This window comes from Streptomyces sp. NBC_01485 (assembly GCF_036227125.1).
In the GTDB taxonomy this organism is placed as follows: Bacteria; Actinomycetota; Actinomycetes; order Streptomycetales; family Streptomycetaceae; genus Streptomyces.
Genome location: NZ_CP109435.1, coordinates 690,241 through 747,911 on the forward strand (window position 1 = coordinate 690,241; position 57,671 = coordinate 747,911).

At 73.5% G+C, this 57,671-nt stretch carries 38 protein-coding genes (2 of these 38 only partly in view); 16 read left to right on the top strand and 22 right to left on the bottom strand.

The features are described from left to right. Positions 1 to 86, bottom strand: the 5' end (the start) of a protein-coding gene (lnt, locus tag OG352_RS02800; protein ID WP_329213951.1) for an apolipoprotein N-acyltransferase. Its footprint begins 1,525 nt before the window's first position; the window shows 86 of its 1,611 coding nt (coding positions 1-86); the start codon lies at positions 84 to 86; the stop codon falls past the left edge of the window. Between the two features lie 317 nt (positions 87 to 403). On the opposite strand from lnt, the gene OG352_RS02805 reads away from it, so the two are divergent. Next, positions 404 to 1,423 carry an O-antigen ligase family protein gene (locus OG352_RS02805; protein WP_329213953.1) on the top strand — a complete coding sequence of 340 codons (1,020 nt, stop codon included), beginning with the start codon at positions 404 to 406 and terminating at the stop codon, positions 1,421 to 1,423. 66 nt (positions 1,424 to 1,489) lie between these two features. Here the strand turns inward: OG352_RS02805 and OG352_RS02810 are convergent, their stop codons facing one another. Both OG352_RS02810 and OG352_RS02815 read right to left on the bottom strand, forming a co-directional pair. Beyond that, positions 1,490 to 2,065: a hypothetical protein gene (locus tag OG352_RS02810; RefSeq protein WP_329213955.1), complete on the bottom strand. Its 576-nt coding sequence runs from the start codon at positions 2,063 to 2,065 to the stop codon at positions 1,490 to 1,492. Between the two features lie 105 nt (positions 2,066 to 2,170). Further along, positions 2,171 to 2,956: a glutamate racemase gene (locus tag OG352_RS02815; RefSeq protein WP_329213957.1), complete on the bottom strand. Its 786-nt coding sequence runs from the start codon at positions 2,954 to 2,956 to the stop codon at positions 2,171 to 2,173. A 69-nt stretch (positions 2,957 to 3,025) separates the two neighbouring features. On the opposite strand from OG352_RS02815, the gene OG352_RS02820 reads away from it, so the two are divergent. Continuing rightward, on the top strand, positions 3,026 to 4,189 hold the full coding sequence (locus tag OG352_RS02820; protein ID WP_443072470.1) for a glycosyltransferase: 1,164 nt from the start codon (positions 3,026 to 3,028) through the stop codon (positions 4,187 to 4,189). A 17-nt stretch (positions 4,190 to 4,206) separates the two neighbouring features. On the opposite strand, the gene OG352_RS02825 is transcribed toward OG352_RS02820, so the two are convergent. Next, on the bottom strand, positions 4,207 to 5,487 hold the full coding sequence (locus OG352_RS02825; protein ID WP_329223679.1) for a TerD family protein: 1,281 nt from the start codon (positions 5,485 to 5,487) through the stop codon (positions 4,207 to 4,209). 302 nt (positions 5,488 to 5,789) lie between these two features. Here OG352_RS02825 and OG352_RS02830 point away from each other — a divergent pair, with 302 nt between their 5' ends. From OG352_RS02830 to OG352_RS02845, 4 genes are all read left to right on the top strand, one after another. Next, positions 5,790 to 6,218 carry a DUF6643 family protein gene (locus tag OG352_RS02830; protein ID WP_329213961.1) on the top strand — a complete coding sequence of 143 codons (429 nt, stop codon included), beginning with the start codon at positions 5,790 to 5,792 and terminating at the stop codon, positions 6,216 to 6,218. 41 nt (positions 6,219 to 6,259) lie between these two features. Next, a complete protein-coding gene (locus OG352_RS02835) occupies positions 6,260 to 7,081 on the top strand; it encodes an MOSC domain-containing protein (RefSeq protein WP_329213963.1) in 822 nt (273 codons plus the stop codon). Positions 7,082 to 7,184: 103 nt separating this feature from the next. Further along, entirely contained in the window at positions 7,185 to 7,790 is a 606-nt protein-coding gene (locus OG352_RS02840) for an Rv1733c family protein (protein WP_329213965.1), read from the top strand. Between the two features lie 108 nt (positions 7,791 to 7,898). Beyond that, a complete protein-coding gene (locus tag OG352_RS02845) occupies positions 7,899 to 10,349 on the top strand; it encodes a right-handed parallel beta-helix repeat-containing protein (protein WP_329213966.1) in 2,451 nt (816 codons plus the stop codon). A 5-nt stretch (positions 10,350 to 10,354) separates the two neighbouring features. On the opposite strand, the gene OG352_RS02850 is transcribed toward OG352_RS02845, so the two are convergent. Next, entirely contained in the window at positions 10,355 to 12,646 is a 2,292-nt protein-coding gene (locus OG352_RS02850; protein ID WP_329213968.1) for a hypothetical protein, read from the bottom strand. Positions 12,647 to 12,927: 281 nt separating this feature from the next. Here OG352_RS02850 and OG352_RS02855 point away from each other — a divergent pair, with 281 nt between their 5' ends. Continuing rightward, entirely contained in the window at positions 12,928 to 13,776 is an 849-nt protein-coding gene (locus OG352_RS02855; RefSeq protein WP_329213970.1) for a DeoR/GlpR family DNA-binding transcription regulator, read from the top strand. 55 nt (positions 13,777 to 13,831) lie between these two features. Further along, complete coding sequence (locus OG352_RS02860; protein ID WP_329213972.1) at positions 13,832 to 14,302, top strand: SRPBCC family protein; 471 nt, start codon at positions 13,832 to 13,834, stop codon at positions 14,300 to 14,302. A gap of 32 nt (positions 14,303 to 14,334) precedes the next feature. Here OG352_RS02860 and OG352_RS02865 read toward each other — a convergent pair whose 3' ends face one another. Then, on the bottom strand, positions 14,335 to 15,459 hold the full coding sequence (locus tag OG352_RS02865) for a PLP-dependent cysteine synthase family protein (protein WP_329223680.1): 1,125 nt from the start codon (positions 15,457 to 15,459) through the stop codon (positions 14,335 to 14,337). Between the two features lie 411 nt (positions 15,460 to 15,870). Here OG352_RS02865 and OG352_RS02870 point away from each other — a divergent pair, with 411 nt between their 5' ends. Then, entirely contained in the window at positions 15,871 to 16,194 is a 324-nt protein-coding gene (locus OG352_RS02870; RefSeq protein ID WP_327312809.1) for a hypothetical protein, read from the top strand. Between the two features lie 260 nt (positions 16,195 to 16,454). Then, entirely contained in the window at positions 16,455 to 16,994 is a 540-nt protein-coding gene (locus tag OG352_RS02875; protein ID WP_329213978.1) for an ATP-binding protein, read from the top strand. Positions 16,995 to 17,104: 110 nt separating this feature from the next. Here the strand turns inward: OG352_RS02875 and OG352_RS02880 are convergent, their stop codons facing one another. From OG352_RS02880 to OG352_RS02895, 4 genes are all read right to left on the bottom strand, one after another. After that, entirely contained in the window at positions 17,105 to 17,398 is a 294-nt protein-coding gene (locus OG352_RS02880) for an SHOCT domain-containing protein (RefSeq protein WP_329213980.1), read from the bottom strand. A 171-nt stretch (positions 17,399 to 17,569) separates the two neighbouring features. Beyond that, a complete protein-coding gene (locus OG352_RS02885; RefSeq protein WP_329213982.1) occupies positions 17,570 to 18,454 on the bottom strand; it encodes an NAD(P)-dependent oxidoreductase in 885 nt (294 codons plus the stop codon). Positions 18,455 to 18,522: 68 nt separating this feature from the next. Further along, positions 18,523 to 19,767 (bottom strand): ROK family protein, encoded by a 1,245-nt coding sequence (locus tag OG352_RS02890; RefSeq protein WP_329213984.1) that lies wholly within the window; start codon positions 19,765 to 19,767, stop codon positions 18,523 to 18,525. A gap of 28 nt (positions 19,768 to 19,795) precedes the next feature. Then, the gene (locus tag OG352_RS02895; RefSeq protein WP_329213986.1) at positions 19,796 to 20,521 is read right to left on the bottom strand and encodes an alpha-ketoglutarate-dependent dioxygenase AlkB family protein; all 726 of its coding nucleotides are present in this window, start codon (positions 20,519 to 20,521) and stop codon (positions 19,796 to 19,798) included. Between the two features lie 78 nt (positions 20,522 to 20,599). Between OG352_RS02895 and OG352_RS02900 the strand changes: the two genes are divergently transcribed. Beyond that, entirely contained in the window at positions 20,600 to 21,739 is a 1,140-nt protein-coding gene (locus OG352_RS02900; protein ID WP_329213988.1) for a methyltransferase, read from the top strand. Positions 21,740 to 21,938: 199 nt separating this feature from the next. Here the strand turns inward: OG352_RS02900 and OG352_RS02905 are convergent, their stop codons facing one another. Continuing rightward, complete coding sequence (locus OG352_RS02905) at positions 21,939 to 23,294, bottom strand: lysine N(6)-hydroxylase/L-ornithine N(5)-oxygenase family protein (protein ID WP_329213990.1); 1,356 nt, start codon at positions 23,292 to 23,294, stop codon at positions 21,939 to 21,941. Positions 23,295 to 23,348: 54 nt separating this feature from the next. Between OG352_RS02905 and OG352_RS02910 the strand changes: the two genes are divergently transcribed. Together OG352_RS02910 and OG352_RS02915 are read left to right on the top strand one after the other, a co-directional pair. After that, a complete protein-coding gene (locus OG352_RS02910; RefSeq protein ID WP_329213992.1) occupies positions 23,349 to 24,302 on the top strand; it encodes a methionyl-tRNA formyltransferase in 954 nt (317 codons plus the stop codon). 61 nt (positions 24,303 to 24,363) lie between these two features. Further along, positions 24,364 to 25,392, top strand: a complete 1,029-nt coding sequence (locus tag OG352_RS02915) for an iron-siderophore ABC transporter substrate-binding protein (RefSeq protein WP_329213994.1) — start codon at positions 24,364 to 24,366, stop codon at positions 25,390 to 25,392. A 64-nt stretch (positions 25,393 to 25,456) separates the two neighbouring features. Here the strand turns inward: OG352_RS02915 and OG352_RS02920 are convergent, their stop codons facing one another. The 8 genes from OG352_RS02920 to OG352_RS02955 form a co-directional block, all read right to left on the bottom strand. Then, complete coding sequence (locus OG352_RS02920; protein WP_329213996.1) at positions 25,457 to 28,954, bottom strand: amino acid adenylation domain-containing protein; 3,498 nt, start codon at positions 28,952 to 28,954, stop codon at positions 25,457 to 25,459. Positions 28,955 to 29,006: 52 nt separating this feature from the next. Next, positions 29,007 to 36,935: a non-ribosomal peptide synthetase gene (locus tag OG352_RS02925; RefSeq protein ID WP_329213998.1), complete on the bottom strand. Its 7,929-nt coding sequence runs from the start codon at positions 36,933 to 36,935 to the stop codon at positions 29,007 to 29,009. Next, complete coding sequence (locus OG352_RS02930) at positions 36,932 to 41,560, bottom strand: non-ribosomal peptide synthetase (RefSeq protein WP_329214000.1); 4,629 nt, start codon at positions 41,558 to 41,560, stop codon at positions 36,932 to 36,934. Before OG352_RS02930 ends, OG352_RS02925 begins: the two co-directional genes overlap by 4 nt. Then, complete coding sequence (locus tag OG352_RS02935) at positions 41,557 to 44,994, bottom strand: amino acid adenylation domain-containing protein (protein WP_329214002.1); 3,438 nt, start codon at positions 44,992 to 44,994, stop codon at positions 41,557 to 41,559. Before OG352_RS02935 ends, OG352_RS02930 begins: the two co-directional genes overlap by 4 nt. Next, entirely contained in the window at positions 44,994 to 45,212 is a 219-nt protein-coding gene (locus tag OG352_RS02940) for an MbtH family protein (protein WP_329214004.1), read from the bottom strand. Before OG352_RS02940 ends, OG352_RS02935 begins: the two co-directional genes overlap by 1 nt. A 3-nt stretch (positions 45,213 to 45,215) precedes the next feature. Beyond that, complete coding sequence (gene panD, locus OG352_RS02945) at positions 45,216 to 45,665, bottom strand: aspartate 1-decarboxylase (RefSeq protein WP_329214006.1); 450 nt, start codon at positions 45,663 to 45,665, stop codon at positions 45,216 to 45,218. Between the two features lie 136 nt (positions 45,666 to 45,801). Continuing rightward, entirely contained in the window at positions 45,802 to 47,097 is a 1,296-nt protein-coding gene (gene entS, locus OG352_RS02950) for an enterobactin transporter EntS (protein ID WP_329214008.1), read from the bottom strand. Positions 47,098 to 47,106: 9 nt separating this feature from the next. Then, positions 47,107 to 48,465, bottom strand: coding sequence for a salicylate synthase (locus OG352_RS02955; protein ID WP_329214010.1), 1,359 nt, complete (start codon positions 48,463 to 48,465; stop codon positions 47,107 to 47,109). Between the two features lie 193 nt (positions 48,466 to 48,658). Between OG352_RS02955 and OG352_RS02960 the strand changes: the two genes are divergently transcribed. From OG352_RS02960 to OG352_RS02970, 3 genes are read left to right on the top strand one after another with little or no spacing between them, the layout of a single operon-like run. Beyond that, entirely contained in the window at positions 48,659 to 50,287 is a 1,629-nt protein-coding gene (locus OG352_RS02960; protein WP_329214012.1) for a (2,3-dihydroxybenzoyl)adenylate synthase, read from the top strand. Continuing rightward, positions 50,277 to 51,338 (top strand): FecCD family ABC transporter permease, encoded by a 1,062-nt coding sequence (locus OG352_RS02965; protein WP_329214013.1) that lies wholly within the window; start codon positions 50,277 to 50,279, stop codon positions 51,336 to 51,338. The genes OG352_RS02960 and OG352_RS02965 overlap by 11 nt, the downstream gene beginning before the upstream one ends. A gap of 2 nt (positions 51,339 to 51,340) precedes the next feature. Further along, positions 51,341 to 52,414: a FecCD family ABC transporter permease gene (locus OG352_RS02970; protein ID WP_443072471.1), complete on the top strand. Its 1,074-nt coding sequence runs from the start codon at positions 51,341 to 51,343 to the stop codon at positions 52,412 to 52,414. A gap of 45 nt (positions 52,415 to 52,459) precedes the next feature. Here the strand turns inward: OG352_RS02970 and OG352_RS02975 are convergent, their stop codons facing one another. From OG352_RS02975 to OG352_RS02985, 3 genes are all read right to left on the bottom strand, one after another. Then, entirely contained in the window at positions 52,460 to 54,817 is a 2,358-nt protein-coding gene (locus OG352_RS02975; RefSeq protein ID WP_329214015.1) for an MFS transporter, read from the bottom strand. Between the two features lie 200 nt (positions 54,818 to 55,017). Then, positions 55,018 to 56,961: a molecular chaperone HtpG gene (htpG, locus tag OG352_RS02980; protein WP_329214017.1), complete on the bottom strand. Its 1,944-nt coding sequence runs from the start codon at positions 56,959 to 56,961 to the stop codon at positions 55,018 to 55,020. Between the two features lie 156 nt (positions 56,962 to 57,117). Further along, positions 57,118 to 57,671, bottom strand: partial view of a hypothetical protein gene (locus OG352_RS02985; RefSeq protein WP_329214020.1) — the 3' portion only. Its footprint extends 325 nt past the window's final position; the window shows 554 of its 879 coding nt (coding positions 326-879); its start codon lies beyond the right edge, outside the window; its stop codon occupies positions 57,118 to 57,120.

The window sequence follows — 57,671 nt, forward strand, 5'->3', positions numbered from 1 at the left end:
CGCAGGAGCCGGGCGCCGCGCGGGGCCGGCGCGGTCTGGGGCTCCGCCTGGTCCGGCTGGCCCACGGGAGGTGCGGTGACGGTCACTCCGGGAGTGTACGGCGGGTGAGCTTTTGGCCGACAGCACGGTCCGTCGACAGCTCAACCCACGGAGCAGCCCTCGGTCACCGCGCGACCGGCGCACAACCCGGCGCAAGTCATCCACAAACCGTCCATCAGCCGTTACGGTGAGCCAGGACTCCGGTCGCGCACGCGTTCGGGTCCGGCGCGGTTCGGGTCCGTCACGGTCGGGGGGCGACCGGGTTCGGGGGGACGGGGTGGGTTCCACGGGGATGACGTCTGCGGCCGGCACGGGCGCGGACGGAGAAGACGAAGAAAAGCGAAACGTTTCTGATGCGGCGGGCGTGGCCGTGTTCGGGGCCTGCGCCATCTGGTCCCTGGCCACCGCCGCCGTGCACGGGGGACGCCCCGAGGGGGTCCTGCTCGCGGTGCTTGCACTGGCCGCCGGATACGCGGCGGGGCGGATCTTCGGGGTGCTGCTGCCGGTCGCCGCGCCCTGCGCCGGGGCGCTGGCCGGGCTCGCCCTGGCGGTGGCCCTGCCCCGGCTCGCCCCGGGTCCCGAGACCGTCGCGCCGCTGGGTCACGCCGGTGCCACCGCCGCGCTGCTGACCCTGTCGGCCGGTGCCGCGTGCTGCGCCGCCTGGGCCGCGCCGGTGCCCGCGCTGCGGTGGGCGCTGTGGCTGCTCGCCGGGGTGATCTCGGTCGCCGGGGCGCTCCTGGGCTCGACCACGGCGGTGCTGACCTGTTGCGCCGTGCTGCTGTGCTCCCTTGCCGCCGGCCGGATGCGCCGCCGGGGCCCGGGCCTGCTGGCCCTGGCGGGGGCCGCCTTCCTGGTGACGGGCCTGACCTGGGCGGTCGCCGGACACACGCTGTCCGGCGGCCTCGCCGGCGCGCTGCGGGACGGGCTGACGCCTCGCCGGGCCGACCTGTGGCGCGACGCCCTGGGCATGGCCCACGACGAGGCCGGACTCGGCGTGGGCCCCGGGCGCTTCGGGGAGCTGAGCACGACGGCGGCGCAGTCGACGCTGCCCGACGGCAAGCCCCATTCGGCGCCCCTGCAACTGGCGGCGGAGCAGGGTGTCGTCGGTGTGCTGCTGCTCGCCGCGGCCTTCTGCTGGGTGCTGTTCGCCCTGTGGCGCGCGCCGCGCCCCACACCGGTCGTCCTCACGGCGGGCGCCGCGCTCACGGGCCTCGCCGCCGTCGCCGCGATCGGCAACGCGCTGAGCTTCACCACGGTGTCGGTCGGCGCGGGGCTGCTGGCGGGCCTGGCCACGGCCCGACCGCTCACCGAGGAGCCCGCGCCGCCCGAGGCGCTGTCGGAGTTCGAGAGGGACCTGCGCCACGACGACCACCCGGCCGCCTGACGCGCCCGCGCCCGTGCCCGCTGGAGGCGAACGTAAGACGGAGGTCGGGCGGACTTCAGACGGACGTCAGCGCGCCGCGTCCGGGGTGTCCGCCCGCAGCCGGGCCCTGATGACTCGTACGGCCGACTCCGCGTCGTCCACGGTGATCGTGAACGTGTGACCGTCCCAGAGCCGCAGCACCACGCCCTCGCCACGGCGTACGACGACGGCGGTGCCTTTCTCCGGCCGCCAGCGATAGCCCCAGCCGCCCCAGTGGCGCGGGGTGACGAGCGGTTCGAAGTCGGCGCCGGCGACATGGGCCAGCGGGATGCGGCGGCGCGGCAGGCCGATGTGGCCGCAGCGCACTTCGAGGGAGTCCTTGTCGAGCTTCAGGTCGACGTGCACGAAGGCGAGGGTGCCGAAGAGCACCAGCAGCCCGGCCGCGATACAGCCGACGACGGCCATGACGAGGGGGGCGACGCCGGACGTCCACGCGGAGTCGACGGCGAGTTCGATGCCGAGCGCCATGAAGGCGGCGCCGACGAGCGCGAGCAGCCACTGGAACCGGTTGGTGGCGCGCCCGGTCCAGACGTCGGGATGCGGGGCGTCGCGATGCGGGACGTCGGGAAGCGGGGTGCTCTCGTCGTGGGGGTGGTCCCTCATACGCATGAGGTTACTCAGGTTTCGCTGCGCCGGTAGCGCGTCGCGCAGGGTGACTGCTCCGCCCGGGCGGTGGACGGTGCCCGGGGCGGTGTCGGTGCCGGTCGGTCACTGCGCGGGGCTGACGGCCTGGAGCAGGCGGCCTTCCGCGTAGGCCAGGGCGGGCGCCGGGAGAGCGCCCTGGCGGCCGCTGAGGAGAACGGTCACGGTGCCGAGGGGCGCCGCCTCGGGTTCGGGGCGCGCGCCGATCCGGCGCAGGGCCTGCGCGGCGACCGCCCCGGCCGAACCGTGCAGGACGAGCGGCGGACGCCCGGGGCGCTGCACGGCGGCGCGGATGCGGTCGGCGACCAGTTCGTAATGGGTGCAGCCCAGGACGACGGTCGTTACTTCTTCGGGGGTGAGGGCGGCGGCCGCGGTGACCGCGGCGTCGATCGCCGCCCCGTCCGCGTGCTCCACGGCCTCGGCCAGTCCCCAGCAGGGCACCTCGGCGACCGGGACCCCGTCGGCGAAGTCCTGGATCAGGCCCCGCTGGTAGGGGCTGCCGGTGGTGGCGGGCGTGGCCCAGATCGCGACGGGGCCGCCGCCGGCCGCGGCCGGCTTGATCGCGGGCACGGTGCCGATCACCGGGATGCCGGGTTCGAGACGGGCGCGCAGGGCGGGCAGGGCGTGCACGGTCGCCGTGTTGCAGCCGACGATGAGGGCCTCGGGCCGGTGCGCGGCGGCGGCCACGGCGACGGCCACGGCACGCTCGGTGAGGTCCTGCGGGGTGCGCGGGCCCCAGGGCATGCCGTCGGGGTCGAGGGAGAGCACGAGATCGGCGTCGGGCCGCAGGCGCCGTACCGCGGCGGTGGCCGCCAGCAGACCGATTCCGGAGTCCATGAGCGCGATCTTCACCCGGCCACGATAGACGATGTGCTCTTGACGCCCCGTCGGGTGGGGCAGACTGCGCGCGTGAGCGCCGTCGTGTGGATCGCCGCCCTGTCCCTGTCCGCCTGGCTGTGGCTGCTGCTCTGTCAGGGCTTCTTCTGGCGCACGGACGTGCGACTGCCGGCCCGCGAGGAGCCGGAGCGGTGGCCGTCGGTCTGTGTCGTCGTCCCCGCGCGCGACGAGGCGGCGGTGCTGCCGGCGAGTCTGCCCTCACTGCTCGCGCAGGACTATCCGGGGCGGGCGGAGATCTTCCTCGTCGACGACGGCAGCTCCGACGGGACGGGTGATCTGGCGCGCGCTCTCGCCCGGCGTCTCGGCGGGCTCCCGCTGACCGTGGACACGCCGGGCGAGCCGCCCGCGGGCTGGACCGGGAAGCTGTGGGCGGTACGTCACGGCATCGCGCTGGCACGCGCGCGTGAGCCCGAGTACCTCCTCCTCACGGACGCCGACATCGCGCACGCGCCCGACAGCCTGCGGGAACTGGTGGCGGCGGCGCGCACCGGGGGTTTCGACGCCGTCTCCCTGATGGCCCGGCTGCGGGTGGAGAGCCCGTGGGAGCGGCTGGTGGTGCCGGCCTTCGTCTACTTCTTCGCGCAGCTCTACCCCTTCCGCCGGATCGGCCGGCGCGGGGCGCGCACGGCGGCCGCGGCGGGCGGCTGCGTCCTGCTGCGCACCGACGCGGCCGAGCGGGCGCGGATCCCGGACGCCATCCGGCACGCCGTCATCGACGACGTGGCGCTCGCGCGGGCCGTGCGGGGCGCGGGCGGTCGCATCTGGCTGGGGCTGGCCGACCGCGTCGACAGCGTGCGCCCGTACCCGAGGCTGCACGACCTGTGGCGGATGGTGTCGCGCAGCGCCTACGCGCAACTGCGCCACAGCCCGTTCCTGCTGGCCGGCACGGTGCTCGGCCTCGCCCTGGTGTACCTGGCGCCGCCGCTCGCGCTCCTCACCGGACTCGCCGTCGGCGATACGGCCACGGCGGCGCTCGGTGGTATGGCGTGGCTGGTGATGACGGGGACGTACGTCCCGATGCTGCGCTACTACGGTCTGCCGCCGTGGCTCGCTCCCCTGCTGCCGTTCACCGCGTTCCTGTACCTGCTGATGACGGTCGATTCCGCCGTCCAGCACTACCGGGGACGCGGCGCGGCCTGGAAGGGCCGCACCTACGCACGTCCGGACGCCGTGACCGAAGAGGGCTGAGCCCTGGTCGGGGACCGCTACTTGCGGCCCGGCGTCCAGTTCATGCCCCACCCGTAGGCGTGGTCGACGGTCCGCTGCGGGCTCACGCCGCGCTCGGGCACCAGGTAGCGGGCCTCGCGCTGGACGACGAGGTCGCCGCCGTGGTTGGTGATCAGGGCGAGCGCGCACACCGTCGAGGGGACGGTGCACTCGTCGAGGGAGAAGTCGATCGGGGCGCCGAACTGGGGTCGCAGCGTGACCGTGGCGTGCAGATCGGCGAAGGAACGGGCGCCTTCGTAGATGGTCACGAAGACGAGGATGCGCCGGAGGTCGTTCCTGCGGTCGAGGTTGACCGTCAGGTTCTCGCCGCTCGCCTGCGCGCCGGTACGGTCGTCGCCGTCGAGGTGGATGTACGGCGGCTGGTGCAGGGCGCCGAAGGCGTTGCCGAGGGCCTGGACCACGCCCTTGCGGCCGTCGGTGAGTTCGTACAGGGCGCACAGGTCGAGGTCGAGGTCGTTGTGCAGGGCCGTCGCCCGCCCGAGCTTGCTGCCCCACCCCGAGAACTGCTTGCGCGTCTGCCAGTTGAGGTTGACGTGCAGGGTGCCCGAGGTGCCGCCCTGCTTGGTCAGGGACACCGACGGGGCGGCCTTGGTGAGTGTCACCTTGGTCAGCCGGACCGGCGCGGCGGGCGGGGGCGGGGCCTGGTGGACGGGCGGCGGGACCGTGGCCGGGAAGGCGGGCACGGTCGGCGGCGGAGGCGGGGACTGCGGAGTCGACGGGGCGGGGGCGGCCGCCTGCTGCGGTTCGTCCACCGTGATGCCGAAGTCGGTGGCCAGGCCTTCGAGGCCGCTGCCGTAGCCCTGTCCCACGGCCCGGAACTTCCAGGCGCCCTGGCGGCGGTAGAACTCCCCCAGCACGAAGGCCGTCTCGACCGTGGCGCCGGTGCTGTCGAACCGCGCCACGACGGTGCCCTGTGCCGCGTCCCGCACCTCGATGTAGAGGTCCGGGACCTGGCCGAAGGAGCCGCCGTCCGTCGACGCCGCCAGGACGACGGTCTCGATCGCGGGCTCCACGCGCGCGAGGTCGACGAGAAGGGTGTCGGTCACCCGGCCCCCGGCGTCGTTCTTGCCCTCGTGGCGGACGGCTCCGGAGGAATGGGCGGGCTGGTTGTAGAACACGAAGTCGGCGTCGGAACGGACCTTTCCGCCGACGAGCAGCAGCGCCGACGCGTCCGTGTCCGGAACGCCCGGTCCCGAGCGCCGGCCCAGTTCGACCCGCAGTGCCGCGGTCGGCACCGGAGCATTCGACCCCTTGGACATGGACATGTGTACGCCCCCATTGTGTGTCGGTGCGCCCAGGCCGCCCGCCCCGGCACCCCTCGGGTTGTCTGTCCGACAAACCTATTGCGCAGGACGGCGAACGCCCATCAGGAGCGCAGGATCAGCGCAGGCCGACCGTCGGTCACCCGCCGGGAACTCGGCTTTTACACGATGTTCGGGGCGTTTGCCGTCCTATTTTCCACCCTTCGCTCGCATTGGGGATCCGAGGTCACCGCCGACACGGAAATCAACCCTCTTATCAGTCTCCCCAACCAGCACATCGTGGGCTTAACTTATGTGCCATGACCTCCCCCCGCTCCACCTATGGCGGCGGCTACTACGCCTCCTTCCCGGACACTCCGATCTACGACTCGCTCGTGGCCGAGCGGGGCACCCCGCAGATCGCCCCGATCCGGGTCCCCGCGGCGTACGACATGGGCGGCAACCTGCCCGCACTGCCGTCGGCGCTGCCCGCCCTCCCGGCGGGCCCGTCCCACGCGCCCTACGGCTACCCGCAGGCCCAGCAGCCCGCTCCGCTGCAGCAGGCCCCGGCGGCGTACATCCCGCCGCAGGCCGCGCCGCGCGGCTATCCCGGACCCCAGGCGCAGCAGCAGCCGCGCCCGGCCGGTCCCGGCACGGGGTACGAGGCGATGCGCCCCGCCGCGCCCCGGCCCGCCGCGCCTCAGTACCAGGATCCGTACAACCAGCAGCAGTACCGCGGCGGCTACTGAGCCGACCCGGGGTTGTCGGTGCCGCCTGGCAGGATGACCTCATGGGGAACGCGGAGCTGCTGTCGATTCACGTCCATCCGGTCAAGGCGTTGCGGGGTCAGGCGCCCCGGGAGGCCGTCGTGGAGCCCTGGGGGCTGGCCGGTGACCGACGCTGGGCGTTGATCGACGACGGGGGAAGGGTCGTCACGCAACGCCAGCGGCCGCGCCTCGCGCTGGCCGCCGCCGAGCTGCTGCCCGGCGGCGTCCGTCTGTCCGCGCCGGGCCTCGAGCCGCTGACCGTGCGGGTGCCCGAGTCTGTGGGCACGGTGTCGCTGGAGATCTTCCGCGACAAGGTGGAGGGGGTCCTCGCCGACGACGCCGCGCACGCCTGGTGCAGCGCCCATGTCGGTGCCGACGTGCGGCTGGTGCACCTGGACGACCCCGCGACGCGCAGGCCCGTCGATCCCGAGTACGCGCTGCCCGGCGAGACCGTCACCTTCGCCGACGGATTTCCGCTGCTGGTCACCACGACCGCGTCCCTCGACGCCCTCAACTCCCTGATCGCGCAGGGCGGCCTGGCCGCGGAGGGGCCGCTGCCGATGGACCGATTCCGGCCGAACCTGGTCCTGGCGGGCACCGACCCCTGGGCCGAGGACGGCTGGTCGCGCCTGGCCGTCGGCGACGTCGAGTTCCGCGTCGCCAAGCCGTGCGGACGATGTGTCGTGACCACCACCGACCAGGTCACCGCCGCCCGCGGCAAGGAGCCCCTGTCCACCCTCGCCCGGCACCGCCGCCTGGACGGCAGACTGGTCTTCGGACAGAACCTGGTGCCTCTCTCCCGGGGCACGGTGAGGGTCGGCGATCCGGTACGCGTCGTCGCATGATTCCGGCCGCGATCGGAGGCGGGGCGATCCGTGGGAACCCCCGCCCGGTCCCGGAGCGTTGGGACTGTGTGAGCGGGAAGGGGTCGGGAAGGGGGTGCGGGTCGTGCGAGCGATCGGCGGGATCTGGCGCTGGCGACACAATCCGCTGCGCCGGGGGACGGATCTGGCCGAGGCCTGGGTGGCTCTGTCGGCGCTGCTCCTGATCCTCCTCGTGGCACCCGTGGTGGGCTCCGTCATCGGCACGGTCGCACAGGACGTCCTGCAGCGGTCGGTCCGCGAGCAGCGCCTGTCCCACCACGAGGTCACGGCCACCGTGGTGCGCGAGGTGGCCGGCTCGCCGCTGGACGTGGACCCGGAGACGACCACCGGCCGGGAGACCCGTACCCGGGTCGTCGCGGACTGGACCGCGCCGGACGGCACCGCACAGCACGGCACGGTCCTGGCGGGCCTCAGAACCCCGCACAGCGGCGACCGCTTCGCGATATGGACGGACGGCCACGGCCGGCCGGCGCCCCGCCCGCTGGACTCCGTCACGGCGACGACGCACGCCGTGCTCGCCGGCTTCGGCGCGGCCCTGCTCACCGCGGGCGCGGTCGAGGGCGGCCGGCGGCTGATCGTCTGGCGCATGGTCCGCCGCCGGTACGCCTGTTGGGACCAGGCCTGGGACCGGGCGGGCCCGGACTGGGGCCGCACCGGCACCGGCTGCTGACGGCCTTTCCTCTCTGGTCAACCCACCACCCGCGCGCACGCTACGGTGGTCCGGCCGAAGCATTTCGGCATCAACCCGCGTACCACGAGGTGGGGGCACGGCAACGCCATGGCACAGGGCACGGTCCAGGTGACGCACACCGGCACATCGAGGTGGCGGCGCCGCACGGGTGAGTACGCATCGCTCGCCGCCGCCCTGGAGGCCGCGGCCGAGGGGGACGTCCTCACCATCGCTCCCGGCACCTACCGGGAGAACCTCGTGGTGCAGCGGTCGGTGACCCTGCGCGGGCCCGAGGGCTCCCCCGGTTCCGTGCGCCTCGCACCCCTGGACGGGGTGCCGCTGACCGTGCGGGCCTCGGCGGTCGTGCAGGACCTGCACGTGGAGGGCCAGGACGCGGCCGCTCCCGCGGTGCTCGTCGAGGAGGGCACGCCGGAGCTGCTGGACCTGCGGATCGTCACCCGGTCCGCGGCGGGCATCGAGGTGCGCGGCAGCGCCCGCCCGACGGTCCGGCGGTGCACGGTCGACAACCCGGCGGGCATCGGCATCGCCGTGGTCGACGGCGGCGGCGGAGTCTTCGAGGAGTGCGAGGTCGTCGCGGCCGGTCAGGCCGGCGTCCTGGTGCGCGGGGGCGCCCACCCCCGGCTGGAGCGCTGCCGGGTGCACCACACCTCGGGCGCGGGCCTGAGCGCGACCGGCGACAACTCCGCGCTGGAGGCGGTGGGCTGCGAGGTCTACGAGGTCAGGGGCAGCGGTGTGCAGATCACCGCCCGGGCCAGCGCGCACCTCACCGACTGCGACGTCCACCGCACCACCGGCGACGGCGTCACCCTCGACACGGACGCCGTGCTCACCCTGGCCGACTGCCGGATCCACGACATCCCGGAGAACGCGGTCGACCTGCGCTCCCGCTCGGTGCTGACGCTGACCCGCACGACGGTGCGGCAGTTCGGGCGCAACGGGCTGTCGGTGTGGGACCCGGGCACGCGCGTGGACGCCAACCAGTGCGAGATCTTCGACAGCACCGGCGACTACCCGGCGGTCTGGGTCAGTGACGGCGCGACGGCGGTCCTCGACTCCTGCCGGGTGCACGACGTGCCGGACGCCCTGTTCGTCCTCGACCGCGGCTCGCGCGTGGACGTCGTCGACAGCGACCTGTCCCAGGTGCGCAACACGGCCGTGTCGGTGAGCGACGGCGCGACCGCCCAGCTCGACGACTGCCGGATCCGGGACGCGGCGACCGGCGCGTGGTTCCGCGACCACGGCAGCGGCGGCACCCTCAACAACTGCACCGTGGACGGCACACAGACCGGTGTGATCGTCACCAAGGGCGCCGACCCCACCGTCGAGCGCTGCACGGTCGACTCCCCCGCCGAGGCCGGGTTCTACGTGTCGGCGGGCGGCCGCGGCAGCTTCCTGAACTGCCGGGTGACCAACAGCGGCGGCTACGGCTTCCACGTGATAGACGGCAGCCGTACGACGCTGCGCAAGTGCCGTACGGAGCGCTGCGCGCGCGGCGGCTACGAGTTCGCGGACGCCGGGGCGGACGCCACCCCCGGTTCCGCACCCCTGGTCGAGGACTGCACCAGCGACGAGAGCGCGGGCGTGCGGACCCCGGGTGCCGCGGCGGCACCGGAGCCGGTGCTGCAGACGACCGCCCAGTCGTCCGGGCTGCTCGGTGTGATCCCCGAGCAGCGCGTCACCGTCCCGGAGGAGCCGCAGCGGGCCGGCGACGAGCCGCAGGCGTCGGTGCGGACCTCCAAGGACGTGCTCGGCGAACTGGACACGCTGGTGGGCCTGGAGAGCGTCAAGCGCGAGGTGCGGGCCCTCATCGACATGATCGAGGTGGGCCGGCGCCGCCGGCAGGCCGGGCTGAAGGCGGCGTCCGTCAAACGCCACCTGGTCTTCACCGGCTCCCCCGGCACCGGCAAGACGACGGTCGCGCGGCTCTACGGCGAGATCCTCGCCGCCCTCGACGTCCTGGAGAAGGGCCACCTCGTCGAGGTGTCCCGGGTCGACCTGGTCGGCGAGCACATCGGCTCGACGGCGATCCGCACCCAGGAGGCCTTCCAACGGGCGCACGGCGGCGTGCTGTTCATCGACGAGGCGTACGCGCTGTCGCCGGAGGACGCGGGGCGGGACTTCGGCAAGGAGGCCATCGACACCCTCGTGAAGCTGATGGAGGACCAGCGGGACGCCGTCGTCGTGATCGTGGCGGGCTACACGGCCGAGATGGAGCGGTTCCTCTCGGTCAACCCCGGTGTGGCGTCCCGTTTCTCACGGACCATCACCTTCGGCGACTACGGCCCCGACGAGCTGCTGCGGATCGTGGAGCAGCAGGCCGAGGAGCACGAGTACCAGCTCGGCCCGGGCACCGCGGACGCCCTGCTGAAGTACTTCACGGAGCTCCCGAAGGGCCCCGCCTTCGGCAACGGGCGTACCGCGCGGCAGACGTTCGAGGCGATGGTCGAGCGGCACGCGAGCCGGGTCGCGCAGGTGGCGGAGCCGGACAAGGACGACCTGACGCTGCTGTACGCGGAGGACCTCCCCGAGCTGCCCTGACCCGCTCACGCGCGCTGCACGGGAACCTCGGGCACCTCCGGTCGCAGCCGCCCCAGCAGCAGCGCGCGTTCCTGCGCGAACGCCGGGTCGGCCTGGTAGTCGGAGTGGCCCAGGACGGCCGCGGGCAGCGGGTGGTCGCCGGTGCGGCCGTATGCGAGCGGGTCCGCGAGGGGCTCGCGGTCCACCTGCGGGCCGCAGCCGTCGCCGGCGAGTCTCACCGGGCCGCCGATGGGGTCGGTGAGCCGGTACAGGTTGCGCCAGCAGGCGATGTCCTCGTGCAGGGCGGCGAGCGCGGCCGGGCCGAAGTGGGCCGGGAACCAGCGGCCGTAGAGACGCTCGATCGGGGAGCCGTAGGTGAGCAGGGCGACCCGGCTGCGGTCGGAGGGGTTCAGCTGCCAGGCCGCGGCTGCCGCGAGGACGCTGCCCTGGGAGTGGCCGGAGATGACGAGGCGTCCGCCGGTGGCGCGCGTCCAGGTGGCCATGCGCCAGGTCAGGTCGGGTACCGCGCGCTCGGCGTAGCAGGGCGGGGCGAAGGGGTGCGCGGCGCGCGGCCAGAAGGTGCCGACGTCCCAGAGGATGCCGATCGTGCGCCGCGCGGAGGCGTCCTTGTAGGCGCGCCGGCCCCAGGTGACGAAGAGTATGAAGCCTAGCCCGATGAGCCAGGAGCCCAGCGCCTGTGCGGTCTGGGCCGCTCCGTGCACGAACGGCTGGGCCGCCTCCCCGGCCCGGACCGGGGTCTTCCCCGTGCCGAACGCCCCGACGATCGCGCCCGCGCCCAGGACCAGGGTCGCGGTGGAGGTGACGGCGACGAGGAGGGGTGCGCGGTCGGTGAGCGTGGCCATTGCACGGGCGCGGGCGATACGACGGGTGCGGGCCGGGTCGCCGGGCGCCACCCCGTACTCCCGGACCACCTTCTCCTGCTCGACCCGGGTCAGCAGCAGGGTCCGCCGCCCGAGCACCCCGCACAGCACCACCAGGACCGCGATCAGGACGGGGATCGCGGACGCCTGCCAGGTCAGCAGCACGGGCGGCCCGTCGAGGTAGGTCCCGGTGCCGTCCAGCCAGTCCGACACCCGCTGCGACACACCCCCCGACATCACCCCGCCCAGAGCACAGGCCAGCAAGGCCACCGCAGGCCCACCGAGCCCACCCAACGCACACCGCTCCTGTGGGCAGCGGGGGTGCAGGGCGCGGGCGACGATCGCCAGGGCGATGACCAGGGCGCCCTGGGTGAGGGCGAGGGCGCCGAAGGTGGCGTCGCCCGGGAGGCGGCCGTCGGAGTGCCAGCCGGGGCGGTTCCAGCCGGCGTACAGCAGCGTGAGGGCCAGCAGGACGAGGGCGGCCAGCGGGAGGCGGTGCACCAGGTGGGCGTCCAGGCGGCGGTCGAGGCGGTGTTCGCTGCGGCCCCGGCGGCACACCACCCACACCGTGGCCAGCGCGCCCGCGGCCAGGGACACCTCCAGCAGCCGGCCGAGCCCGTCGAGGAGGGCGGAGCCGCCGGGGCGGCGGTCCTGGCGTACGGCCGCCGTGCCGACCGCCGCGGCCACCGTCAGCAGCCCGGCCGCCGTGTGCGCCGCGCGGAGGCGGGCCACCAGGCGGCGCCCGTACCAGAAGCCGGGCCGGCCGAGCGCGGTGTGGGCGGGGCCGGTCTCGGGTTCGGGCGTGGGATCGAGGGGTTCCTGTGACTCGTACGCCCGCCAGGTGCGGTGGGAGAGATACCAGAGGAGGCCGGTGAGGGCGGTCGGGACCAGGGCCGCGAGGGCGAGGCGGCGGCCGGGCGGGCTCCACCAGCCGTCGTCCGAGACCACCGGTGAGAGGAAGCCCAGCCAGGAGTGGCGCTCGGCGCACGCGGGCGTGCCCGCGCACTGCCAGGCCGTCAGGTCGAGGGCGACCTCGCAGGCCGCCGCGACGAGCAGCACCGTCAGGCTCAGCGCCGCGAGCCGCACCAGCAGACCGTAAAGACGCACCGTGCGGACGCGGTCCCGGGCGGCGGGCCGCATCCAGTGGACCAGGTTGACGACCATGAACGGCAGCAGCAACAGCCACAGGGCGCGTGTGCCGTTGCCGGAGGTGAGGTTGGACCAGACGTAGGCCTCGGGCACGGGGGCGTCGCGGCCCCGGTCGTCGCCGGGTCCGGTGTCGGCGGTGACGTCGTCGGCGCGCCGGAAGACGGCCGCCGTCTCGTCGCCGGTGATCCGCACCGTGCGCGGATCGTTCAGCATCTTCTCGGGCGTGGCGCCGCCCACCCCGTGCACCAGGAGTTCCAGGGCCGTTCGGTCCGCAGAGACACGTTCCACTGTTCGCACTTCCCCCGTGACACGCCTTCGACTTGTGTCCGCGCGGGCATAAGGATCGCCGTTTCGCAGGCGTGATACACCTCCCGTCACAGAATCTCCCCGGACCGTGCGGCACACTCCGGTGCCGCCCGTGCATGGCATGCACGCGTCGGGGTGGTGGGACGGCGGTGAGCGTGCCGTGCGAGGATGGGACGCCCGCACCCCAACGCCGGGGAGAACGTCCTCGTCGGAGCAGGTGAGCGGGCCTGTCGGACGGTGTGAGGGAAAGGACCGGAGCGTACGTGAGTGAGAATCAGAACCTCCTCGCGGAGCAGCGCCGCTCCCTGATCCTGGACGAGGTACGGCGTCGTGGCGGCGTCCGTGTCAACGAACTGACCCGCAAGCTCGGCGTGTCGGACATGACGGTGCGCCGCGATCTCGACGCGCTGGCGCGGCAGGGTGTCCTGGAGAAGGTGCACGGCGGCGCGGTGCCGGTCGTGGAGGCGAGCACCCACGAGCCGGGCTTCGAGGCGAAGTCGGGCCTGGAGCTGACCGCCAAGGAGGACATCGCGAAGGCCGCGGCGCAGCTCGTCGCCCCGGGCAGCGCGATCGCGCTGTCGGGCGGTACGACGACGTACGCGCTGGCGCACCACCTGGTGGACGTGCCGGACCTGACCGTGGTGACCAACTCGGTGCGGGTGGCCGACGTCTTCCACCTGGCGCAGCGCACCGCAGGACCCCGGCAGGGCGCCGCCACGGTCGTGCTGACCGGCGGGGTGCGTACGCCGTCCGACTCGCTGGTGGGCCCGGTCGCCGACCAGGCCATCGCGGCGCTCCACTTCGACGTGCTGTTCCTCGGCGTGCACGGGATATCGGCCGAGGCCGGTCTGTCGACGCCGAACCTCGCGGAGGCCGAGACCAACCGGCGCCTGGTGCAGTCGGCCCGCCGGGTCGTGGTGGTCGCGGACCACACCAAGTGGGGTGTGGTGGGCCTGAGTTCGTTCGCGGCGCTGGAGCAGGTCGACACGCTGGTGACGGACGCGGGGCTGCCGGGCGCGGCTCGCGCGGAGATCTCCGAGCACCTGCGGCGGCTGGTGGTCGCGGGCGAGGCGGACGCGTCGGGCGAGCCCGCCGAGGGTGCAGACATCTGACGGGCCGGCGGCTAGGGTGGCGCCCCGTTTTCCTCGTCCTGAGGAGGTAGCGCGCATGGCTCACCGACTGCGGCCCGAAGGGCTGGACTTCGTCGGGACCGCCCCGGTACGGCTGGTCTTCGCGCGGGAGGTCGCCGCCTCCCCCGAGCAGGTCTTCCGCGCCCTCGCCGAGGACGTGTCCGACTGGTCCGAGTGGTTTCCCGCCGTGACCTCCATCCAGCCTCTCGACGACGGCGCGGGGCGCGACGTACGCCTCAAAGGCGGTGGACGTCTTCGCGAGACGGTCCTCGTGGCGAAGGCGCCGGAGGTGTACGCCTACCGGGTGGACGTCGCCAACGCGCCGGGCCTGCGGGCGCTGGTCGAGGAGTGGCGGCTGACGCCGGCCGGGGCGGGGACGCGGGTGCGGTGGACGTTCGCCGCCGACGGCAACGGAGCGCTGCGGGCGGTCCTGCGGCTGGCCCGGGCGGGTCTGGGGCGGTCCTTCCGGGACGCGGTGACGCGACTGGACCGCCGGCTCGCTCCCTAGGGATCGGTGGGTCGGCAGGGATCGGTGGGTCGTCAGGCGGGCCACACGCCCGTGGCCAGCAGTGACTCGATCGCGGCGGTGTAGGGGGCGATGTCCAGGCCCTGTTCGGCGAGCCAGGCGTCGGAGTAGTACTTGTCGAGGTAGCGGTCGCCCGGGTCGCACAGCAGGGTGACCACGCTGCCCTGGCGTCCGTCGGCCACCATCTCGGCGACGATCTTGAGCGCGCTCCACAGTCCGGTGCCCGTCGAGCCGCCCGCCTTGCGGCCGATGGCCTGTTCCAGGGCGCGCACGGCGGCGACGCTGGCCGCGTCGGGGACCTTCATCATCCGGTCGACGGCGCCGGGCACGAAGCTCGGTTCCATGCGCGGCCGGCCGATGCCCTCGATGCGCGAGCCGCAGTCGCAGGTGACGTCCGGATCGCCGGTGGTCCAGCCCTCGAAGAAACAGGAGTTCTCGGGGTCGGCGACACAGACGCGGGTGTTGCGCTGGGTGTAGTGGACGTAGCGGGCGAGGGTCGCGGAGGTGCCGCCGGTGCCGGCCGTGGCCACGATCCAGGCGGGCTCCGGGAACCGCTCCGACTCCAGCTGGCGGAAGATGGATTCGGCGATGTTGTTGTTCCCGCGCCAGTCCGTGGCGCGTTCCGCGTAGGTGAACTGGTCCATGTAGTGGCCCCCGCTGTCCGCCGCGAGGCGGGCCGACTCCTCGTACAGCGTGCGCGAGTCGTCGACGAAGTGGCACTGGCCGCCGTGGAACTCGATCAGGCGGATCTTCTCGGGGCTCGTCGTACGGGGCATCACCGCGATGAAGGGCACGCCGATCAGCTTGGCGAAGTACGCCTCCGACACGGCCGTCGAACCGCTGGACGCCTCGATCACCGGGCGGCCCGGCCGGATCCAGCCGTTGCACAGGCCGTAGAGGAAGAGGGAGCGGGCGAGGCGGTGCTTGAGGCTGCCGGTGGGGTGGGTCGACTCGTCCTTGAGGTACAGGTCGATGCCCCACTTCTCGGGCAGCGGGAAGCGCAGCAGGTGCGTGTCGGCGGAGCGGTTGGCGTCCGCCTGGACCTTGCGGACGGCTTCTTTCAGCCAGTCGCGGTAGGCGGGGTCGCTGTGGTCGACGTCGAGGGTGGCGCCGGTCCTGGGGTGCTGGGAGGTGGTCACGGCGGGGGCTCCTTCAGGCTTCGCGCCGACGGTGGTCCGCGCGGCCGACACCTCGATCATAAGCACCTTCCGCACGCTTCTCACCTGCATAAACACACCTTTGAGGCCCTCAAAGCCGGCCCTGGGGAGCGGGTGCGGGCAGGTGGGGGCGCATTCGCGCGAGTGCTCCGGGCGGGTGCGGACGGGGTGTTCCCCGCACTGGTGCTCGCCGCCGGGCGCGGGCAGACTGCACCGGGTCGGGCGCGGGGTCCCGGACGGGGTGAACGCCCCGGTCCGGCGGCTGGGCCCGGACGGGGGCGCACACTGGTTACGAGGACGAGCACAAGGACGAGTTCGATCGGACGCGGGCAAGATCACGCCCCACGCGGGTGCGCGGTCCGGCTCGCCCAGGCGCACAAGGGGGCGGGAGGCATGGCGGAGCCGGAGTTCACGGCTACGGGCGTGCGCATCGGGAAGCGGCTGCGCTCGCTCACCCGGGCCGGTCAGGTCCGGATCAGCGACGGCAGGCTGGAGTTGCTGACCAGCTACGGCAGCGAGATCGACAGCGCGCCCGTGCAGGCGGTCCGCGCCTCGAAACCCTGGTTCGCCCCGGAGGACCGGGCACTGGCCGACGTCAACGGCACACGGTACCTGCTGACGCTGGGTGACCACGATCCGGCGCCGGGCGAGCCGGGGCCGCCCGCCGCGCGCCGCTTCATCGAGGCCGTGCGCAGGGCGGCGGGGCGCGGCGGCTGAGCCTGCGCCGAGTGCGGCAGAGGGGCGACACAGAGGGGGCACCGGGACGGCCCGGGGACGGCCCGACTCCGCGGCCGGAACGCCGCGAGTTGCGGCACCGCGGCCACTGGGTCACTCTGGTCTCACGTCACTCTGGGTTTACCGGCGATAACGCTGCGAACCAGCCCCGCCGGCCACGACAGCAGGCGGCCGCCTTGCGCAGACGCTCTGCTCGATCCGAACTCCGTGTTCTTCCGGACCTCAGTCGGGGAGTCGCAGCCGTGATCACCAACCCAAACAGGCACTGCGCGGTGGAGCTCCAAGCCCTGCCGTCGCGGATCGGCCAGGTCCGCAGAATCGTATCGGCGCAGTTGCGCTACTGGCACATGGATCCGCTCATAGACCGGGCCGCGCTCGGCGTGACGGAGCTGTTGACCAACGTCCACCTGCACGCCCAGCCCGACAAGGTGTGCGTCGTGGAGATGGAGCTGCTGCTCGACCGGCTCACCGTCTCCGTGCGCGACCACGACCCGCGGCTGCCGGTCGTGGGCGAGATGAAGGACGCCGCGGCCCTCGCCACGTGTGGGCGCGGGCTCGCCATGGTGGCCGCGGTCAGCGAGAGCTGGGGCGCGCGGCCGGACGGCGAGTCCGGCAAGGTCGTCTGGTTCACGCTGCCGGCGCCCGTCGCCGCGCGCGAGCTGTCGGCCCGTCCACCGCGCCGCACGCCCCGCGAGCAGGTCGCGCCCCGGTTCACGGAGGTCGTCTGCGTCGACGATCTGCGGCCCGCACATGCTCCCGCCCGGTCGGCCGTCGTCGGCTGACCGGGCGGTGACCTCACCTCCGGGCGTCCGTCGCCCGGCGCGACGGTGAGGTGCGCCTCGGGCACACGTCACTCAGGTCATGGTGTCGGGGGTCGCGGGGGTCGTGGTGCTCATGCCGCACCGCCGCCCTTGCCCATGCGGCCGAACTGCTCGTCCAGGACGGACAGCCGGCGCCAGTACTCGTCCTCGTCGATCTCGCCGGAGGCGAAGCGGCGGCCGAGGACCGCGAGGGGCGAGTCGCCGGTGGGGCGGGGGTCGCCGGCCGCGTTCCAGGGGCCACGGCGCCCGCGCCACACGGTGCGGCGCAGGAGCGTGACGACGCCGATCACCACGGCCGCCCAGATCAGCGGGAAGAACAGGATCCACGGGCCGGGTCCGCCGTCCCAGTTCGCCAGGGTGTTCATCTCGGGTCATCTCCCTCGGTGGGGTTCTCGTTCGATGTCTCGAGAGTCCCGCCGGGAGGGGGTCCGGGTCGTCGTACGGCCAGCGGCAGTGCGTGTACCCCGCGGGGAGTACGCGCGCGTTGATCGGCTGCTCCCTGGCGGGCCTTCGGCGTCGGGTGGCGCTGGGCGGGCTCAGGCGTTCTTGTCGAAGCTGGCGAAGTAGGCGGCGGCCATGTCCTCGTCGCCGTGGCCCTGCGCGGCGGCCCGTTCGAGACGTTCGGCGCTCGCGGCGGCCACGTCCAGGCGGACGCCGTTCGCGCGGCCCGCCTCGATGATCAGACGCGCGTCCTTCGCGGCCGTCGTCACCGCGAACTGGGCGGGCGACAGCCGGTCGTCGAGGATCAGGCCCGTCTTCGCCTTCAGGTACGCCATGTCGAGGGGGCCGCCCGCGATCAGTTCGAAGAACGCGTTCGGGTCGACGTCCAGGGACTGCGACAGGGCGAGGACCTCGCCGGCCGCGGCGGTGGCCGCGATGACCCAGCTGTTGGCCACCAGTTTCAGTCGGGTGGCGCTGCCCGCGCCGCCGTCCTCGCCGGTCCACACCGTCCGCGCGCCCACTGCGTCCAGGACGGGCGCCACCGCGTCCCTGCTCGCCTGCGGGCCGGCCGCCAGCACGGTGAGCTGACCGGCCTCGGCGGGCTGCCGGGTGCCCAGCACCGGCGCGTCGAAGAAGACCAGGTCGTGGGCTCGGGCGAAGGCGGCCAGGTCGCCGATGGCGTCGATCCCGGCGGTCGTCGACTGCACCCAGGCCACGCCGGCGCGCAGCGCGGGAGCGGCCTCGCGCATGACCTCCAGGGTGGCCGGACCGTCGTAGAGCATGGTCAGGACGACGTCCGCGCCGTCGACCGCCTCGGCGGGGGTGTCGACGACGCGCACCCCGTCCGCGGTGAGCGGCTCGGCCTTGGTGCGGGTGCGGTTCCAGGCGCGCACGGTGTGTCCGGCACGGGCGAGGTTGCGGGCCATCGCGGCGCCCATGATGCCGGTTCCCAGGACGCTCACGGTCAGTTGCTCTGTCATGCCGTCAACCTACGTCGAAGCAGCTCGCGGGGGCTGGTGGCAACTGGCCCGCAGGCCTTGTTCCTTCCTTACCCGGGACTCAATGCGGCCAGCGGGTCGTCGAGGACCGGCTGCCAGGCCAACTCGGCTGCGCCGACCAGGCTGTTGTGGTCGAGGGAGCAGGCGAGGATGGGGACGCCGCCGCTGCGGCCCCAGAGGCTGCGGTCGGCGACGACGGCGCGGAGGCGGTCGGGGTCGGCGTCGAGGAGGGTGCGGTGCAGGCCGCCGAGGATGATGCGGTCGGGGTTGAGGATGTTCACCAGGCCGGCCAGGCCCAGGCCGAGCCGGTCGATCAGGGTTTCGGCGGCGCTGCGGACGACCGGGTCGCCGTACTCCTCGCGGATCAGCTCGTTGGCCTGCTGGAGCAGGGAGCCCTCGGGGCCCGGCTCCCGGCCGGCCGTGGTGAGCAGGGCGAGCGGGTCGGCCTCGACGTCGAGGCAGCCACGGCTGCCGCAGTGGCAGGGGCCGCCCTCGGGGTTGACGGTGACGTGCCCGACCTCGAGGGCAAGGCCCGAACTGCCCGTGTGCAGACGGCCGTCCAGCACCAGCGCGCCGCCGACGCCCCGGTGTCCGGTGGCCACGCACAGCAGGTCGCGGGCGCCGCGTCCGGCGCCGTGCCGGTGTTCGGCGAGGGCGGCGAGGTTGACGTCGTTGGCCGCGAACGCGGGGCCGGTGAGGCCGGCGGCGCGGATCCGCTCGGCGAAGATCTCCCGCACGGGCGCCCCCGCCGGCCACGCCAGGTGCAGGGGGTTCAGCGCGAGTCCCTCGGGTTCGGTGACCGCGGAGGGTACGGCGAGCCCGGCGCCGACGCAGCGCCGGCCCGTCTGCCGCAGCAGTTCCGCGCCGGCGTCGACGGCGGCGCCGAGCACCTTGGCGGGGTCGGCGTCGACGGTCTCGCGACTGGGCGTGGTGGCGACGATCCGCCCGCCGAGGCCGACCAGCGCGGCCCGGAACCCGTCGGCGTGGACCTGGGCCGCGAGGGCGACCGGGCCCTCCTCGGCGAGGGCGAGCCGGTGCGAGGGGCGGCCCTGCGAACCGGCGGCGGCGCCGGGCCGCGCGTCCACCCGGATCAGGCCCAGCGCCGCAAGCTCGGCGGCCACCGCGCCGGCCGTCGCGCGGGTGACGCCGAGTTCGGCGGTGAGCACCGCGCGGGTGGGCGCCCGTCCCGTGTGCACGAGCTCCAGCGCGGGGCCGAGCGCGCCGCGCCCCCGGTCCAACCGCGCCCTCGACGTGGTCCCTTCCCCCGCAGGCCGGGGGTCCGCCTTGCCGCTCATGAGGGCGAGTCTCCCATGATCCGCTTCGTCAGGTGCCGTCCGGGAAGCCACTGACCCGCAGGGTGACGTTCAGCCGCCCGGTCAGCCCCAGCCCGGCCGGCGCCGTGCCCGGCAGGACGCGCGGAACCCCGTGGTAGGCGAGCCGGGACGGCCCCCCGAACACGAACAGGTCGCCGCTGCGCAGCTCGACGTCGGTGTAGGGGCGGGTCCGGTTCTCGGTGTTGCCGAAGCGGAAGACGCAGGTGTCGCCGAGGCTGAGGGACACGACGGGCGCGTCGGACCGCTCGTCGGCGTCCCGGTGCATGCCCATCCGGGCGTCACCGTCGTAGAAGTTGATCAGCGCGACGTCGTACGCCGTCGACCCCGCGCCTTCCTGTTCCCCGGCCTCCTCATCTCCGCCCGCCCGCTTCCCGGCCTCCCGCCGCCCGGTTTCCCGTGGTCCGAGCGCGTCGGCGACCGCGCGTCGGCCCAGCTCGCCCAGCCAGGCGGGGAAGGGTTTGACGGGCGCGCCGTCCCCGTCGGCGACCGTGCGGGCGTAGGCGTACGGGTACCAGTGCCGGCCCAGGCAGACCTGGCGGGCGGTCATCGTGCCGCCGCCGGGGGTGCGGACCGTGCGCAGGCCGGCCGGTGGGCGCGCCCAGTCGCGACAGGCCGCCAGCAGCTCGCGCTGCTGCGTCTCGTCCAGCCAGTCGGGCACGTGCACCGCGCCCGGTGCGACCTGCGCGCGCTCCCGGGGAAACAGCTCGCTGTCCATGGACCCATCCTCCGCCATGGGTCCGACACCGGGCCTGAGCTGCTGCTCGGTTAGCCTTGACCCACGATGGACAACCGTATGACGACGCCGTGGGGCGAGGTCTCGCTGGCCCGCCACCCCGAGGATCCACGCGAGACGCTGCGCGCCTGGGACGCTTCCGACGCGTACCTGCTCAGACACCTCGTGGAGCGGGACGTCCCCCTGACCGGCGCCGTGGTGGTGCTCGGCGACCGCTGGGGCGCGCTGGTCACGGCGCTCGCGGGGCGCCGTCCGACGCAGATCACCGACTCCTGGCTGGGGCAGGAGGCGACCCGGGAGAACCTCGCGCGGGCCGGCGTGGAGACCGGCGCCGTCCGGCTGCTGACCACCCAGGACCCGGTGCCGGAGCGGATCGACGTGCTCCTGATCAGGGTGCCGAAGAGCCTCGCGCTCCTGGAGGACCAGTTGCTGCGGCTGGCGCCCGCCGTGCACACGGACACGGTCGTCATCGCCGCCGGCATGGTGAAGGAGATCCACACCTCGACGCTGAGGCTGTTCGAGCGGATCCTCGGGCCGACCCGGACCTCCCTGGCCGAGCAGAAGGCCCGGCTGATCCTCTGCACCCCGGACCCGTCGCTGAAGCGCCCCGCCAACCCGTGGCCGCACGGCTACGACCTCCCCGACGACATCGGCGGCGCTCTCGCGGGCCGTCCGGTCGTCAACCACGCGGGCGTGTTCTGCGCCGACCGGCTGGACGTCGGCACCCGGTTCTTCCTCCAGCACCTGCCGGCGACGAGCGGCGCCCGCCGGGTCGTCGACCTGGGCTGCGGCAACGGGATCGTGGGTACGGCGGTGGCGCTGGCCAATCCGGCGGCCGAGGTGCTGTTCACGGACGAGTCGTTCCAGGCGGTGGCGTCGGCGGAGGCCACGTACAAGGCGAACGGGGTGCCGGGGCACGCCGAGTTCCGGGTCGGGGACGGACTGGCGGGGGTGGCGGACGACAGTGTGGACGTCGTGCTCAACAACCCGCCGTTCCACTCCCACCAGGCCACGACGGACGCGACGGCGTGGCGGATGTTCACCGGGGCCCGGCGCGCGCTGCGGCCGGGCGGCGAGCTGTGGGTGGTGGGCAACCGGCACCTGGGCTACCACGTGAAGCTGAAGCGGCTGTTCGGCAACAGTGAACTGGTCGCCGGTGACCGGAAGTTCGTGGTGCTGCGGGCGGTCAGGCAGGCGTGAGCCCCACGCCGGCGATGATCCGTTCGACGGTCCGTGCCATGGCCTCCCGTCCCGCGTCGAGGTAGGTGCGCGCGTCGACCGCGTCGGGAGGCGTCGTACATGACCGAGCCGAAGCCGTCGTCGCGTACGTCCGGTCTCACGCGATCCGGCTTTCACGTGCGCCCGTTCTCACGTGGATCCGTTCTCGCGTGAAGCCGTTTCAGAGGGACGCGCCGCGACGGTCCAGCAGGGAGCGGTGGATTTCCGCGGCGCGGACCGCGGTGGTGGACAGCAGGGTCGAGGTGAGTCCGTGGGTGTGCTCGGTGCCGCCCTGGAGGTAGATGCCGGCGGCGACGTCGGGAGCGGTCTCGACCCGGTGGTCGCGGGTCACGCGGATCGCGTCCCCGTCGTCGCGCAGGCACACCTTGGCGGCCTCGCCGAGCAGCGCGGTGAGGTCCCGTGGGCGGTATCCGGTGGCGTGGACGAGGAGGTCGGCGTCGAGCACCTGCTCCTCGCCGGTGGGCAGGAACTCCACGGCGATGCCGAGCGAGCCGTCGGTCCTCTGCCGTACGTCGCGCACGCGGGAGACGTTCAGGAAGCGCAGCCGCTCCCGGCCGGCGACCTTCTCGCGGTAGGAGGTGGCGTACAGGGACTCGATCAGCTCCATGTCGACGACGGAGTAGTTGGTGGAGCGGTGGTAGTCGAAGAGGGACTGTTTCACCTCGGAGGGCGACGCGAAGTACACGTCCACCGCCTCCGGGTCGAAGATGCGGTTGGCGAACGGGCTGTCGTCGGCTGGGGTGTAGCCGTACTTGGCGAACACCGCGCAGATCTCGGCCTCGGGGAAGGAGCGGTGCAGGTAGTCGACCGTCTCGGCGGCGCTCTGTCCGGCCCCGATGACCACGGCACGGCGCACCGGCCGCCCCTCGGTGGCGAGTTCGGCCACGCGGGGCAGTAACTCGCTGTTGTGCCAGACGCGTTCGGAGAGTTCGATGCCCGGCGGCACGTGGGGTTCCAGGCCGACCGCCACGCTGAGGTCGCGGGCGCGCCGGGTGAGCGTCCGGCCGGGGCGGGCCGGATCCCGGCAGACGACGTCGAAGCAGGTCACGGTGCCGGACTCGTCGCGTACGGGGTCGACGGCGACGACATGGTGGCTGTAGGACACGAGGTGGCGCACCCGCTCGGCGGCCCACTCGAAGTACTCGTGGAACTCGACGCGCAACGGGAAGAGGGTCTTCTGGTTCAGGAAGTCGACGAGTCGGCCGCGTTCTCGCAGGAAGCACAGGAAGCTGAAGTCGCTGGCCGGATTCCGTAGGGTCACCAGGTCCTTGAGGAACGACACCTGCATGGTGGCGTCGTCGATGAGCATGCCCCGGTGCCAGCCGAACCGCGGTTGGCGTTCCAGGAACAGGGCGTCCAGCCGTTGTTCGCACGGGAGTTGGGCGTTTCGTTCTTCGATCGCTATGGCGAGGGCGAGATTTGACGGGCCGAAGCCTATTCCGAGGACGTCGTGAGTGGTGTCCGATCCCAACTGCGGTGGTTTCACCGTGACATCGCCTCCCTCAGGCAGCCACATGTTAGATAAGGTAAGCCTTACCTTGCAATGGAGCCGCCGGAGGGGAGAACCGTCATGCGCGTCGTCATGCTCGGGTACCAGACCTGGGGTCACCGCACACTCCAGGCCCTGATCGACTCCGACCACGAGGTCGTCCTCGTGCTCACCCACCCCAAGAGCGACCACGCCTACGAGAAGATCTGGGACGACAACGTCGCCGAACTCGCCGAGAAGAACGACATACCCGTCCTGCTGCGCAACCGCCCCGGCGACGCCGATCTCCTGACGGCCGTCCGCGGGGCCCGCCCGGACATCATCGTCGCGAACAACTGGCGCACCTGGCTGCCGCCCGAGCTGTTCGACCTTCCCCCGCACGGCACCCTCAACATCCATGACTCGCTGCTGCCCGCGTACGCCGGCTTCTCCCCCCTCATCTGGGCGCTGATCAACGGGGAGGAGCGGGTCGGGGTGACCGCGCACCGGATGAACGCCGAGCTCGACGCCGGGGAGATCCTGATCCAGCGCGCGGTGCCGGTCGGGCCCGCCGACACCGCGACCGACCTGTTCCACCGCACGGTCGACCTGATCGCGCCGATCGTGCGCGAGTCCCTCGACCTCATCGCCGCCGGCCGGGACGCCGGCCGGTGGCAGTCCCAGGACCGCAGCCGGGCGAGCTTCTTCCACAAGCGGGCGGCCGAGGACAGCCGCATCGACTGGCGCTGGCCCGCGGACCGTCTGGCACGGCTGGTGCGCGCCCAGTCGGACCCGTACCCCAACGCGTTCACCCACCACCGCGGACAGCGGCTGCGGATCGTCTCCGCGACGGTGTCCGAGGGCCGCTACGGCGGCACGCCCGGGCGGATCTTCATCCGGGAGGGCGACGGCGTGGTGATCGTGGCCGGACCCGACGCCCACAGCGGGCACCACCCGGGGCTCCTGGTGCGGCGGTTGCGCACGGACGACGGCATCGAGTACGCGGCGGGCGACTACTTCCGCACCATGGGCGGCTACCTCACCGACCGGCCGTGAGCCTTGAGAACACCTTGAACAACTCCCTTTCACCACAAGGGAGCTGACGGAAAGGACGCGCATGTCGAGAAAACTCCTCACGGCCCTTCTCACCCTCCCCCTGGCCGCCGGGCTGACCGCCTGCGGCTCCGTCAAGGACGACGAGGAGAAGGCCTCGTCGGACAAGGCCTCCGCGGACAAGGCCGGCACCTCCTCCGCCGCCGCGTTCCCGGTCAGCATCAAGCACAAGTTCGGCGATACGAAGATCACGAAGGCGCCGCAGCGCATCGTGGTGATCGGCGGCGGCGGTACCGACGACATCGACGCGCTCTACGCGCTGGGCATCACACCGGTCGGCATCTCCAAGGACGCCTTCGCCTCCGACGGCGTCTACCCGTGGCTCAAGGACAGGATCGACGCCAAGAAGACGACGCTCCTCGACACCACGAACGGCGTCGACTTCGAGAAGGTCGCCGCGCTCCAGCCGGACCTGATCCTCGCCACCTCCGACTTCCAGCTCGACAAGGACTACAAGAACCTCGCCGCGGTGGCGCCGACCATCGGCTACGAGACCGCCTGGGGCGCACAGTCCTGGCAGGAGCACGTGCAGGTGGTCGGCAAGGCCGTCGGCAGGACGGCCGAGGCCGCGAAGGTCGTCGCCGGCACCGAGGCCGCCGTCGACAAGGTCAAGGCGAGCCATCCGGCGCTGGCGGGCAGGACCTACAGCCTGTCCATCGGCAACACCCCCGCCAAGATCTACACGATCGCCTCCGAGAACGACTTCGCGGCCAAGCTGATGGGCGAGCTGGGGCTGAAGCTGACCCCCTCCATCACCGATATCAAGACGGTCAACGGCTCGCCCACCGGCGAACTGTCCTACGAGCAGCTCGACAAGCTCGACGCCGACCTCGTGATCATCGCGTTCACCACGAAGGACCTGCAGAAGGCGTTCGAGTCGAGCGCGCTGGTCAAGAGCATGTCCGCGGTGAAGAAGGGCGATTACGTGGTCACCGACGTCGAGACGATCAGCCAGCTCCGCAGCCCCTCCGCGGTCGGCATCCCCTGGGCGCTGAACAACCTGGAGCCCGGGTTCGCCAAGTTCGGCAAGTAGGCCACCGTTCGGCAGACAGGGAGCGGGCAAGGGGCCGCGGGACGCGTCCTGCGGCCCCCTTCGCCTACGCCTCTCCCAACTCCGCGTCGATCTCCTCCGCCGACATGGCCTCTATCTCCAGGTGCAGGGCGGCGACCTGTTCGAGTCGGCCCGGCGTGTGCTCCTCGGCGGACAGCCGTTTGGCCATGCCGCCCGCCGTGAGGCCGGCGAACAGAGAGCGGACGGACACCTCGGAGGTGTCCAGCACCTCACGCAGCCGGGCCACGATCACGGTGGCGAGCACCGAGTCGCCGCCGAGCGCGAAGAACCCGTCGTCGAGCCCGAGCCGTTCGACGCCGAGGACGTCCGCCCAGGTCCGCGCCACCACCGTCTCCAGCGCGCTGCCGGGCGCCCGGTGCCCGCCCGCGACAGCTCCCCCGGCCTCCCACAACTCCCCTACGGCACGCCGGTCGAGCTTGCCGTTGGAGGTCAGCGGCAGCTCCTGGGCGACCGCGATCCGCGCCGGGACCATGTGCGGCGGCAGCACCGACCGTGCCCACACCCGCAGTTCGTCCTCGGTGACGTCCACGGCGGCCACGGCGGCGGCCAGTTGGACGCCCTGCCCCCGGCTCAGTCCGGCGACGGCACGCCGTACGGCGGGGTGTCCGGCGAGGGCCGCCTCCACCTCGCCCAGCTCGATGCGGAAGCCCCGTATCTTCACCTGGTGGTCGCGCCGGCCGAGGAACTCCAGGGCCCCGTCCGGCCAGTAGCGGGCGAGGTCGCCGGTGCGGTACCAGCGCACGCCGTCCGCCTCGTTGAACTTCTCGGCCGTGCGCACCGGATCGCCCCGGTAGCCGAGCGCCACCCCGTCCCCGCCGATCCACAGTTCGCCCGGCACCCAGTCGGGGCAGTCCCGCCCCTGTGCGTCGACGACCCGGCAGCGCACGTTGCGCAGCGGGGTGCCGTAGGGGACCGACCGCCAGTGCGCGGGTACCTGACCGTCCGTCACCTCGCAGACGGTGGAGTGGATGGCGGTCTCCGTGGTGCCGCCGAGCCCGGTGAACCGGCAGCCGGGGGCGCGCTCGGCGAGGCGGCCGGGCAGGTCGGTGCCGACCAGGTCGCCGCCCAGCAACACCGTCCGCAGTCCGGCGAGTTCACCGGGGCCGGCGGCGAGCAGCAGCATGTCGAGCAGCGGGGGCACGCAGTTGATCAGGGTCACGCCGTGCGCGCGCACCAGATCGACCCACTCCCGGGCCTCGCGACGGTCGTCGTCGTCCACCAGGACGACCGCGCCGCCGGCGCCGAGGAACCCGAAGACGTCGTAGACGGAGAGGTCGAACTCCAGGGCGGACAGGGCCAGGCAGCGGTCCGAACCTCCCACGCCGTACCGGTCGTTGAGGTCGTCGACGGTGTTCACGGCGGCCCGGTGCGGGACCTCGACGCCTTTGGGCTCTCCGGTGGACCCGGAGGTGAACAGCACGTAGGCGGCCTGCTCGTCCTCCGCTTCCCCCACGCCCCCCGCGCCCCGGACGGGTTCGGGCAGGGGCTCCCGGCGCAGTGCCTCGGCGACGGGCAGGGCGGTCAGGCCGTCCGGTTCCTCGGTCGGGCGGCCGTCGGTGAGGACGGTCCGGAATCCGGCCGTGGCCTGGATGCGGGCGCGGCGGGCAGGCGGCTGGTCGACGCCGACGGGGACGTAGGCGGCGCCCGCGGCCAGCACGCCGAGGACGGCGGTGATCTGGTCGGGCCCCTTGGGGAGGCTCACGGCGACGGTGTCCCCGGGGCGGGTGCCGTGCCCGACCAGGGCCGCCGCGCATCGCAGCGCCCGGTCCGCCAACTCGCCGTAGGACAGGGTGCCTTCGCTGCCCCACAGCAGTGCGGGGGCGTCGGGCCGCTCGGCCGCGCGGGCGAAGAAGGCCTCGTGCAGGAGACGGTGAGCGCGCGGGCCGTCGGTGGCGTTGGCGGCTGCGCGTACCCGGGTCTGGGCGGCGGGCAGCAGGGCGGGTACCGGCCGCTCCCATACGGTGTCCTCGGTGCCGAGGCGGGTGACGAGGCCGTGGAAGGCGGCGAACATCGCGTCGACCAGCCCGGCGGGGAAGGCGTCCTCGCGTACGTCCCAGTTGACCAGCATCCCCCCGTCGATCTCGGTGACCTGGGCGTCGAGGAGCACCTGCGGCCCCTGCGAGATGATCCACACCGGTTCCCCGAACGCCCCGCGCACCCCCGCGTCGAACAGTTCGCCCAGGTTGAGCGCGCTGGTGAACACGACGGGCGCCAGGACCTGTTCGCCCCGGTCGCGGGAGAGGTCGCGCAGGACTTCGACCCCGGAGTGGTCGGCGTGGGCCGCGTCGGTGTGCATCCGGTCCTGGAGACGCCGGGCGTGTTCGGCGAAGGGCGCCGGGCCGTGCAGGTCGACGTCGAGCAGGACCGAGCTGGTGAAGTCGCCGACGAGCAGGTCGACGTCGGGGTGCGAGCCGCGCCGGTCGAACATCGGCACGTTGAGCAGGAAGCGCGGCTGTCCGCTCCAGGCGGCGAGCACCTCCGCGAACGCGGTCGCCACCGCCATGGCGGGCGTCAGCCCGTGCTGGTGGGCGCGGGCCGTCAGCCGGTGCTTCTCCCGTGGTGGCAGCCAGTGGTGACGGCGCGTCACCCGGGCCGGGTCGGCGCGTTCCGCCTCGGGCACCAGCGGCAGGTCCGGGGCGCTGGGCAGTCCGGGCACCCGTCGGCCCCACCATTCCCGCGCCTGCTCCCTGCTCAGCCGTCGTACGTCGGCGCGTTCGGCGAGGTACTCCGGGTAGCTGGTGCGGATCGGCGGCAGGGCCGCCCCGGGGTCCTCGTACAGTGTGGCGAGGTCGGCGAGGAGGACCCGGTAGCTGAGTGCGTCGGCGGCGAGCATGTCGACGTCGACGTGCAGCCTGCTCCGTCCTGCGGGCAGGAGCGACAGCCGTACGGAGAACACCTCGCCGTGCGCGACGTCCAGCCGGGCGTGCGAGCAGGCGTGCCGCAGCTCCTCCAGCCTGGCGGTCACCGCCTTCTCGTCCAGGTCGCGCAGGTCGTGGACGGTCGTGGCGGGGCGGCCGAGGGCGGGGAGGATCTCCTGGCGGCCGTCGTCGGTGAAGCGGGCGCGGAGCATGCCGTGGCGGGCCACGAGGGCGCGTACGGCCGTGTCGAGCCGGTCCGCGTCGACGTCGGCGCCGTCGAACTCGACGTAGAGGTGCGCGGCGACGGAGCCGAGCGTGGTGTCCTCGCCGCGGCCGATCCAGTAGGCGTGCTGCATCACGGCGAGCGGGAAGGGCTCGTCCGGGACGGCGGTCACGGTGACCGGCACCGCCGGTGCGGGCTCGGCAGGGGCGGCCGTGCGGGTGGCCAGCAGGGTGCGCCAGGCCCGCAGGGTCGGTTCATTGGCCAGTTCGGCGAAACCGATCCTGACGCCCTGCCGCCGCCAGCCGCCGGCGATCTTCATCAGGGTGATCGAGTCCAGGCCCCAGGAGATGAGGCTGTCGTCCTCGCCCGGCGGCTGCGCGAGGTCGAACGTGTCGGTGACCGCACGGAGCAACTCGTCTGCGGTCGGGGGGTGTTGCGTCACCGGTTCCTCCGCTCAAGAACTCAACTCGTGGAAGTCGTTCTCGACGTCGCTCTCAGACGTCGTCCCCAAGGTCGTTCTCGAAGTCGTCGATGTCCTCCTGGGTCAGGGAGACCAGGGGCAGGTCCGACGGGGTGAGGCCGCCCGTCCCGTCCGGGGTGGCCAGAACGTGCCGGACGAGGCCGCGCAGGGCCCGCTCCCACAGGTCCAGGAGCCCGTCCGTCTCGGCGGACGTCAGGAAGCCCTCCGGCCAGGCCGCCGAGACGTGCAGCCGTACGCCGTGCGCGTCCTCGACCGCCACGGCGTTGATCTCCAGCCCGAAGGGCGCGGCCCGCCCGGGGGCCGGCGGCACCCGCAGCATGGGCGCCTCCGGGGCCAGCGCCCAGGGTTCCTCGCCCGTGGCCGACGCGGTGAACCGGCCGAGGTAGTTGAAGCCGACCTGGGGCTGCGGGAGTTTCTCCAGGTCGGGCGCGATGTCGGGGTCGAGGTGGCGCAGGAGGCCGTAGCCGAGGCCGTGGTCGGGGACCGCGCGCAGTTGTTCCTTGACCTGCTTGAGGGCGGCCCCGGCGGCCGGTCCGCCGGTCAGGGCCTCGTCGACGTCGAAGGGGCCGTCGGGCGGGCCGGGGCCGACGGCGACGGGGTGGACGGTGGTGAACCAGCCGACGGTGGCCGACAGATCGACCCCGTCGGCGAGGTGCTCCGCACGCCCGTGCCCCTCCAGGCCGACGAGGAGCGCGCCGCCGCTCCGGTCCCCTCGCCCCGCCCGCCAGGCGGCGGCCGCCACGGCGAGCGCGGTGAGCAGCACGTCGGGGACGGCAGCCCGGTAGGCGGCGGGCACGGAGGTCAGCAGCGGCGCGGTGCTCTCGTCGGAGAGGACGAGGGTCCGCTCCCGGACCGTGGCCGTGGGGTCGAAGACGCGGTCGACGAGCGGGCCGCCCCGGGCCAATGTCTGTTGCCACCAAGGAAGTTCACGCCTGCGCGCGGCGGTCCGCGCGTCCTGGGCGAGGAGTTCGCTCCAGCGGCGGAAGGAGGTGCCCGTACGGCTCAGGTGCGGCGTCGTCCCTGCGGAGACGGCGTGCCAGGCGTCCGCCAGGTCGGTGGCGAGGATCCGCCAGGACACCCCGTCGACGACCAAGTGGTGGGCGACGAGGAGGAGTCGGCGGGCGTCCGGCGACCAGACGGCCCGCAGCATGCGGCCCGCCCGCGGGTCGAGGTGAGCGGCCGCTGACCCGGGGTCGAGGTCGAGGTCGGCTGAGACGCTCAGCAACTCCTGGGCGCGTACGGTGCCTTCGGTGGGGACGACGAGTCGGAGACCGTCGCCGGGAGCCCCGGTGAGCCGGGCGCGCAGCATGTCGTGCCGGTCCAGGACGGCCTGGAGGACGGCGGTCAGCCCTTCGCGCGTGAGGTCCGCCGGGGTGACCAGCAGGACGGCCTGGGCGAGGCCCTCGTGGGAGCCGTGCATGACCGGGGTCGGCGCCAGCTCGCCCACCGGGTCGTCGGCGACGGGGGCGGTCCCCGCGTCGTTCGGGGCGAGGGCGGCCAGGCCCGCCGGGGTGGGCGACTGGAACACCTGCCGGGGGCTGAGGCGCAGGCCGGCCCGGCGGGCGAGGGTGACGAGGCGGATGGAGACGACGCTGTCCCCGCCGAGGGTGAAGAAGTTGCCGTCGACGTCGACCTCGGGCAGGCCCAGGACGTCGGCGAAGAGCGTGCACAGCAGCCGCTCGCGATCATCCGCCGGCGGCCGGGTCGTCGTGCCGGAGACGGTCGCGGGGCCGGGCGCGGGGGCGGGCAGGCCGGCCCGGTCGACCTTGCCGGACGGCAGCAGCGGGAAGGCGTCCAGGACGGTGAGCGTGGCCGGGACCATGTGCTCGGGCAGCCGCTCCCGGAGCCAGTCGCGCAGGTCGGTGACGGTGTCCGGGGCGGCCAGGCAGTAGCCGGCGAGGCGTTTGACGCCCGGGGAGTCCTCGCGGATCACCGCCACACCACGCCGTACGCCCGGGTGCTGTTCGAGGATCGCCTCGATCTCCTCCAGCTCGACGCGCATGCCGCGGATCTTCACCTGGTTGTCGGCGCGGCCCAGGAACTCCAGGGTGCCGTCGCGCCGCCAGCGCACCAGGTCACCGGTGCGGTAGAGGCGTTCGCCGGGCGGGCCGAAGGGGTCGGCCACCCAGTGGTCGGCGGTGCGGCACGGGTCGTTGACGTAACCGCGGCCGAGGTAGATCCCGCCCGCGTACAGCTCGCCGGGGACGCCCACCGGGGTGGGCCTGAGGCGCTCGTCGAGGACGTACAGGCGGGTGTTGGAGTTGGGGCGGCCGATGGAGACGGCGCTGCGGATCGCGCCGGTGCGGTAGACGACGTGGCTGACGCCGATGGTGGCCTCGGCGGGGCCGTACCCGTGGTACATCACGGCGTCGCTCCCGGCGCGGAAGCGGGCGAAGAGTTCGGGGGTGAGGACCTCGCCGCCGCACCACACGTGCTTCAGCGAGGCGGCCCGGCGGGCGAAGCCGTCGAGTTCGAGGAGGAGGTCGAGCATCGAGGAGACGAGGTAGGTGAAGGTGACGCGGTGGCGTTCGACGGTGTCGAGGAGCTGGTCGACGTCCCGTTCGCCGCCGGGTTCGGCGATCACGACCCGGCCGCCGTGCACCAGGGGCAGGAAGATCTCGTTGACGGAGATGTCGAAGCCGAGCGGCGCCTTGAACAGGGCGGCGTCGCCCGGCCCGAAGCCGAGCAGGTCGCGCTGCCACAGCAGCCGGTGCGCGATCGCCCGGTGCCGGATCATCGCGCCCTTGGGGACGCCGGTGGAGCCGGAGGTGTGGATGACGTAGGCGAGGCCCTCGGGGTCGACGGTGACCTCGGGCCTCGTCGCCTCGGGCACCGGGCCGGTCAGGTCGACCTCGACGACGGGCGGGCCCGCCTCCGGTCCGCCGCCGACGCAGCTCAGCACCGCCGTGAGACCCGCGCCGCGGCACACCTCGGCGATGCGGCGGGCGGGCCAGGAGGGCTCCAGCGGGACGAACGCGCCGCCCGCCTTCAGTACGGCGAGCAGCCCGACGACCATCTCCACGGACCGTTCGAGGTGGATGCCGACACAACGCTCGGGGCCGACGCCGAGTTCCCGCAGCCGGTGGGCGAGGGCGTTGGCGCGGGCGTCGAGTTCGGCGTAGGTGAGGGACCGGCCGTCCGGGGTGCCGTATTCGACGGCGACGAGTTCGGGGGTGCGGGCGATCTGTTCCTCGACCAGAGCGGTGAGGGTGGTGACGGGCATGGGGCGGGCGGTGTCGGTCCACTCGCCCAGGAGCAGCGCGCGTTCGTTCGGGGTGAGGACGTCGGCGTCCGCGACCGGGCGGTCCGGGTGGCGGGCCAGGTCGCCGGCCAGCCCCACGAGCCGCTCGGCGATCTCCCGCGCGCTGCGCCGGTCGTACAGGTCGGCGCTGAAGACGAGGGATCCGCTGATCCCGCCGGCGTCGGCCTTCTCGAACAGGTGGAAGGCCAGGTCGGTCTTCGCGGTGTAGAAGTCGACCCGGTGGTCGGTGAGCGTGAGACCGGCGAACTCCCGTTCCACGTCCGGGGCTTGCTGATGGGCGAGCATCACCTGGAAGAGGGGGTGGCGGCCCATGGAGCGGGTCGGGGCGAGCGCGTCCACCAGGCGTTCGAACGGCAGGTTCTGGTGGGCGTAGGCGTCCAGGCCGGTGTCGCGGACCCGGGTGAGCAGCGTCCGGAAGGTGGGGTCGCCGGACACGTCGGTGCGCAGGACCAGGGTGTTGACGAAGAGCCCGACGAGGTCGTCGAGGGCGGGGTCGCCGCGTCCGGCGACGGGGGCGCCGAGCGGTATGTCGTCCCCGGCCCCGAGCCGGGCGAGCGTTACGGCGACGGCGGCCTGGAGTGCCATGAAGACGGTGCCGCCGGTGTCGGCGGCCAGGTCCCGCAGGCGCCGGTGGGTCGCCGCGTCGAGGGTGAAGTCGACCGCGCCGGCCCGGTAGTCGTGGACGGCGGGGCGCGGCCGGTCGACGGGGAGCTGGAGTTCCTCCGGCAGGCCGGCGAGGTGCCGCGTCCAGTACTCCAAGTCCCCCTCGTCGTGCAGCTCTTGCTGCCACAGCGTGTGGTCGGCGTACTGGACGGCGAGCTCGGGCCACGCGGGAGCGGCACCTCGGGTCCGGGCGGTGTACGCCGTCTCCAGGTCGGCGAGCAGCGGGCCGGCCGACCAGCCGTCGGTGGCGATGTGGTGGACGAGCAGCAGGAGGACGTGTTCGTCGGGGGCGAGGGCGTACAGGGTCGCGCGTACGGGGATCTCGGTGTCGAGCGCGAAGCAGTGGGCGGCGGCCTCGCGCATCCGGGCGTCGAGGTCCCGAGGCCGTGTGGGCACCACCTCGAACGGCACGGGCCGCGGGGGAAGGACGTGCTGGCGTGGGGTGCCGTCGTCGTCGGGGTACACCGTGCGCAGGGCTTCGTGGCGGGCGACCACGTCGTCGAGCGCGGCGCGCAGGGCGGCTGGGTCGAGGCGTCCCCTGAGGCGGTGGGCCGTGGGGATGTTGTAGCTGGGGTCGGGTCCCTCCAAGCGGTGCAGGAACCAGAGCCTGGCCTGCGCGGAGGACAGCGGGAGGGGGTCGGGCCGGTCGGCTCGGCGCAGGAGCGCGGGCCGGGGCGCGGCGGGGCCGTCCAGGAGGGGGGCGAGGGCGGCGGCCGTGGGGGTGTCGAACACCGCCCGCAGGGGGATCTCGACGCCCAGTTCGGCACGGATCCGGGCGACCAGGCGGTTGGCCAGGACGGAGTGGCCGCCCAGAGTGAAGAACGCGTCGTGGATGCCGACGGAGGGCAGGCCGAGCAGGTCGGCGAAGAGCGCGCACAGGGCCGCCTCCGCGTCGGTGCGCGGTGCGGTCGTCGTGGTGAGGGCGGCGAGGTCGGGGGCGGGCAGTGCGCGGCGGTCGAGTTTGCCGTTGGGCGTCAGCGGCAGTTCGTCCAGGACCACGACGGCGGCGGGCAGGAGGTGGTCGGGCAGGGTGGCGGTGAGGGCCTCGCGGAGCCGGAGAGGCTCCAGGCCGGCGCCGGGGAGCTGGACCGCATAGGCGATCAACTGTGGCTCATCTTCACTACCTTGACGGACCGTCACTGCTGCCTGCGACACTCCGGGCAGGCTGGCGAGGGCCGCCTCCGTCTCCCCGGGCTCGACGCGGAAGCCGCGGATCTTCACCTGATCGTCGGAGCGGCCGAGGAACTCCAGCGTGCCCTGCGCGGTCCGGCGCACCAGGTCGCCCGTGCGGTACAGGCGGGCGCCGGGTGGGCCGAAGGGGTCGGCGACGAAGCGGTCGGCGGTGAGCGCGGGGCGGCCCAGATAGCCGCGGGCCAGTTGGACGCCGCCGAGGTAGAGCTCGCCCGGGATGCCCGGCGGTACGGGACGCAGGCGGGCGTCCAGGACCAGGGCGCGCGTGTTCCACACCGGCCGGCCGATCGGCACCGAACCGGCGGCGGAGCGGGTGCCCTCGGCGCACGGCCACCACGTGACGTCCACGGCGGCCTCGGTGGGCCCGTACAGGTTGTGCAGCTCGGTGCCGGTCAGCAACTCCGTGCACCGGTCGGCGAGTTCGGTGGGCAGGGCCTCGCCGCTGCACACGATCCGGCGCAGGACGCCCCGGACCTGCGCCGCGGCGGGTTCGTCGAGGAAGACCCGCAGCATGGAGGGGACGAAGTGCGCGGTGGTGACGCGCTGTTCGCGGATCAGGCGCGCGAGGTAGCGGGGGTCGCGGTGACCGTCGGGGCGGGCCAGAACAAGGGTCGCGCCGCTGATGAGCGGCCAGAAGAACTCCCAGACGGAGACGTCGAAACCGGCCGGGGTCTTCTGCAGGACCCGGTCGCCGGCCCCGAGCGCGTACGTGTCCTGCATCCACAGCAGCCGGTTGACGATGCCGGCGTGCGGGACGACGACTCCCTTGGGGCGGCCCGTGGATCCGGAGGTGTGGATGACGTAGGCCGGGTGCTCGGGGCGCAGGGGCGCCGTCCGGTCGGCGTCGGTGAGTTCGGCGGGGTCCTGGGAGGCGAGGCGCGGGTCGTCGAGCAGGAGCAGGGGCACGCCGTCGGCGGGGAGCCGCGCCGCCGCCGTGGCCGAGGTCAGGACCAGCTCCGGTGCCGTGTCCTCGATGACGAACGCCAGGCGTTCGGTGGGGTGTCCGAGGTCCAGCGGGACATAGGCGCCGCCCGCCTTCAGTACGGCGAGCAGGGCCACGACCAAGTCGGCGCCCCGGTCGAGGGCGACGCCGACACGGCGTTCGGGGCCGACGCCATGGGCGACGAGGAGACGGGCCAAACGGCCTGCGCGGGCATGGAGTTCGGCGTAGCCGAGCCCGTCCGGGGTGTCGTCGGCGACGAGGGCGAGGGCGCCCGGGGTGTCGTCGGCGACGAGGGCGAGGGCGCCCGGGACGTCCGGGGCGTACGCGGCGAGCAGGTCGACCAGGGTGGCCGTGGGAACGGGGTGAGCCGTCGCGTTCCACTCCTCGACGACCCGGCGTTCCTCGTCCCCGTCCATCAACGGCAGCTCGGACACCGGGAGTTCGGGGTCGGTGAGGGCGGCGGCGAGGAGCGTCTCCAGGCGGCGCAGCAGCCGGTCGACGGTGTCGGCGGTGAACAGGCCGGTGCGGTAGGTGGCCTCGATCCGTAGCTGGCCGCCGGTGAGGAAGGCCTCCAGGGAGAGGTCGAACTGGGTGGTGTCGTTGTGGACGGTCTCCCAGGTGGCGCTCACCCCGGGCAGTTCGGGTCCCTGGAGTCCCTGGGTGAGGAAGAGCAGCATGACGTCGAAGTAGACGGCGCGGCCGGGGTGGCGATCCGGGCGGAGCCGCTCGACGAGGCGGTCGAACGGCATGTCCTGGTGGGCGTAGCCGTCGGTGCACGTCTTGCGGACGCGTTCGAGGAGTTCGCCGAATCCGGGGTCGCCGGCGAGGTCGGCGCGCAGGGCGAGGGTGTTGCCGAAGTTGCCGACGAGCCGGTCCAGTCCGGCGAGGTCGCGGTTCATGACGGCCGACCCGATGGGCACGTCGGTGGCGCCGCTGCAGCGGTGCAGCAGGGCGGCCAGGCCCGCGAACAGGGCCATGAAGGGGGTCGCGCCCGCGTTCCTGGCGTGGGCGGTGAGCCGGTCGGTCACCTCGGAGGCGAAGGCGCGGGAACGGCGTCCGCCGTGCGCGGTGGGCCGGTCGGTGCGCGGGGCGTCGACCGGCAGGGTGAGGGGCTGCGGGGGCGGGGTCAGGACGGACCGCCAGTGGGCGAGGTGGTCGGCGAGCCGCTCGTCGGTCCAGGTGTCACGCTGCCGGACGGCGTAGTCGGCGTACTGGACGGGCAGCGGGGCCAGTTCGGCGGCTGTTCCCTCGGCGGCGGCGCGGTAGAGGGCCGTGAGGTCACGGGAGAGCGCGTTGAACGTGCCGCCGTCCCAGGCGATGTGATGGACGGTCAGGACAAGGGTGTGGTCCTCGGGGGCGCGTCTCAGCAGCAGGGCCCGCAGCGGGTGCTCGGCGGCGAGGTCGAAGGGGGTCGAGGAGGCAGCCCGCGCCAACTCGTCGGCCCGCCGGTCCTGTTCACACTCTTCCTTCTGTTCGCTGTGCGGGTGTCCGGTCAGGTCGGCGGTGTCGAGGACGACATCGGCGGCCGCGTCGATCACCTGTACCGGGGTGCCGTCGGCGGCCGTCGGGTAGCGGGTGCGCAGTACCTCGTGGCGGTCGAGCAGGCCTTGCAGGGCGGTCCGTAACGCGACCCTGTCGAGCGGGCCGCGCAGCCGGATCGCCAGGCAGACGTTGTACGCGGGACTGTCCGGGTCGAGCCGCTGGAGCAGCCACATCCGGGACTGCGCGTACGACAGCGGCAGCCGCTCCAGCTCCGGGGGCCGGGGCGGGACGCGTTCGGCGCGGGCTGCCGGGGTGTCGGCGAGGCCCGCCGACTCCAGCCTGCGACGGAGGAGTTCGCGCCTGCGGGCGGCCAGGTCGTTCGCCGGGCTCGTCTGCGTCACGGGGTACCGCCCTTCAGCAGCAGTTCGAGGGAGGTGGTCCACAGGGCGGCCAGCCGTTCGATCTCCGGCTCCGTGAACAGGCGTTCCGGCCACCGCCAGCAGACCTTGAGGACCGGCCCGGCGGGGTCCTCGCCGTCGACGATCCCGGCGTCGACGGCCAGGGCGTGGGCGACGGGCGTGCCGGGATCCGCGCTGCCGCCCATGGCGCCGGTCTCGGGCGCGCCGGTGAACACCTCGGCGTCCGGCCGGTCCCGGCGTTCGCCGAGGGTGAGGCGGCCGAGGTACGTGAACCCGATCTGGGGTTCGGGCAGTTCGGCGAGGCGGGCGGCGGTGTCGGGGTTGAGGTGGCGCAGCAGGCCGTAGCCGATCCCGTTGTCGGGCAGGGCGTCCAACTGGGCGCGGATCCGGCGCAGTTGATCCGGCGCGTCGGGCTGCGGGAGGCCGCCCGCGTCGAGCCGGACCGGGAAGAGGCTCGTGAACCAGCCGAGGGTGGTGGACAGGTCGGCGCCGGGGAGGAGGTGTTCCTCCCGGCCGTGGCGTTCCAGGGTGAGGAGGACGGAGGTGTCGTCGTCGGCCGCGCCGTGCAGTTCGCGTCGCCACTCGGGGACGGCGAGGGCCATCGCGGTCAGCAGGAGGTCCTGCACGGGCGCGCCGGCCAGGGGTGCCGTCGTCTCGGGGCCGAGGACGCGCCAGTGTCGGCGCACCGTGGCGTCGGTGTCCTTCTCGGGGTGGAGCGGTGCGGTGCCGAGGGGTGGGTCGGGGCGGTCCAGGATCCGTTGCCACAGGGCGAGTTCGGCGGTGCGGCGCGGTGAGCGGGCCTCGGTGTCCAGGGCGTGCGCCCACTCCTTGAAGGACGTGCCCGGTGGCGAGAGCGGCATGCCCTCCCAGGCGGCGGCCAGGTCGGCGACCAGGATGCCCCAGGACGCCGGGTCGGTCACCAGGTGGTGCAGGACGACCAGCAGCCGTCCCTCGCGGCCCTGCCCGGCGTCGAACCACAGGAAGCGGGCCATCTCCCCTGCGGCCGGGTCGAGTTCGGCGACGAGTTCGGCGAACTCCTCGGGCACGAGGGCGCCCATGGCGGTGTGGTCGAGCTGCGAGGCGTCGATCCGCCGTACGCGGTCGGCGGCCCGGGCCGTGCCGACGGGTGCGACGCGCAGCCGCCACGCGCCGTCCGCCTCCTGGGCGAGAGTGGCTCGTAGCAGGTCGTGGCGGTCCAGGACGGTCTGGACGGTGCGGTGGAGGCCGTCGAGGTCCAGCGCGGCCGGGGTCCGCAGGAACCTCGCCTGGCTGAGCGCGCGGAAGGGGCCGCCCCGGTCGACGAGCCGGCTCAGGACGGGGGTGAGCGGCAGGTCGCCGATGCCCGCCGCCGGGTCGGCCGCCCGGTCGCGGCTCGCGCTCGCGCGCAGGGCGAGTCCGGCGACGGTCGGCTGCTCGAAGACGTCGCGCGGGGAGAGCGCCAGCCCCGTCGCGCGGGCCCGGCCGACGAGCCGCATGGAGACGATGCTGTCGCCGCCGAGCGCGAAGAAGCTGTCGTGGACGCCGACTTCGTCCAGGCCGAGCACTTCGGCGAACAGGTCGGCGAGCCGGCGTTCGGTGGGGTTCGTGGGGGGCTGCGCCGCCGGGCCGGCCGTCCGGGCGGGGGCCGGGAGTGCGGCGGTGTCCAGCTTGCCGTTGAGGGTGAGCGGGAAGCCGTCGACCGGGACGATCGCGGACGGCAGCATGTAGTCGGGCAGGACGGCGGAGGCGGCCCGGCGCAGCAGCTCGGCGGTGTCCTCGGCGGGCGGCGCGGACGGAGCAGTGATGACGTAGGCGACGAGGCGGCGCACGCCGGGTGTGGCCTCGCGGACGACGACCGCCGCCCGCTCCACGAGCTGGTGGTCGAGGAGTACGGCCTCGATCTCGCCGGGCTCGATCCGGTAGCCCCTGATCTTGACCTGGTCGTCGACCCGGCCGAGGCACTCGACGAGGCCGCCCTCGGTCCAGCGGGCGATGTCCCCGGTGCGGTACATGCGGGCGCCCGGCTCGCCGGAGAAGGGGTCGGCGACGAACCGGCTCGCGGTGGCGTCCGGCCGGCCCAGGTAGCCGCGGGCCAGACCGGCGCCCGCGACGTACAGCTCGCCGTCGACGCCGACGGGCACCGGGTTGAGGTGGCCGTCCAGGATGAGCAGGCGACCGCCCGCGACCGGGCGGCCGATCGCGGGCCGCTCGGTGAGCGCGAGGTCGCAGTCCGCGGAGTCGACGGTGCACTCGGTGGGCCCGTACAGGTTGTGCACGGTGAGACCGGCCGTGTCGCGCAGGGTGCGCCACAGGTCCGGCGGCACGGCCTCGCCGCCGACACCCAGCACCTTCAGGTCCGCCTGCCAGCCCTCACGGGTGACCAACTCCCCCACCAGGGACGGCGACAGCTCGATGAACTCGATGCCGTGCGCGTCGAGGAACGCGCACAGCGCGTCGGGATCGCGGCGCACGTCGTCGGGGACGAGGTGCAGTTCGTGTCCGGCGAACATCCACAGCATGGGCTGCCAGGACGCGTCGAAGGCGGTGGGCCAGGCGTGCCCGATCCGCAGCGGGCGCCCGCCGACCGCCGCCGACGCCGGTTCGTGCAGGGCCGCGTTGTGGGCGGCGAAGAGGTTGACGATGGCCCGCTGCGGTACGACGACGCCCTTGGGGCGACCGGTGGAACCGGAGGTGTAGATGACGTACGCGGGATGCTCGGGCAGCAGCGGCGCCAGACGGTCGGCGTCGGCGAGGTCCGAGTCGGCGAACCGGTCGAGCGGGGCGAGGTCGTCGAGCGGGGCGAGGTCGTCGAGAAGCACGACGGAGACGTCCTGGATGCCCTGGATGCCCTGGGTGTTCTGGACGTCCGGCGGAACGCCCCCGGTGACCGTGACCAGCGCGACCGGGCGGGCGTCCGCGAGCATCCCGGCGATCCGCTCCCCGGGCCAGGCCGGGTCCAGCGGCAGATATGCGGCGCCCGCCTTCTGCACCGCGAGGAGCGCGACGAGCGTGTCCGGGGTCGGCGGCAGCGCGAGCGCGACGATCCGCTCGGGGCCCGCACCCGCCTCCACCAGCAGTCGGGCCAGCCGGTTGGACCGGGAGTTCAGCTCGGCGAAGGTCAGCCGCCGCACGCCACCCTGCCCGTCGGCCCCTCCGACCACGGCGACCGCGTCCGGGGTGCGGGCCGCGCGGTCCTGGAATACGTCGGGCAGGGTGGCGTACGGCGGTGCGGGGAGCCGCTCGCCCACCCCGGTGGCGAGCAGCGCGGCCCGCTCCTCGGGCGCGAGGACGTCGAGGGCGGCGAGCGGGGCGTCGGGGTCGGCCAGGACCGCGAGCAGCAGGCGCTCGAAGCGGGCGGCCAGTCGCTCCACCTGGCGGCGGTCGTAGCAGTCGGGGCGGAACTCGAAGACGACCCCGAGGCGTTGCTCGGCGAGCACGGCCAGGGTCAGTGGGTAGTGGGTGGCGCCGGAGCCCCGTACGTCGGCGATGCGCAGCCCGGAGGCCGCTTCGGCCTCGGCCACCGCCGCACCGTCGATCGGGTAGTTCTCGAACACCATGAGCGTGTCGAAGAGGTCTTCGCCGGTTCCGGTGAGTCGCTGGATCTCGGTGAGGCCGAGATGCTGATGCTCCATCAACTCGGCCTGCTCGTCCTGGAGTCGGCGCAGGTAGGCACCGGCCGGCTCGCCGGGTGGCACGGTGGCGCGGACCGGCACGGTGTTGATGAACAGGCCGATCATGTCCTCCACGCCGGTGAGTTCGGCGGGACGGCCGGCCACCGTGGCCCCGAAGACGACGTCGTCCCGGCCGGTCAGCCTGGCCAGCAGCAGGGCCCACAGTCCCTGGACGACCGTGTTGACGGTGACGCCTCGGGCCCGGGCCAACGCCCCTATGTCGGCGGTGAGTTCCTCGGTGAGCCGCAGGGTGTGCAGTTCGGGCGGCACCGGGACCACACCGGCGGGCGTGGGCGACAGCAGCGTGGGAGTGACGCTGGCCAGCGCCTCCCGCCAGGCGCGGGCGCCCGCGTCGCGGTCCCGGGAGGCCAGCCAGGCGAGGAAGTCCCGGTAGGGCCGGACGGCGGGCAGCGGGGCGGTGTTACCGGGGGCGAGCCGGGCCGCGTACAGCTGGAGCAGTTCGCGTACGAGGAGGGGGATCGACCAACCGTCCAGCAGGAGGTGGTGGTTGGTGAGGACGAGCACACGGCGGTCGCCGCCCCGCGAGATCAGCGTGAGGCGCAGCAGCGGGGGGTCGGTGAGGTCGAAGCGGGCCGTGGCGTCGGCCGCCGCCAGTCGGACCGCCTCGTCCTCGTCGGCGGCGACGGTCTCCCGCCAGGTGACGGGGACCTGTTTGAGCACGACCTGCACCGGCTCCGGGAGATCCTCGTGGAGGAACGCCCCGCGCAGGTTGGCGTGCCGGGCGAAGAGCTCTTCGGCGGCGGTGCGCAGCAGGGCGGGGCGCAGCGGGCCCTCGATCTCGACCAGGGTCTGCATGGTGTAGACGTCCTGGGCGCCCTCGTCGAACAACGCGTGGAACAGCAGGCCCTGTTGCAGCGGGGACAGCGGCAGGACGTCCTCGACCAGGGTGACGTCGTCCGTTGCGCCGTCCGTCGCGTCGGTGGGCTCGTTGCTCATCGGGTCCTCCACCTCGCCTTGACGTTGTCGAGCTGCGCCGCGCTGAGCGACACCAGGGGCGCGCCGGTCGCCGTGAAGCCCTCGGGGGCGGGGCCTGCGTCCTGGCCCGGGGGCGGCAGGGACGCGGCGAGGCCGGCCGGGGTGCGGTGGGTGAACACGTCCCGGGGCGAGAGCGCCAGCCCCGAACGGCGGGCCCGGTCGGCCAGCCGGACCGTGAGGATGCTGTCGCCGCCGAGTTCGAAGAAGTCGTCGTGCACGCCCACCTGTTCACGTTCGAGCACGTCGGCGAAGAGGGCGCAGAGCACCTTCTCGGGTTCGGTGCGCGGCGCCGCGAAGGGACCGGTCCCGGTGTGGTCGGGGGCGGGCAGCGCCCGGCGGTCGAGCTTGCCGCTGGGGGTGAGCGGCAGGGCGTCCAGGACGACGACCGCGGACGGGACGAGGTGGGCGGGCAGCCGGTCGGCGAGGGCCCGGCGCAGGGGAAGCGGATCCGGCACGGCACCCGCACCCGCACCCGCACCCGCACCCGCACCGGCTTCGGCTTCGGCTTCGGCTTCGGCTTCGGCTTCGGCTTCGGCTTCGGCTTCGGCTTCGGCTTCGGCTTCGGCTTCGGCTTCGGGTACTGGTACTGGTACTGGTACTGGTACGACGTACGCCACCAGTCGGCGCGGTGTCGAGCCGTCCCGGCGGGCCGTGACCGCCGCGTGGGCCACTCCGGGCAGGGACCGCAGCACCGCCTCGATCTCGCCGGGTTCGACGCGGAAGCCCCTGATCTTGACCTGGTCGTCGGCCCGGCCGAGGAACTCCACGGTGCCGTCGGCTCGGCGTCGGGCCAGGTCACCGGTGCGGTAGAGGCGGGTGCCGGGCGGGCCGAAAGGGTCGGCGACGAACCGTTCGGCGGTGCGGCCGGGTTGCTTCAGGTAGCCGCGGGCGAGTCCGTCCCCGGCGAGGTACAGCTCGCCGACGGCTCCCGTGGGCGCCGGGCGCAGGTGGGCGTCGAGGACGTGGACGCGGGTGTGGGCGATGGGCCTGCCCAGCGGGACCGGGCCGCCGTCCTCGCGGTCGTCGTACACGTGCGCCAGGCTGTCCCCGGCCGCCTCGGAGCAGCCGTAGAGGTTGACGAGACGGGCCTGCGGCCAGCGTCGGGCGATCGCCTCGGCCAAGGGGCCGGGCAGGGGTTCGCCGCTGGAGATCCAGGTGCGGACGGTGGCGAAGGCGTCCGGCGGGGCGGATTCGACGAGGGTGGTGTAGAGGCTGGGGACGGCGGTCAGCGTCGTGGCCCGGCTGCGCTCGGCCAGGGCGGCGAGGGCGGTGGGGTCACGGGCCGTGTCGTCGTCGGCGAGTACGACCGCGTCGCCGGTGGCGAGCGCGCCGAGGAGTTCGGTGAGGCCGTCGATGAAGCTCAGCGGGCTCTTCGCGACGCGGACGCCCAGGGCGTCGTCGGCGCGTAACTCCCCTGTCCAGGCCAGGCGGTTGGCGAGGGCCCGCTGAGTGCCCACGACGCCCTTGGGGCGGCCGGTGGAACCGGAGGTGAAGATGACGTAGGCGGGGTGGTCGGGAGAGAGCGGGGAGCGGTCGCGCGGACCACCGCCCGCGGCGCCGCCTTCTCCGCCAGGGGTGCCGGTCTCGTCCGGCGGGCAGATCAACTCCCCGTCGATTCCTAGCTGTTCGCCCATCACCGGCTCGCAGATCACGAAGCGGGGAGCCGCGTCGGTGAGCATCAGCGTGATGCGGTCGCGCGGGTGGGCGGGGTCGATCGGCAGGACGGCCGCGCCGGTCTTGAAGGTCGCGAGGAGGGCGGTCACCTGGTCGGGGCCACGTGGCAGGGCGACGCCGACCACGGACTCCGGTCCTGCGCCCCGGCGGGTCAGGGCAGCGGCCAACCGGTCGGCGCGGGCGTGGAGTTCGGCGTAGGTCAGGGTGGTGTCGCCGTGGAGTACGGCGACGGCGTCCGGGGTGCGGGCGGCCTGGTCGGCGAGAAGGGCGGGGACCGTGGGGTGCGCGAGCGGGCGGAAGGCCAGGCGGTCCAACTCACGCAGGGCGCGGTGTTCGTCCTCGGTCAGGAGGTCCAGCTCGGCGACAGGGCGGGTTGCGTCCGTCACGAACGCCCGTATCAGGAGCCGGAGTCGGGTGCCGGTCCGGGCCGCCTCCGCGTGGTCGACGACGCTCGGCCGGTGCGCGAGTGTCAGCGTCAGGCGTGGGCCGGGCAGCGCGGTCAGGGTCAGAGGGTAGTGGGTGGCGTCCTGGACGGAGACCCCCGTCATCCGCAGGCCGCCGTCCGGTCCGAGGGCGCGGGCGATGCCGTCGTCGTCGATCGGGTAGCTCTCGAAGACCACCAGGGTGTCGAAGAGCGCGGGGTGTCCGGCGGCGCGCTGGATGTCGGCGAGGCCGAGGTGCCGGTGGTCGAGGAGCGCGGACTGCTCGGACTGTACGCGGGTGAGCAGGTCGGCGAGTGGTTCCGCCGGGCGCAGCCGCACGCGTACGGGCAGGGTGTTGATGAACAGGCCGACCATCGTGTCGATGCCGGGGAGGTCGGCGTCGCGCCCGGAGACGGTCGCACCCAGGACCACGTCGTCCCGGCCGGTCAGCCGGCCGAGCAGCACCGCCCACAGGCCCTGGAGGACGCTGCTGACGGTCAGCCCGTGGGTGCGGGCGGCGGCGGTGAGGGCGGCGGTGTCCCGCTCGCTGAGGTCGAGGACGAGCCGCTCGGGGTGTTCGGGCTGCCCGGCGGAATGGCCGATGGGCTCTGCGGCAGGGTGGCCGAGGGGCTGCCCGACGCGATGGTCGCGAGCGTCGGGGGCGAGGAGTGACGGTTCGTCAAGTCCCTTCAGTGCGGCCTGCCATGCCCGCCGGGCGGCCTCCTGGTCCTGTCGGGCCAGCCAGGCCAGGTAGTCGCGGTAGGGGCGGACGCGGGGCAGGGCGGCGGGGTCGCCGTCCGAGGCGTACAGCCCGAAGAGTTCCCGGACCAGCACGGGCGCGGACCAGCCGTCCCAGAGCAGGTGGTGGGAGGAGATGACCAGACGGTGGTCACGGTCGGCGAACCGCACCAGGCGGAACCGGAGCAGCGGCGGGCGGGCCAGGTCGAACCGCTCGCCGCGCTCCCCTGCCAGCAGGTCTTCGAAGGCCCGTTCTCGCGCGCCCGGCGGCAGGGCGGTCAGGTCCGTGACCTGCCAGGGGGTGCGGACCTCGCTCCGGATCACCTGCACCGGGCGCCCGGAGCGCTGGGTGCGGAAGGCGGCGCGCAGGTTGGCGTGCCGGGCGAGCAGGGCCGCGGCGGCGGCACGCATCCGGGGTGCGTCCAGCGGCCCTTCGAGGACGAGGGTCATCTGCCCGGTGTAGACGTCGGGGGCGCGGGTGTCGTACAGCGCGTGGAAGACCATGCCCTCCTGCATCGGCGACAGGGGGAGGACGTCCTCCACGGCCGGGCGGGTCGCCATCAGTCGCGGGCTCCGCGCATGGCCTCGGCCAGGCTGCGCGGGCGCATGTCCGTCCAGTGGCGCTCGACGTACGCCAGGCAGGCGGCCCTGGTGTCGGGGCCGTGCACGCTGCTCCAGCCGGCCGGGACGGGGGCGAAGTCGGGCCAGAGGGAGTACTGGCCCTCGTCGTTGACCAGCACTCGGAAGACGCCGTTCTCGTCGTCGAACGGGTTGGCCATGGCTCAGTTCCTCTCCTGGGCGGCGGTCTGCGAGGTGTCGGCGGTGAGGACTCCGGTGAACTGGTCCGGCGCTCCGGGCACCGGCTCGGCCGGGTCCGCGCCGAGCGCGACGATCCGGTTGGCCTTGTCGACGTGCACCACCCGGGGCCGGAGCGCGGCCCGTTCGGAGTCGTCGAGGGCGGCGAAGGACATGATGACGACCAGGTGTCCGGGGTGGACGAGGTGGGCCGCGGCCCCGTTGATCCCGATGACGCCGCTGCCGGGTTCGCCGGTGATGGCGTAGGTGGTGAGCCGGGCGCCGTTGTCGATGTCGACGACCTGGACCTGTTCGCCCTCGACGATGTCGGCGGCCGTCATGAGGTCCCGGTCGATGGTGAGTGAGCCGACGTAGTGCAGGTCGGCCTGGGTCACGGTGGCGCGGTGGATCTTTCCATTGAGCACGGTGCGTTGCACCACTACCCCCTGAACAGATACTTAGGTGAGCCTAACCTAAATCACATTGCTCCGCTGCGGAAGAACCCCGGAAGCACTCGGTTCACGGCCTCCGGGCGTTCCAGGTAGCCGTAGTGGCCGCCCTCTCCCTCGGCTGTCAGTCGGCTGCCTCGGCCGGGGTCCTGGCCCCGTCCTCGACGGGCGGACCGCCGTCCGCCGCCCCGTGCAGGGTGGCCCTGCGCAGGCCCGGCATGGCCACGGCCAGGGTCGCCACGCCCGCCAGGCAGACCAGTCCGCCGACGGCCACGGCGCCCGAGGCCGAGCCCAGTGCGCGCGAGACCAGCCCCGCTTCGACGTTGCCGACCGACGTGCCGGCGGTGGCCTGGGCGAGCCACAGGCTGCCGACCCGGCCCTGGAGGCGGTCCGGCGTGTAGTGCTGGAGCAGGGCCCGGCGCAGGATCTCCGAGGCCGTGTCGCCGAGGCCCGCGAGCGCCAGGAAGAACAGCGCGAGCCCCAGGTTCGGGCTGAGTCCGAAGCAGGTGATGGCCACGCCCCACACCGCGACCGCGCCGATCAGGGCCCGTCCGGTGTGGTGCACCCGGCCGGTCCAGCCGCTGGTCAGCGCCCCGAAGAAGGAGCCGACCGCAGGGGCGGTGTAGAGCAGGCCGACGGTGGACGGGCCGCCGCCGAAGTGCTCGGTGCCGAGCTCCGGGAAGAGCGCGTACGGCATCGCGAAGACGACCGCGCAGACGTCGATCAGCAGCAGCCCGGCCACCACCTGGTTGCCGCGCAGGAAGCGCAGCCCCTCCCCCATCGCCTTCAGCGGATGCTGGGCCTCGGCCGGTCCGTCCGGCGGCAGCGCGGGCAGCGGGGCGAGCAGGGCGAGGCCGACGACGTACACGGCCGCGTCGATCGCGAAGCACATGGCGATGCCCGGCCCCGCGGCGATGACGCCGGCGAGCGAGGGGCCGACCATGCCGCCGAGTTGGGCGGTGAGGGTGGTCAACGCCCCGGCCGCGGCGAGCTGTCCGGGCGCGACCAGGCTCGGGGTGGCGGCCATCATGGCCGGTGCGCCGAGGCCGCTGATCCCGCCCGCGAGGACGGCGGCGACGTACACGAACCACACGTGCGGTTCGGCGAGCGCCGCGTTCACCGCGAGCCCGGCGATCACCACCGCGGTCGACGCCCGGGTCAGCAGCACCACGCGCCGCCGGTCGGCCCGGTCGGCGAGCAGGCCCCCGGCGACCAGACCGACCAGCAGGGCCAGCCCCAACGCCAGGCTCATCAGGCCGACCTGGACCGAGGACCCGGTCAGGTCGTAGATCTGCAGGCTCGCCGCGACCGAGGTCAGATGGGTGCCGACCATGGAGATCGCCTGGGTGGCGAACACCAGCCGGTAGTCCCTGCTGGAACGCAACGGTGCGACGTCGACGACGACTTCTCCCAGACGCAACGCGATCCCCTAACCCCGCGCGGACGCGCTGTCGGACCGGGTGGACGTGTTGCCGGCCTGCGCGGGCACGACGTACGGCGCGACGCTGCGCAACTTCTCGCAGGTCTCCTCCAGTTCACGCGCCGGGGTCGAGCCCGCGAGGATGCCGGCGCCCGCCCTGAGCCAGGTGCGGCCGTCCTCCTCGAACAGGCTGCGCAGCACGAGGGCCGCGTCGAGGTCCCCGGCGCTGCCGGCCATCAGGACGGCTCCGCTGTAGATGCCGCGCCGGCCGCCCTCGATGCGGGCGATGCAGTCGTAGGCGGGCATCTTGGGGATGCCGGAGGCGGTGACGGCCGGGAACACGGCCCGCAGCACGTCCCAGGCGGTGGCCCGCTCGGCGAGCCGGCCGTGCACGCTGGAGCCGAGGTGCTGCACACTGCCGCGCTGGCGGACGCTGAGCAGGTCGCGGACCGAGACCGTGCCCGGGCGGCACACGGTGGCGAGTTCCTCCTCCGCGAGTTTCACGGAGAGGACGTGTTCGGAGATCTCCTTGGGATCGGCGAGGAGTTCGGCGCGCAGCCGCTCGTCCTCCCGTTCGCCGAAGCCGCGCGCGCGGGTGCCTGCCAGAGGCTGGGTGACGACCTCGCCGTCGGCGCCGACCTCGGCGACGGTCTCGGGGCTGAAGCCGAGGACCCGGCGCCCGCCGAGGTTCAACAGGAAGGACCGGGCAGGGGTGTTGTGCGACCTGCCGTGCAGATAGGTGCCGACGAAGTCCACCGGGAAGGGCACCGGCACGGTCCGCGAGAGGATCACCTTCTGCAGCTCGCCGCCGGACCGGATCTCCTCGAGCGCCCGGGCGACCATGCCCGGGTAGCGGCCCTCGGCGTCCGTGACGTCGACCGGCCGGGGCGCGGCGACGGGTTGGGAGCCGGTCCGCGCGAGTAACGCGAGCAGCGCCTGCAGTGTCTCCTCGTCCACGCTGCGCACCAGGGCGCTGCCCTGACGGAGCCTCACTTCGCTGTGGGGTACGACGAGATGGAGCAGGTCCGCGTCGCCCGCCCGGTCGGGCCGGCCGGCGTGGAGGTGGGAGAACTCGAAGGCCATCCACCCGTAGGCGTGCCAGTCCTCGACGTCCATCCCCGCGAGTTGTTCCCGGACCTGGCCCAGCGGGTGCGGGCCGAGCGTGGTCACGGTCTCGTCGGCGAGCAGCCGTGCGCGCACCCCGGAGCGGGTGACCACGACCTCGCCGAGCACCCCTCCGGCGAACCAGAACTCGCCTTCCCGCTCATAGACCACGTGCTGGTCGAACAGGTCCGACTCGGCCAGACGCGCGGCCAACTGGACCGGATCTCCCGGAAGTTCCGTCTCCGCGCTCCGATACCGCAGCAAGGACCCACCTCCATGGACTTAGGCTAACCTAACCTAATCAGCTACGACCCTAGCCTCCGTCTCGGAGGCGCGTCCAGATCACACGACAGGCTCGCCTCCGACCGGTCCGCGACCCGCCGCGATCACACGCGGCGGGGTTGACCCGCACCGATCATCAGGCGAGCCTTTCCGCAACGGCAGGCGGGAGTTGAGCATGCTCGACGGTTGGGTGCCCTGGCCCGAGTCCCTGGCGGAGCGGTACCGGGCCGAGGGGTTCTGGCAGGGCCGTCCGCTGGACCGGCTGCTGCGGGACCGGGCCGAGCGCGATCCGGGGCGCACGGCGCTCGTGGACGCGGACGGCGACCGGTGGACGTACGCGGAACTGGACGCGCGCGCCGACCGCACAGCCGCCGGCCTCCGCCGCCTCGGCATCGGCACGGGCGACCGGGTAGTCGTCCAACTCCCCAACACCGACGCCTTCGTGGTGCTGTTCTTCGCGCTGCTGCGGGCGGGCGCGGTGCCCGTCCTGACGCTGCCCGCGCACCGCGAGAGCGAGATCGTGCACGTCGCCGGGACCGCGGGCGCCGTCGCGTACGCCATCCCCGACGTGCACGACCGCTTCGACCACCGCACGCTCGCCCGCGCCCTGCGCAAGGCGGTGCCCTCCGTCGCGCACGTCCTGGTGGCCGGGGACCCGGCGGAGTTCACCGCCCTCGCGGACGTCGACGCCGCGCCCTGCCCGCTGCCGGTGCCGGACCCGTCCGACGTGGCGGTGCTGCTGCTGTCCGGCGGCACCACCGGCAAGCCGAAGCTGATCCCGCGCACGCACGACGACTACGCCTACAACGTCCGGGCCAGCGCGGAGGTCTGCGGCTTCGACGAGACGACCGTGTACCTGGTGGTGCTGCCCACCGCGCACAACTTCGCCCTCGCCTGCCCCGGGCTGCTGGGCACCCTTCTGGCCGGCGGCACGGTCGTCCTCTCCCCGACCCCCAGTCCCGAGGACGCCTTCGCGCTGGTCGAGCGGGAGGGGGTCACCGCCACGGCCGTCGTCCCGCCGATCGCGCTGCTCTGGCTGGACGCGGTGGAGTGGGAGGACGCCGACCTGTCCTCGCTGCGGCTGCTCCAGGTCGGCGGCTCCAAGCTGGGCGCCGAGCCCGCCGCCCGGGTCCGGCCCGCCCTCGGCTGCACCCTCCAGCAGGTCTTCGGCATGGCCGAGGGACTGCTCAACTACACGCGCCTGAACGACCCCGAGGAGCTGGTGCTGCACACCCAGGGCCGGCCGCTCTCCCCCGGCGACGAGATCAGGGTCGTCGACCCGGACGGCCACGACGTACCGCCCGGCGCCACCGGCGAGCTGCTCACCCGTGGCCCCTACACCCTGCGCGGCTACTACCGGGCGCCCGAGCACAACGCCCGCTCCTTCACCCCGGACGGCTTCTACCGCACCGGCGACCTCGTCCGGGTGCTGCCCTCGGGCCATCTCGTCGTCGAGGGGCGGGAGAAGGACCAGATCAACCGGGGCGGCGACAAGATCTCCGCCGAGGAGCTGGAGAACCACCTCCTCGCCCACCCCGGCGTGCACGACGCGGCCGTGGTCGGCATGCCCGACGCGACGCTCGGCGAACGCACCTGCGCCTATCTCGTGCCGCGCGGACAGGCCCCGACCCAACGGGAGTTGTCGGCGTTCCTCACCGAACGCGGCGTGGCCGCCTACAAGTTGCCCGACCGGGTGGAACTCACCGACACCCTCCCCCGCACCTCCGTCGGGAAGACCGACAAGAAGGCGCTGGGGCACCGGATCACCGAACTCCTGCGCGCGGAGGGCCCCGTTGGCGGCTGATCCGGGCGGCGCCACCGCCACCGTACGACCACCTGGGCGACCGCCCGGGCGCGGCCGGGCCGCCACCCGCACCCTCGCCGTGCTCGGCTCGCTGCTCCTGCTGCTCGTGGCCGTGCTGCTCAGCCTGGCGGTCGGCTCGCGCTCGCTGGCGCCGTCCACCGTGCTGGACGCCCTGCTGCACGACGACGGGTCGATCGCGGCGTCCGTGGTGTGGGACGTACGGGTGCCCCGCACCGTCGCCGGCGTCGCGGCCGGCGCCGCCCTCGGTGTCGCGGGCGCCCTGATCCAGGCGCTGACCCGCAACCCGCTGGCCGATCCCGGGCTGCTCGGCATCAACGCGGGCGCCGCCACCGGGGTGGTGTTCGCCCTCACCGCGTTGGGCCTGACCAGCACGTGGGCGTCGGTGTGGTTCGCGATGGCCGGCGCGGTGGTCGCCGGACTGCTCGCCTACTCGCTGGCCTCCGGCGGGCGCGGCGGGGCCACCCCGGAACGGCTCGCGCTGGGCGGGGCCGTGGTCACCGCCGTGTTCACCGGCGTCGGCCAGACGCTGATGCTGCTCGACGCCCAGGCGCTGGACCAACTGCGCTTCTGGAGCGTGGGCTCGCTCGCCCGCGCCGACGGCGAAACGCTCGCCGCCCTCATGCCGTTCGTCGGAGCCGGCCTGCTGCTGGCCCTGTCGCTGGTGCGGCCGCTGAACGCGATGGCGCTCGGCGACGAGTCCGCCCGCGCCCTGGGCGCCCACCTGAACCGGACCCGCTTCCTGGGGCTGCTGGCGGTGACGCTGCTGTGCGGCGCGGCGACCTCGGCCGTCGGCCCGCTGGTCTTCGTCGGCCTCGCCGTCCCTCACGTGGCCCGCATGATCGCGGGCGCCGACCAGCGCTGGACGCTGCCGCTGTCCATGCTGCTCGCGCCCTCGCTGCTGCTGCTCGCCGACGTCCTCGGCCGGGTCGTCGTACGCCCCGACGAGCTCGACGCGGGCGTGGTCACGGCGGTGGTCGGCGCCCCGGTGTTCATCGCGCTGGTCCGCCACCGCAGAGTGGTGGCGGTGTGACGGTGACCGGCCCGCCCACGGAGACCGCGCCCACCGCCCGCCGGGCCCGGGTCGTCCGCAGCCGCTCCCACCGCCTCTCGGTGCGGGTGGAGGTCCGGGCGTTCACGGTCTGTCTCGTGGTGCTCGCCCTCACCGCCGGGATCGGCGTCCTCGCCCTGGGCACCGGCGAGTACCCGGTCTCCCCGGCGGACGTGGTGCGCACCCTGCTGGGCAACGGCAGCAGGCGCACGGACTTCGTGGTGAACCAGCTACGGCTGCCCCGGCTGCTGACCGGCATCCTGGTGGGGGCCGCGCTCGGGCTCAGCGGAGCCCTCTTCCAGAGCCTGACCCGCAACCCGCTGGGCAGCCCGGACCTCGTCGGCTTCACCTACGGCTCGGCCACCGGCGGTCTGCTCGTCGTGCTGACCGTGGGCGGCACCGGCGGGCAGATCGCGGCGGGCGCGGTGGGCGGCGGCCTGCTCACCGCCCTGCTGGTGTACGTCCTCGCCTGGCGGCACGGCATCCACGGCTACCGCCTCGTCCTGGTCGGCATCGGGGTGAGCGCCCTGCTCCAGGGGGTCAACGCCTATCTGCTCGCCAAGGCCCGTTTCACGCAGGCCGCGCAGGCCATGGTGTGGCTCAACGGCAGCCTCAACGGCCGGGGTTGGCAGGACGTCCGGCCCGTCGCCCTCGGGCTCCTCGTGCTGCTGCCGCTCGTCGCGCCGGCGGCGGGCCGGCTGAAGGTCCTGGAGATGGGCGACGACGTGGCGGGCGGCCTCGGGGTGCCCGTGCAGCGCACCCGCCTGGCGTTGCTGGTGCTGGCCACGGCGGCCTGCGCGGTGGCCACGGCGGCGGCCGGCCCGATCCCGTTCGTGGCCCTCATCGCCCCCCAGCTGGCCCGCCGCCTCACCCGTGTCGCCGGCCCCAACCCGGCCGCCGCCACCTGCACCGGCGCGCTGCTCGTCGTCAGCGCGGACTTCGCGTCCCAACGCGTCCACGAGGCGGCCCAGTTGCCGGTGGGCGTGGTGACGGCGGTGGTCGGCGGGCTGTATCTGGGGCTGCTGCTGCGCCGCCAGCGGCGGGCCGGGCGGATCTGAGGCGGCAGGCCGCCGGAGGGCCTCCGGCAGCCTGCCGTGGGTGAACTACGCGTCGGCGTGGGCGAGTTCTATGTCGTGGTCGTCCACGTCGCCGCCGCCGAGGCTGACGCCGGTCGCCCGGGGCGGATAGCCGGTCGCGATGACGGTGTACGGGCCGCCGTCCAGGTCGGAGAACGCGTACGCCCCGTCGCGCCCGGTCCTGGCGGTCGCGACGACGTTCCCCGCGGCGTCGACCAGGGTCACCCGCGCGTCGCCCAGCGGAGCGCCCGCGCCGCGCACGGTGCCCCGCACCTGCGCGCCGGCCCGCAGCTCCACGTCGACCCGGGTGACACCGGTGACGCGGATCTCCACGGGCAGGGCCAGCGGGCGGTGCTTGGGCGAGCTGACCGCGAGGGTCACGGGCCCGGGCACCAGGTCGGCGACGGAGAACTCGCCTATGCCGTCGGTCTGCGTGGTGGCCAGCACGTCGCCGCGGACGTCGGTGAGGATGACCACCGCCCCGGCGACCGGCACCCCGCCGTCCGCGGTCCGCACCACACCGGCCAGCCCGCTGGAACCGCTGAGCAGCACGTCGTACGTCACCGGCGTCGCCCCGACCACCACCGTCGTCGCCTGCGGCTGATGGCCGTCGGCGGAGGCGATGAGCACGTACGTGCCCTCCCCGGGCGCCTCGACGGCGTAGACGCCGTCCGCCTCGGCGACCGCCCGGCTCAACTGCCGTCCGTCCAGCGAGATCAGCGTCACCGCCGCCCCGCCCACCGGCACGCCCTCCGCGCCCCGCACCTGCCCGCGCACCGGGTGCCCGCCACCGGCCGGACCGCCATCGCCCGGACGGCCGTCGGTCAGCCCCGGCACCGTCGCCACGAGCTCCGCGACGGCGCGGGCCAGCGGCACGGCGAGGGCGGCGCCCACCGCCTGCTCGTCCGGTGCGCCGGCCTGTTCCACGGCCACCGGCTCCGTGACGGTCTCCTTGGCCGCCGTCCGCTGCCGCGGGAGGAACGCGGCGACGAGAAGCGCGAGGAGTGCCGCGCCCGCGCCGACGGCCATGACGACCTTGAAGCTGTTCTCCGAGGGCAGCACGGTGGTGCCGAAGGGGGTGGTCATCCGGGCCAGGATCACACCGGCGACGGCGCTGGCACTGGTGGTGCCGATGGACCGCATCAGGGTGTTGAGGCTGTTCGCGGCGGCCGTCTCGGAGGGGTCCACTGCGCCCATGATGAGCGCGGGCATGGCCCCGTAGCCGAACCCGATGCCGGCGCCGACGACGCAGGAGACCAGGACGAGCTGCCACACCGCGTCCATCAGCACGATGCCGAGGCCGTAGCCCACGGCGACGACGACGGCGCCCAGCATCAGCGTCACCTTCGGGCCCCGCGCCTTGGAGACCAGCGCGGAGAGGGGCGCGGTGGCCATCATCACCAGCCCCGTGGGGGCCATGACCAGGCCGACGGCCAGTAGCGACCTACCCAGACCGTAGCCCGTCGCCTCGGGCAGTCGCAGGAGTCGGGGCAGGACCAGGGACATCGCGAACATGGAGAAACCGAAGGCCGTCGAGGCGAGGTCGGTCACCAGCACCTGACGGCGGGCGGTGGTCCGCAGGTCCACCAGGGGGTCCCCGACCCGCAGTTCGAACAGGCCCCACAGCAGCAGGACGACGACCGCCGCGCCGAAGAGCCCGAGGGTGGTGGCGCTGCCCCAGCCCCAGTCGGCCCCCTTGGAGATCGCCAGCAGCAGACAGACCAGCCCGGCCGCCATGCCGAGAGCGCCGACCAGGTCGAAGCGTCCGCCCGAGCGCACCTTCGACTCGGGCACGAACAGCGGGACGAGCACGACGGCGACCACACCGAGGGCGGCCGACGTCCAGAACAGCATGTGCCAGTCGAAGTGGTCCGCGATGAGCGCGGCGGCGGGCAGCCCCAAGGCGCCGCCGACGCCGAGGGAGGCGCTCATGAGGGCGGTCGCCGAACCGAGCCGCTCGGCGGGCAGTTCGTCGCGCATGATGCTGATGCCGAGCGGGACGACCCCGCAGGCGAGTCCTTGCAGGCCCCGGCCCACGATCATCAGCGGGAGCCCGTCGCTGAGGGCGGCCGTGACCGATCCGGCGATCAGCGGGAACAGGCTGACCAGCAGCATGCGGCGCTTGCCGTACATGTCGCCGAGCCGGCCCATGACGGGGGTGGCGACGGCGGCCGCGAGAAGCGTGGCGGTGACCGCCCAGACGGCGTCCGAGGCCGGGGCGTCCAGCAGCTTCGGCAGCTCCGGGACGATCGGGATCACCAGGGTCTGCATCAGCGAGACCACGATCCCGCCGAAGGCGAGCACCGCCACGACGAGGCCGGGCCGCGGTGCGGCAGGCCCCTCCCCCGTCTCCGTCTCCGCAGACCGGGGTTGCGCATGGGACATAGTCGGGGCCTCCGTGGGGGATGCGGTTCTGCACGACTGCGGAGCATCGTATGCCCACTTGATTGACTCAAGCAGCTAGCGCTTTCGGTGCGCGGAGCCTGAAGAAACCGGGCAGAAGGAGCAGGCAGAAGGGGACCGGACAGGAGGCCCCTCCTGCCCGGTCTCACACGGCCGTCAGCCCACGGTTTCGGGCGGCTCCGCTACAGCGCGCGCTCCAGGTGGTCCGCCACCAGCTTCACGAACCGTCCGGGCTCCTTGGGCCGCCCGCCCTCGGCGAGGACCGCCAGGCCGTGCAGCAACTCGGCGGTGTCGGCGAGCCCCGCGTGGTCCTCGCGCTCCTTGTAGGCCTGGTTGAGGCCCTTCACGAGCAGGTGGTCGGGGTTGAGTTCGAGGATCCGCAGGGCGCGCGGCACCTCCTGCCCCATCGCGCGGTACATGTTCTCCAGCGCCGGGGTGAGGTCGTGCGCGTCGGAGACGATGCACGCCGGGGACACGGTGAGACGGGACGACAGCCGCACCTCCTTGACGTCCTCGGCCAGTTGCTCCTTCATCCAGCCGAGCAGCGCGGCGTACTCCTCACCCTGCTTCTCCCGCTCGCCGTCGGCCTTCTCGTCGTCCTCGCCGCCGAGGTCGACCTCGCCCTTGGCGACGGACCGCAGCGGCCTGCCGTCGAACTCGCCCACCGCGTCGACCCACACCTCGTCGACCGGGTCGGTGAGCAGCAGGACCTCGATGCCCTTCGCCGAGAACGCCTCCATGTGCGGGGAGTTCTCGATGCTCTGCCGGGACTCGCCGGTCAGGTAGTAGACGGCGTCCTGCCCGTCCTTCATCCGCTCCACGTAGCTCTTCAGCGTGGTCGGCTCGTCCTCGCTGTGCGTGGTCGCGAACGAGGAGACCGCGAGGAGGGTGTCGCGGTTGTCGGAGTCGGACAGCAGCCCCTCCTTCAGGACGGCGCCGAACTCCCGCCAGAACGTGGCGTACCGGTCGGGGGCCGCGGTCATCATGTCCTTGACCGTCGACACGACCTTCTTGGTGAGCCGGCGCTGCATCATCTTGATGTGCCGGTCCTGCTGGAGGATCTCGCGGGAGACGTTCAGCGAGAGGTCCGCGGCGTCGACCACGCCCTTGACGAAGCGCAGGTACGGCGGCAGCAGCGCCTCGCAGTCGTCCATGATGAAGACGCGCTTCACATAGAGCTGCACACCGCGCTTGTAGCCCTGGTTGTACAGGTCGTGCGGGGCGTGCGACGGGACGAACAGCAGCGCCTGGTACTCGAAGGTGCCCTCCGCCTGGAGCCGGACGGTCTCCAGCGGTTCACGCCAGTCGTGGCTGATGTGCTTGTACAGCTCGTGGTACTCGTCGTCGGACACCTCGTCGCGCGGACGCGCCCACAGGGCCTTCATCGAGTTCAGCGTCTCGGGTTCAGGCACGGTGTCGGCGGTTTCGGAGGCGTCGGCGGTGTCGGCGGTCTTGGAGGTGTCGCCGCCGGGCGCCGTCGGGACCATCCGGATCGGCCAGGTGATGAAGTCCGAGTAGCGCTTGACGATCTCCTTGATCGTCCAGTCCGAGGTGTAGTCGTGCAGTTGGTCGTCGGAGTCGGCGGGCTTGAAGTGCAGCGTGACCGTCGTGCCCTGCGGCGCGTCGTCCACCCGCTCCAGCGTGTACGTGCCCTCACCGCGCGACGACCAGCGGGTGCCGTGGCTCTCGCCGGCGCGCCGGGTCAGCAGCGTCATCTCGTCGGCCACCATGAAGCCGGAGTAGAAGCCGACGCCGAACTGCCCGATGAGCCCCTCGGCCCCTGCCTCCTCCTGGGCCTCCCGCAGCTCCTGCGCGAACTTCGCCGTACCCGAGTTGGCGATCGTGCCGATGAGCCGGCCGACCTCCTCGTACGACATTCCGATGCCGTTGTCCCGCACCGTCAGGGTGCGGGCCTCGGCGTCGGTCTCGAGGTCGATGTGCAGGTCGGAGACGTCCGCGTCGAGCGCGTCGTCCCGCAGCGCGGCGAGGCGCAGCTTGTCCAGCGCGTCGGAGGCGTTGGAGACGAGCTCGCGAAGAAAGACGTCCTTGTTCGAGTAGACCGAGTGGATCATCAACTGCAACAGCTGACGGGCCTCTACCTGGAACTCAAACGTTTCGGTCGACATGGCTGGCGTGTTCCTCACAGGTTCCGGGGTCTCCTGGACTGGCGAGAGCAACTGTAAAACACCAAGTCAGGGTGGAGTGCCCCCTGTTCTACGCCGTCCTCTTCGAACCCCTACAACCCCCTACCCCTTCGGACTCGTCCGCACGGCCGGGCGCCGTCAGCGCATGAGCGCGCCGCGGAGCGTGAGGCCGTAGCCGACGCGCAGCCGCCGCAGCTCCCACAGGGCCACCGCGGTGACCGACAGCGGGGCGCCCAGCACGAGCCCGATCCGCACCGGTACCGGCGCGCCCTCGTACGCCCCGGTGACCAGGTCGAGCAGTGCCATCTCCCATACGAGCACCAGCGCCAGCAGCGGCGGGACCGTCTCGTGCATGTCGGCGGTGCGGAAGACGTGCACCAGGGACAGTCCGACGCCGTAGATCACGAACGGGAGGATCCAGACGATCGCGAACAGTGTGACGAGGACGGTGACCACCGTCATCACGGGGTTCGTGGCGAACCGCCCGTCGACGAAACCGGTGAGCACGAACGCCGGGAACACGGCCACCGCGGCGATGATCGCCACGATCGAGCCGAACGGCTTGGCCGCCCGCCGCAGCAACTCCCGCCGGGCCGGCGGACGGGCAACGCCGATCAGCACGCCGACGACCACCGGGAAGGTCACCGCCAGAACGAGGACGTTGTTCCATGACTGATCGACGCGGTCGCTCG

Coding starts and splice junctions, on each gene's coding strand:
- OG352_RS02845 (WP_329213966.1), top strand. CDS start 7,899: ATGGCACAGGGCACGGTCCAGGTGACGCACACCGGCACATCGAGGTGG.
- OG352_RS02960 (WP_329214012.1), top strand. CDS start 48,659: ATGCTCGACGGTTGGGTGCCCTGGCCCGAGTCCCTGGCGGAGCGGTAC.
- OG352_RS02885 (WP_329213982.1), bottom strand. CDS start 18,454: ATGACAGAGCAACTGACCGTGAGCGTCCTGGGAACCGGCATCATGGGC.
- OG352_RS02895 (WP_329213986.1), bottom strand. CDS start 20,521: ATGGACAGCGAGCTGTTTCCCCGGGAGCGCGCGCAGGTCGCACCGGGC.
- OG352_RS02870 (WP_327312809.1), top strand. CDS start 15,871: ATGGCGGAGCCGGAGTTCACGGCTACGGGCGTGCGCATCGGGAAGCGG.
- OG352_RS02860 (WP_329213972.1), top strand. CDS start 13,832: ATGGCTCACCGACTGCGGCCCGAAGGGCTGGACTTCGTCGGGACCGCC.
- OG352_RS02810 (WP_329213955.1), bottom strand. CDS start 2,065: ATGAGGGACCACCCCCACGACGAGAGCACCCCGCTTCCCGACGTCCCG.
- htpG (WP_329214017.1), bottom strand. CDS start 56,961: ATGTCGACCGAAACGTTTGAGTTCCAGGTAGAGGCCCGTCAGCTGTTG.
- OG352_RS02900 (WP_329213988.1), top strand. CDS start 20,600: ATGACGACGCCGTGGGGCGAGGTCTCGCTGGCCCGCCACCCCGAGGAT.
- OG352_RS02910 (WP_329213992.1), top strand. CDS start 23,349: ATGCGCGTCGTCATGCTCGGGTACCAGACCTGGGGTCACCGCACACTC.
- OG352_RS02890 (WP_329213984.1), bottom strand. CDS start 19,767: ATGAGCGGCAAGGCGGACCCCCGGCCTGCGGGGGAAGGGACCACGTCG.
- OG352_RS02975 (WP_329214015.1), bottom strand. CDS start 54,817: ATGTCCCATGCGCAACCCCGGTCTGCGGAGACGGAGACGGGGGAGGGG.
- OG352_RS02940 (WP_329214004.1), bottom strand. CDS start 45,212: ATGGCCAACCCGTTCGACGACGAGAACGGCGTCTTCCGAGTGCTGGTC.
- OG352_RS02915 (WP_329213994.1), top strand. CDS start 24,364: ATGTCGAGAAAACTCCTCACGGCCCTTCTCACCCTCCCCCTGGCCGCC.
- OG352_RS02935 (WP_329214002.1), bottom strand. CDS start 44,994: ATGGCGACCCGCCCGGCCGTGGAGGACGTCCTCCCCCTGTCGCCGATG.
- OG352_RS02930 (WP_329214000.1), bottom strand. CDS start 41,560: ATGAGCAACGAGCCCACCGACGCGACGGACGGCGCAACGGACGACGTC.
- OG352_RS02830 (WP_329213961.1), top strand. CDS start 5,790: ATGACCTCCCCCCGCTCCACCTATGGCGGCGGCTACTACGCCTCCTTC.
- OG352_RS02825 (WP_329223679.1), bottom strand. CDS start 5,487: ATGTCCAAGGGGTCGAATGCTCCGGTGCCGACCGCGGCACTGCGGGTC.
- OG352_RS02905 (WP_329213990.1), bottom strand. CDS start 23,294: ATGTGGCTGCCTGAGGGAGGCGATGTCACGGTGAAACCACCGCAGTTG.
- OG352_RS02880 (WP_329213980.1), bottom strand. CDS start 17,398: ATGAACACCCTGGCGAACTGGGACGGCGGACCCGGCCCGTGGATCCTG.
- OG352_RS02835 (WP_329213963.1), top strand. CDS start 6,260: ATGGGGAACGCGGAGCTGCTGTCGATTCACGTCCATCCGGTCAAGGCG.